Source organism: Ruegeria sp. BG7 (assembly GCF_056535685.1).
On sequence record NZ_JBQFIU010000001.1, the window covers coordinates 3,568,380 to 3,625,424 of the forward strand.

General features: G+C 57.2%; 49 protein-coding genes, 3 tRNA genes and 2 pseudogenes (2 of these 54 running past the window's edge). 27 read left to right on the forward strand and 27 right to left on the reverse strand.

The genetic code is table 11. The features are described 5' to 3' along the window. Positions 1-285: the 3' portion of a component of SufBCD complex gene (locus ACR3EH_RS17680; RefSeq protein ID WP_171183423.1), read on the forward strand. It extends 240 nt beyond the left edge of the window; 285 of the gene's 525 nt are visible here — the last part of the coding sequence; its start codon lies off the left edge, out of view; its stop codon occupies positions 283-285. A gap of 21 nt (positions 286-306) precedes the next feature. Continuing rightward, positions 307-3,765: a transcription-repair coupling factor gene (gene mfd / locus ACR3EH_RS17685; protein ID WP_171183421.1), complete on the forward strand. Its 3,459-nt coding sequence runs from the start codon at positions 307-309 to the stop codon at positions 3,763-3,765. 144 nt (positions 3,766-3,909) lie between these two features. Here the strand turns inward: mfd and ACR3EH_RS17690 are convergent, their stop codons facing one another. From ACR3EH_RS17690 to ACR3EH_RS17705, 4 genes are all read right to left on the reverse strand, one after another. Then, positions 3,910-5,568, reverse strand: coding sequence for a tetratricopeptide repeat protein (locus tag ACR3EH_RS17690; protein WP_171676319.1), 1,659 nt, complete (start codon positions 5,566-5,568; stop codon positions 3,910-3,912). A gap of 58 nt (positions 5,569-5,626) precedes the next feature. Continuing rightward, positions 5,627-6,835 (reverse strand): multidrug effflux MFS transporter, encoded by a 1,209-nt coding sequence (locus tag ACR3EH_RS17695; protein ID WP_171090329.1) that lies wholly within the window; start codon positions 6,833-6,835, stop codon positions 5,627-5,629. A 76-nt stretch (positions 6,836-6,911) separates the two neighbouring features. Then, complete coding sequence (locus ACR3EH_RS17700) at positions 6,912-7,571, reverse strand: DsbA family oxidoreductase (protein WP_171183417.1); 660 nt, start codon at positions 7,569-7,571, stop codon at positions 6,912-6,914. Next, positions 7,568-9,085 (reverse strand): class I adenylate-forming enzyme family protein, encoded by a 1,518-nt coding sequence (locus ACR3EH_RS17705; protein WP_171648424.1) that lies wholly within the window; start codon positions 9,083-9,085, stop codon positions 7,568-7,570. The genes ACR3EH_RS17700 and ACR3EH_RS17705 overlap by 4 nt, the downstream gene beginning before the upstream one ends. 65 nt (positions 9,086-9,150) lie before the next feature. On the opposite strand from ACR3EH_RS17705, the gene ACR3EH_RS17710 reads away from it, so the two are divergent. Next, positions 9,151-9,774 (forward strand): helix-turn-helix domain-containing protein, encoded by a 624-nt coding sequence (locus ACR3EH_RS17710; protein WP_171183414.1) that lies wholly within the window; start codon positions 9,151-9,153, stop codon positions 9,772-9,774. Here ACR3EH_RS17710 and ACR3EH_RS17715 read toward each other — a convergent pair. Beyond that, positions 9,763-10,002 (reverse strand): hypothetical protein, encoded by a 240-nt coding sequence (locus ACR3EH_RS17715; protein WP_171090321.1) that lies wholly within the window; start codon positions 10,000-10,002, stop codon positions 9,763-9,765. The genes ACR3EH_RS17710 and ACR3EH_RS17715 overlap by 12 nt on opposite strands. Positions 10,003-10,552: 550 nt before the next feature. After that, the gene (locus ACR3EH_RS17720) at positions 10,553-12,382 is read right to left on the reverse strand and encodes an extracellular solute-binding protein (RefSeq protein WP_171183412.1); all 1,830 of its coding nucleotides are present in this window, start codon (positions 12,380-12,382) and stop codon (positions 10,553-10,555) included. On the opposite strand from ACR3EH_RS17720, the gene ACR3EH_RS17725 reads away from it, so the two are divergent. The 3 genes from ACR3EH_RS17725 to ACR3EH_RS17735 all read left to right on the forward strand — a co-directional run bounded on the left by ACR3EH_RS17725 (position 12,318) and on the right by ACR3EH_RS17735 (position 14,547). Next, a complete protein-coding gene (locus tag ACR3EH_RS17725; protein ID WP_171089108.1) occupies positions 12,318-12,545 on the forward strand; it encodes a hypothetical protein in 228 nt (75 codons plus the stop codon). The two genes, ACR3EH_RS17720 and ACR3EH_RS17725, sit on opposite strands and share 65 nt — an antisense overlap. 138 nt (positions 12,546-12,683) lie before the next feature. Beyond that, on the forward strand, positions 12,684-13,457 hold the full coding sequence (locus tag ACR3EH_RS17730) for a 3-hydroxybutyrate dehydrogenase (RefSeq protein ID WP_171183410.1): 774 nt from the start codon (positions 12,684-12,686) through the stop codon (positions 13,455-13,457). Between the two features lie 64 nt (positions 13,458-13,521). After that, positions 13,522-14,547, forward strand: a complete 1,026-nt coding sequence (locus ACR3EH_RS17735) for a patatin-like phospholipase family protein (protein WP_171183408.1) — start codon at positions 13,522-13,524, stop codon at positions 14,545-14,547. Here the strand turns inward: ACR3EH_RS17735 and ACR3EH_RS17740 are convergent, their stop codons facing one another. The 3 genes from ACR3EH_RS17740 to ACR3EH_RS17750 form a co-directional block, all read right to left on the reverse strand. Further along, entirely contained in the window at positions 14,548-15,225 is a 678-nt protein-coding gene (locus ACR3EH_RS17740; RefSeq protein WP_171090313.1) for a DUF502 domain-containing protein, read from the reverse strand. 79 nt (positions 15,226-15,304) lie between these two features. Further along, a complete protein-coding gene (locus ACR3EH_RS17745) occupies positions 15,305-16,216 on the reverse strand; it encodes a pseudouridine-5'-phosphate glycosidase (protein ID WP_171183406.1) in 912 nt (303 codons plus the stop codon). Then, positions 16,213-17,106, reverse strand: a complete 894-nt coding sequence (locus tag ACR3EH_RS17750) for a PfkB family carbohydrate kinase (RefSeq protein ID WP_171183404.1) — start codon at positions 17,104-17,106, stop codon at positions 16,213-16,215. The genes ACR3EH_RS17745 and ACR3EH_RS17750 overlap by 4 nt, the downstream gene beginning before the upstream one ends. 169 nt (positions 17,107-17,275) lie before the next feature. On the opposite strand from ACR3EH_RS17750, the gene ACR3EH_RS17755 reads away from it, so the two are divergent. Next, positions 17,276-18,418, forward strand: coding sequence for a HupE/UreJ family protein (locus ACR3EH_RS17755; protein ID WP_171676317.1), 1,143 nt, complete (start codon positions 17,276-17,278; stop codon positions 18,416-18,418). Between the two features lie 7 nt (positions 18,419-18,425). Here ACR3EH_RS17755 and ACR3EH_RS17760 read toward each other — a convergent pair whose 3' ends face one another. After that, complete coding sequence (locus ACR3EH_RS17760; protein WP_171183400.1) at positions 18,426-19,046, reverse strand: thiamine phosphate synthase; 621 nt, start codon at positions 19,044-19,046, stop codon at positions 18,426-18,428. 163 nt (positions 19,047-19,209) lie between these two features. Here ACR3EH_RS17760 and ACR3EH_RS17765 point away from each other — a divergent pair, with 163 nt between their 5' ends. From ACR3EH_RS17765 to ACR3EH_RS17780, 4 genes are all read left to right on the forward strand, one after another. Beyond that, positions 19,210-19,953 (forward strand): RNA methyltransferase, encoded by a 744-nt coding sequence (locus ACR3EH_RS17765; protein WP_171183398.1) that lies wholly within the window; start codon positions 19,210-19,212, stop codon positions 19,951-19,953. 59 nt (positions 19,954-20,012) lie between these two features. Beyond that, on the forward strand, positions 20,013-21,158 hold the full coding sequence (gene ctaA, locus ACR3EH_RS17770) for a heme A synthase (protein WP_171183396.1): 1,146 nt from the start codon (positions 20,013-20,015) through the stop codon (positions 21,156-21,158). 4 nt (positions 21,159-21,162) lie between these two features. Further along, complete coding sequence (locus ACR3EH_RS17775; protein ID WP_171183394.1) at positions 21,163-22,632, forward strand: carboxypeptidase M32; 1,470 nt, start codon at positions 21,163-21,165, stop codon at positions 22,630-22,632. A 465-nt stretch (positions 22,633-23,097) separates the two neighbouring features. Continuing rightward, on the forward strand, positions 23,098-23,775 hold the full coding sequence (locus tag ACR3EH_RS17780; protein WP_371732060.1) for a THxN family PEP-CTERM protein: 678 nt from the start codon (positions 23,098-23,100) through the stop codon (positions 23,773-23,775). A 109-nt stretch (positions 23,776-23,884) separates the two neighbouring features. Here ACR3EH_RS17780 and gyrA read toward each other — a convergent pair whose 3' ends face one another. Continuing rightward, a complete protein-coding gene (gene gyrA / locus ACR3EH_RS17785; RefSeq protein ID WP_171183390.1) occupies positions 23,885-26,608 on the reverse strand; it encodes a DNA gyrase subunit A in 2,724 nt (907 codons plus the stop codon). 192 nt (positions 26,609-26,800) lie between these two features. On the opposite strand from gyrA, the gene ACR3EH_RS17790 reads away from it, so the two are divergent. Continuing rightward, the gene (locus ACR3EH_RS17790) at positions 26,801-27,070 is read left to right on the forward strand and encodes an usg protein (RefSeq protein ID WP_171648414.1); all 270 of its coding nucleotides are present in this window, start codon (positions 26,801-26,803) and stop codon (positions 27,068-27,070) included. Positions 27,071-27,171: 101 nt separating this feature from the next. After that, complete coding sequence (locus ACR3EH_RS17795) at positions 27,172-27,867, forward strand: lipid-binding SYLF domain-containing protein (protein ID WP_171648412.1); 696 nt, start codon at positions 27,172-27,174, stop codon at positions 27,865-27,867. Here the strand turns inward: ACR3EH_RS17795 and ACR3EH_RS17800 are convergent, their stop codons facing one another. After that, on the reverse strand, positions 27,868-28,821 hold the full coding sequence (locus ACR3EH_RS17800; protein WP_171648410.1) for a radical SAM protein: 954 nt from the start codon (positions 28,819-28,821) through the stop codon (positions 27,868-27,870). A gap of 164 nt (positions 28,822-28,985) precedes the next feature. Between ACR3EH_RS17800 and zwf the strand changes: the two genes are divergently transcribed. The 4 genes from zwf (at position 28,986) to ACR3EH_RS17820 (ending at position 34,522) form a co-directional block, all read left to right on the forward strand. Next, the gene (gene zwf, locus ACR3EH_RS17805; protein ID WP_171648408.1) at positions 28,986-30,440 is read left to right on the forward strand and encodes a glucose-6-phosphate dehydrogenase; all 1,455 of its coding nucleotides are present in this window, start codon (positions 28,986-28,988) and stop codon (positions 30,438-30,440) included. Next, on the forward strand, positions 30,437-31,108 hold the full coding sequence (pgl, locus tag ACR3EH_RS17810; protein ID WP_171183380.1) for a 6-phosphogluconolactonase: 672 nt from the start codon (positions 30,437-30,439) through the stop codon (positions 31,106-31,108). The genes zwf and pgl overlap by 4 nt, the downstream gene beginning before the upstream one ends. A 4-nt stretch (positions 31,109-31,112) precedes the next feature. Then, positions 31,113-32,717, forward strand: coding sequence for a glucose-6-phosphate isomerase (gene pgi, locus ACR3EH_RS17815; protein ID WP_171183379.1), 1,605 nt, complete (start codon positions 31,113-31,115; stop codon positions 32,715-32,717). A gap of 185 nt (positions 32,718-32,902) precedes the next feature. Then, the gene (locus ACR3EH_RS17820; protein WP_171183377.1) at positions 32,903-34,522 is read left to right on the forward strand and encodes a long-chain-fatty-acid--CoA ligase; all 1,620 of its coding nucleotides are present in this window, start codon (positions 32,903-32,905) and stop codon (positions 34,520-34,522) included. 19 nt (positions 34,523-34,541) lie between these two features. Here ACR3EH_RS17820 and ACR3EH_RS17825 read toward each other — a convergent pair. Next, positions 34,542-34,616, reverse strand: a tRNA-Asn gene (locus tag ACR3EH_RS17825). A gap of 297 nt (positions 34,617-34,913) precedes the next feature. Here ACR3EH_RS17825 and ACR3EH_RS17830 point away from each other — a divergent pair. Next, positions 34,914-35,570, forward strand: a complete 657-nt coding sequence (locus ACR3EH_RS17830; RefSeq protein WP_171675591.1) for a hypothetical protein — start codon at positions 34,914-34,916, stop codon at positions 35,568-35,570. A gap of 231 nt (positions 35,571-35,801) precedes the next feature. On the opposite strand, the gene ACR3EH_RS17835 is transcribed toward ACR3EH_RS17830, so the two are convergent. Together ACR3EH_RS17835 and ACR3EH_RS17840 are read right to left on the reverse strand one after the other, a co-directional pair. Then, positions 35,802-35,876, reverse strand: a tRNA-Asn gene (locus ACR3EH_RS17835). A 76-nt stretch (positions 35,877-35,952) separates the two neighbouring features. Further along, positions 35,953-36,867, reverse strand: coding sequence for an MBL fold metallo-hydrolase (locus ACR3EH_RS17840; RefSeq protein WP_171183375.1), 915 nt, complete (start codon positions 36,865-36,867; stop codon positions 35,953-35,955). Between the two features lie 44 nt (positions 36,868-36,911). On the opposite strand from ACR3EH_RS17840, the gene ACR3EH_RS17845 reads away from it, so the two are divergent. Continuing rightward, the gene (locus ACR3EH_RS17845) at positions 36,912-38,231 is read left to right on the forward strand and encodes an ATP-binding protein (protein WP_171090275.1); all 1,320 of its coding nucleotides are present in this window, start codon (positions 36,912-36,914) and stop codon (positions 38,229-38,231) included. Between the two features lie 98 nt (positions 38,232-38,329). Continuing rightward, on the forward strand, positions 38,330-38,866 hold the full coding sequence (locus ACR3EH_RS17850; protein ID WP_171090273.1) for a hypothetical protein: 537 nt from the start codon (positions 38,330-38,332) through the stop codon (positions 38,864-38,866). Positions 38,867-39,013: 147 nt separating this feature from the next. Here ACR3EH_RS17850 and ACR3EH_RS17855 read toward each other — a convergent pair. Further along, positions 39,014-39,090 (reverse strand) — tRNA-Ile (locus ACR3EH_RS17855). A 107-nt stretch (positions 39,091-39,197) separates the two neighbouring features. On the opposite strand from ACR3EH_RS17855, the gene purM reads away from it, so the two are divergent. The 3 genes from purM (at position 39,198) to rnd (ending at position 42,108) form a co-directional block, all read left to right on the forward strand. Beyond that, positions 39,198-40,244, forward strand: coding sequence for a phosphoribosylformylglycinamidine cyclo-ligase (purM, locus tag ACR3EH_RS17860; protein ID WP_171668303.1), 1,047 nt, complete (start codon positions 39,198-39,200; stop codon positions 40,242-40,244). Then, positions 40,241-40,837 (forward strand): phosphoribosylglycinamide formyltransferase, encoded by a 597-nt coding sequence (purN, locus tag ACR3EH_RS17865; RefSeq protein WP_171675589.1) that lies wholly within the window; start codon positions 40,241-40,243, stop codon positions 40,835-40,837. Before purM ends, purN begins: the two co-directional genes overlap by 4 nt. Positions 40,838-40,950: 113 nt before the next feature. Continuing rightward, positions 40,951-42,108, forward strand: coding sequence for a ribonuclease D (rnd, locus tag ACR3EH_RS17870; protein ID WP_171675587.1), 1,158 nt, complete (start codon positions 40,951-40,953; stop codon positions 42,106-42,108). A 6-nt stretch (positions 42,109-42,114) separates the two neighbouring features. Here rnd and ACR3EH_RS17875 read toward each other — a convergent pair whose 3' ends face one another. Beyond that, positions 42,115-42,645 (reverse strand): hypothetical protein, encoded by a 531-nt coding sequence (locus ACR3EH_RS17875; RefSeq protein ID WP_171183367.1) that lies wholly within the window; start codon positions 42,643-42,645, stop codon positions 42,115-42,117. Between the two features lie 139 nt (positions 42,646-42,784). On the opposite strand from ACR3EH_RS17875, the gene ACR3EH_RS17880 reads away from it, so the two are divergent. After that, positions 42,785-43,195 carry a SufE family protein gene (locus ACR3EH_RS17880; protein WP_171183366.1) on the forward strand — a complete coding sequence of 137 codons (411 nt, stop codon included), beginning with the start codon at positions 42,785-42,787 and terminating at the stop codon, positions 43,193-43,195. Positions 43,196-43,197: 2 nt separating this feature from the next. Here ACR3EH_RS17880 and ACR3EH_RS17885 read toward each other — a convergent pair whose 3' ends face one another. Together ACR3EH_RS17885 and ACR3EH_RS17890 are read right to left on the reverse strand one after the other, a co-directional pair. Continuing rightward, entirely contained in the window at positions 43,198-43,857 is a 660-nt protein-coding gene (locus ACR3EH_RS17885; RefSeq protein WP_171183364.1) for a DUF1638 domain-containing protein, read from the reverse strand. Positions 43,858-44,097: 240 nt separating this feature from the next. Continuing rightward, positions 44,098-44,796: a corrinoid protein gene (locus ACR3EH_RS17890; protein WP_171090262.1), complete on the reverse strand. Its 699-nt coding sequence runs from the start codon at positions 44,794-44,796 to the stop codon at positions 44,098-44,100. 281 nt (positions 44,797-45,077) lie between these two features. Between ACR3EH_RS17890 and ACR3EH_RS17895 the strand changes: the two genes are divergently transcribed. After that, the gene (locus ACR3EH_RS17895; protein ID WP_371808436.1) at positions 45,078-46,136 is read left to right on the forward strand and encodes a PA0069 family radical SAM protein; all 1,059 of its coding nucleotides are present in this window, start codon (positions 45,078-45,080) and stop codon (positions 46,134-46,136) included. 131 nt (positions 46,137-46,267) lie between these two features. On the opposite strand, the gene gltA is transcribed toward ACR3EH_RS17895, so the two are convergent. Both gltA and gltX read right to left on the reverse strand, forming a co-directional pair. Continuing rightward, a complete protein-coding gene (gltA, locus tag ACR3EH_RS17900; protein ID WP_171090260.1) occupies positions 46,268-47,563 on the reverse strand; it encodes a citrate synthase in 1,296 nt (431 codons plus the stop codon). Positions 47,564-47,685: 122 nt separating this feature from the next. Beyond that, positions 47,686-49,086 (reverse strand): glutamate--tRNA ligase, encoded by a 1,401-nt coding sequence (gene gltX / locus ACR3EH_RS17905; protein WP_171647030.1) that lies wholly within the window; start codon positions 49,084-49,086, stop codon positions 47,686-47,688. A 78-nt stretch (positions 49,087-49,164) separates the two neighbouring features. On the opposite strand from gltX, the gene ACR3EH_RS17910 reads away from it, so the two are divergent. Continuing rightward, positions 49,165-51,213 carry a ComEC/Rec2 family competence protein gene (locus tag ACR3EH_RS17910; RefSeq protein ID WP_171675585.1) on the forward strand — a complete coding sequence of 683 codons (2,049 nt, stop codon included), beginning with the start codon at positions 49,165-49,167 and terminating at the stop codon, positions 51,211-51,213. On the opposite strand, the pseudogene lexA reads toward ACR3EH_RS17910, so the two are convergent. The 6 genes and pseudogenes from lexA to ACR3EH_RS17940 form a co-directional block, all read right to left on the reverse strand. Further along, positions 51,207-51,904, reverse strand: a pseudogene (gene lexA / locus ACR3EH_RS17915) (transcriptional repressor LexA). The gene ACR3EH_RS17910 and the pseudogene lexA sit on opposite strands and share 7 nt — an antisense overlap. A gap of 78 nt (positions 51,905-51,982) precedes the next feature. Next, positions 51,983-53,155, reverse strand: coding sequence for a molybdopterin molybdotransferase MoeA (locus ACR3EH_RS17920; protein ID WP_171183360.1), 1,173 nt, complete (start codon positions 53,153-53,155; stop codon positions 51,983-51,985). Then, positions 53,152-53,625 carry a cyclic pyranopterin monophosphate synthase MoaC gene (moaC, locus tag ACR3EH_RS17925; protein WP_171090250.1) on the reverse strand — a complete coding sequence of 158 codons (474 nt, stop codon included), beginning with the start codon at positions 53,623-53,625 and terminating at the stop codon, positions 53,152-53,154. The genes ACR3EH_RS17920 and moaC overlap by 4 nt, the downstream gene beginning before the upstream one ends. Next, a pseudogene (gene trpC, locus ACR3EH_RS17930) lies at positions 53,625-54,436 on the reverse strand (indole-3-glycerol phosphate synthase TrpC). The gene moaC and the pseudogene trpC overlap by 1 nt, the downstream one beginning before the upstream one ends. After that, the gene (gene trpD, locus ACR3EH_RS17935; protein ID WP_171090246.1) at positions 54,433-55,452 is read right to left on the reverse strand and encodes an anthranilate phosphoribosyltransferase; all 1,020 of its coding nucleotides are present in this window, start codon (positions 55,450-55,452) and stop codon (positions 54,433-54,435) included. Before trpD ends, trpC begins: the two are co-directional and overlap by 4 nt. Beyond that, positions 55,449-56,030, reverse strand: a complete 582-nt coding sequence (locus ACR3EH_RS17940; protein WP_171090244.1) for an anthranilate synthase component II — start codon at positions 56,028-56,030, stop codon at positions 55,449-55,451. The genes trpD and ACR3EH_RS17940 overlap by 4 nt, the downstream gene beginning before the upstream one ends. A gap of 199 nt (positions 56,031-56,229) precedes the next feature. On the opposite strand from ACR3EH_RS17940, the gene ACR3EH_RS17945 reads away from it, so the two are divergent. Beyond that, a protein-coding gene (locus tag ACR3EH_RS17945) for a divergent polysaccharide deacetylase family protein (protein ID WP_171183359.1) crosses the window boundary here: on the forward strand, positions 56,230-57,045 show its 5' portion. It continues 597 nt past the right edge of the window; only the first 816 of its 1,413 coding nucleotides appear in the window; its start codon is at positions 56,230-56,232; its stop codon lies off the right edge, out of view.

The window sequence follows — 57,045 nt, forward strand, 5'->3', positions numbered from 1 at the left end:
TTGGCTTTTGCAAGTTTCATGCTGACCGGTCTGGCGACACTGGGGTTTTATTACGACGTTGAATTTGCGCAGGCGGTTTTTTTGCTCATGTTTCCGATGATGCTGGTTCTTTTGGTGAATATCTCACAGGCCAGGCGTCTGCGTCGGCAGGAACTGACGCTTGAAACCGTCACCAAGACCATTTCCCGCTGCCGTCTTTATACCCAGATCATCGGCATGATCTCGATACTGGTCACTTCGTTCTGGGGCATGTATCAGAACATTTCGATTGGCGTTCTGGGTTAGACTTATCTGAAAGGCGAGGCGATGAAGGCTCCGAACCACGTAACAGTTGGCGGCGCCCCTGAAGGGTTTGACGCACAACTTGTGCTGAACGAAATCGCCCGCAGCAACGGGCCGGTGGCCCATGTCGCGCGTGACGACAAGCGGATGGAAGCGATGCGCGCTGCGCTGGCCTTCTTTGCCCCCGACATGCCGGTCTTTGTATTCCCCGGCTGGGATTGTCTGCCTTATGACCGTGTGTCGCCGAACGCGGATATTTCGGCGGCCCGGGTGGCCACATTGGCCGCTCTGGTCCACCAGATGCCGCAAAAATTCGTGCTGCTGACCACGCTGAATGCCGCCACCCAACGCGTGCCAGCGCGTGAGGTGCTGCGCGAGGCGGCGTTTACCGCAGGTGTTGATCAGCGCATCGACGAGACCGCTTTGCGAAACTTTCTGGTGCGCATGGGGTTCACCCAAAGCCCAACAGTGATGGAGCCCGGCGATTATGCCATTCGCGGGGGCATTATCGACATCTTCCCGCCGGGCGAATCCGGCCCCGTTCGTTTGGATCTATTCGGAGACGTTCTGGACGGCGCGCGCCGCTTTGATCCGGTGTCTCAGCGCACCACTGAAAAGCTGGATGTGGTTGAACTTGCACCTGTATCCGAGGTCATTCTGGACGAGGCCGCTATTACCCGGTTCCGCCAGAACTATCGCATCGAATTTGGCGCGGCAGGTACAGATGATCCGCTCTACGAGGCGGTCAGTGCGGGGCGCAAACATCAGGGCATCGAACATTGGCTGCCGTTTTTTCACGACAAGCTTGAGACGCTGTTCGACTATCTGCCGGATGCCACGATCACCGTAGACGATCAGGTCACACCAGCACGTCTGGCGCGGTGGGATACGATTGCCGATCAATATGAAACCCGTCGTCTGGCTTTGGAAAACCGGTCCCGCATGGACACGGTTTACAAACCCACCCCCCCGGGTCTGTTATACCTCGACGATGCCGCGTGGGAGGCTGCGGTCGCAGATCGCAGGGTTATGCAGTTCAGCCCCTTGCCGCAGGCTTCTGGTCCCGGTGTCATCGACGCAGGCGGGCGGATCGGGCGCAACTTTGCTCCAGAACGCCAGCAGGAGAACATTAGCCTGTTTGGCGCTTTGGCCAGCCACATCACATCCAAGCTCGACAAAGGCCCTGTGTTGATCGCCTCTTATTCAGAAGGTGCGCGCGAACGTCTGACCGGTTTGATCGAAGATGAAGGTCTGGCCGAGGCCATCCCGGTGACGAACGGCACCCGCATCGGCAAACGCGGCTTGCACCTTGCTGTTTGGGCACTGGAGCACGGGTTTGAAACCCCTGTCCTGACAGTCATCGCAGAACAGGACGTGCTGGGCGACCGCCTGATCCGCCAGCCCAAGAAGCGCCGCAAGGCCGAGAACTTCCTGACCGAGACCCAATCGCTGTCCCCCGGCGATCTGGTGGTGCATGTGGACCACGGGATCGGTCGTTACATGGGGATGGAGGTCGTTACAGCTGCAGGCGCCGCGCACGAATGCCTGCTGCTGGAATACGCCGAGCAAGCCAAGCTGTACCTGCCGGTCGAAAATATCGAACTTCTGTCGAAATACGGCCATGACGAAGGTTTGCTGGACCGTCTTGGTGGTGGTGCATGGCAGGCCAAGAAAGCCAAGCTGAAGGAACGCATCCGCGAGATGGCGGATAAGCTGATCCGCATCGCCGCTGAACGTGCCCTGCGTAAGGCTCCGGTGATGGACCCGCCGCCCCATGCGTGGGAAGAGTTCAGCGCGCGCTTCCCCTATCAGGAAACCGATGACCAGCTGCGGGCCATCTCGGACGTGATGGAAGACATGCATTCCGGCGCACCGATGGATCGCCTGATCTGCGGCGACGTGGGCTTTGGCAAAACCGAGGTCGCCATGCGCGCGGCCTTTGTGGCAGCCATGTCGGGCGTGCAGGTGGCCGTCGTGGCACCCACAACACTTTTGGCCCGCCAACACGCGGCAAGCTTCAAGGAACGGTTCCGCGGCTTTCCGCTGGAAGTGCGGCAACTCTCGCGGTTTGTATCTGCGAAAGAGGCGCAGCAAACCCGTGATGGTCTGGCACGCGGAACGGTGGACATCGTGATCGGCACGCACGCGCTGCTAGCCAAGAACATCCGTTTCAACAATCTGGGCTTGCTGATCATCGACGAGGAACAGCATTTCGGCGTGGGTCACAAAGAACGCCTGAAGCAACTGCGCAGTGACATTCACGTGCTGACCTTAACCGCGACTCCGATACCTCGGACGCTGCAATTATCGCTGACCGGCGTGCGCGATCTGTCGATCATTGGAACCCCTCCTATCGACCGCTTAGCCATCCGAACATATGTCAGCGAGTTCGATGCCGTCACGATCCGAGAGGCGCTGCTGCGTGAACACTATCGCGGTGGGCAGAGTTTCTATGTGGTGCCCCGTATTTCGGACCTGCCGGAGATTGAAGAGTTCCTGAAAAACCAACTGCCTGAACTGACCTATGTGGTGGCGCATGGTCAGATGGCCGCGGGCGAGCTCGACGACCGAATGAACGCGTTTTACGACGGCAAATATGACGTGCTGCTGGCCACTACGATTGTGGAAAGCGGGCTCGATATTCCCACCGCAAACACAATGGTTGTTCACCGCGCGGATATGTTCGGTCTTGCGCAGCTCTATCAGATACGGGGCCGGGTGGGGCGGTCCAAGACGCGTGCCTATGCCTATCTGACCACCAAGCCGCGTCAGAAACTGACCGCTACGGCCGAAAAACGCCTGCGCGTTCTGGGCTCGCTGGATACGCTGGGGGCCGGGTTCACTCTGGCGTCGCAAGACCTGGACCTTCGCGGAGCAGGCAACCTTTTGGGTGAGGAACAGTCCGGCCAGATGCGCGACGTGGGGTACGAGCTCTACCAATCCATGCTGGAAGAGGCGATTGCCAAGATCAAGGCAGGTGAGATGGAGGGGCTGTCGGATGCCGACGATCAATGGGCCCCGCAGATCAATCTGGGCGTGCCGGTTCTGATCCCTGAAGACTACGTACCCGATCTGGATGTGCGCTTGGGCCTGTATCGCCGCCTGTCCTCGCTGTCGACTAAGGTGGAGCTGGAAGGGTTTGCTGCCGAACTGATCGACCGGTTCGGAAAACTGCCAAAAGAGGTCAACACTCTGATGCTGGTCGTTCGCATCAAGGCGATGTGCAAGCGCGCCGGGATTGCCAAGCTGGATGGCGGCCCGAAGGGCGCAACCATTCAGTTTCACAACGACAAGTTTGCCTCGCCACAGGGGCTGGTCGAATTCATCCAGAACCAGCGCGGTATGGCCAAGGTCAAAGACAACAAGATCGTGGTGAGGCGCGACTGGAAGAAAGACAGCGACAAGATCAAAGGGGCTTTCGCCATTGCCCGTGATCTGGCCGAAAAAGTGGTCGCGGTAAAGAAAAAGGCCAAGGCAGGTTGAATTGTGGGCGGGGGGCGCTGCCCCCGCTGCGCGTTCCGCGCATCTCCCCCGAGGTATTGACGGCCAGATGAAGGGCGGATCCCAGCTTCATCTGGCTAAAAATACCTCAGCCGGAGGCATCGCGCGGCAGCGCGATCTATCCCATTAGTCACGCATCGCAGCCTGCGCACAGAAGCAAGAGGCCGCCACCATTTGGTCGGCTCGGGCCAAGGCCAGGTCGAGCCGCTGTTTGATTTGGCGGATTTCTGTCGCTTCCTTCCTCGCTGCGAGGCAATCGTGTAACCCCTTCAGGCTCCACACATTGTCGGGGTGGATCGAGGCGCGGCTGAGGCTTCCGCCCAAGCCCAGATCTTCGCGATAAACCTCTTCGGCCTCGGCGACGTGGCCTTGTTCGAAAAGCAAAGCGCCAAGCGCGTGGCGGGTGGGCTGCATCCAGCCCCAGGGTTCGTCATAGGGCAGGGTGTCGTCCAACTCGACTGATTGACGCAAATGAGCAAAAGCAATCTCGAAGTGGCCTTTGCGATATTCGATCTCGCCGCGCAGCATTTCCCGGGCAATCTCCAGCAGGTCGATCACGCGGTTGTTGTGCAGCCTGCGGGTTTCGGGAACGCATTCCTTGGCTGCGAGAAACAGGTTCTCTTCAGCTTCGGCGTGGATGATATCTCCCGTAGCGGCATGCGCGATGGCACGGGCGTAGTGGGTCGTGGCCGTCAGGGTGCGGTACAGGTCCGGATCTGAGGGCAGGTCCAGCGCTTTCGCCTCTTCCCAGCGGCCAAACCGGATCAGGATGTGTGGCCCCATGGACATGTAGCTTTCGAAGAAATCCGCCATGGGCGGGCTTTCGATACGCAGCATTTCTTCGGGCGTTGTATCCCAAAGGCCCTGATTGGCGCGCAGGGCGGGTTCGATCTGTCCCAGAAACAGGGCGCCGTAGATTGCAAAATGGTAGTTGTGCTGACGATAGCCAGTGTAGATGTTGAACGCACCTTCGCGTTCGTAATACTTCAAGTCAGCTTCCGAGGCTTTTTCGTTCCAGTGCACCACATTTTGGTAATGGCCGCACAGCACATCAATATGGGTTGGCATATGCACCAGATGCCCCGCATCCGGTACTAAAGTGCGCAGTATATCCCCGGCTTTCAAAGCTTTTTCAGGCGTGGGCGACATCTCCATCAGGTGGACATAGAGGTGCAGCAGGCCAGGGTGTGTCATGGCGGCTGGATCGTTGGCCATGGCCCGTTCCAGCACGTCTTGGGCTTCACGTGTGGCTGCGCCTTCGGCGGGTTGGCCGGTTTTCAGATCCCACATCTGCCAAGGGGTCAGGTTCAGCAACGCTTCGACATAGACCGTGCGCAGGTCGAGGTGCTCTTGATGCGCCGCAAACGCCGCCCGCATTGCGTCGGCAAAGTCATGGTCCCACTGGTGCATGTCTTCGATTGGGTCGGGTTGCGGGTAGCGCGCGGGAAGGGCATGGATCAGAGCTTGCTCAACAGGCGTGCAGGTATCGGCATAGTCCAATGCCTTCTGCATTGCATCATGGGCCAGCGTAAGTGCCTTTTTTCGCCCTCGCTCATCCTGCAAGTCCCATGGCAAGTTATAATTGGGACCTGCCGCGTAGGCGACGCCCCAATGGGCCATGGCGCATTTGGGGTCATGCTCGACCGCGCGTTGAAAACACGCAACGGCTTCTTCGTGGTTGTACCCGTAGGTCCAGTTCAAGCCACGGTCGAACCAACGCTGCGCCTCTGGGTTCGTCGTTGAAACCGGGCAGGTGTATGTGCCCAGATCGTAATAATCACTCATCGAAAAACCTCCCCGCAGCCTGGGCTTAGGGTAGCGTGTTTCGGGGAGGTTGCACAGATCAGGCTGGCAGTCGCTGTTCCACCCGGCCCATATGCAGCATCAGGCCGAAAGCCAGAACACACATGGTCAGGATACCAAATGTCAAAGGAGCAATTGACCCATCGAACAGCAATCCGATCGGCGCGGCAATTGCTGCGGCCAACACTGTTGAAATCGATCCAATGACCGATGCCGCCATTCCGGCAATGTGCCCCATCGGTTCCATCGCGATGGCGTTCAGGTTGCCGATCGTGATGCCTGCCATGAAGAAAACCATGGTTTGCCAAAAGACGAACAGCGCAAATGACGTTGTTGGAGACAGGTTGGTCATGTTCAGGAGAATGACCATTGATGTAATTGCGATCTGAGCGCCAAAGGCAAATGTCACCATCCGCCGCATTCCGACGCGCACCACCAACGCGGCGTTCAGCAGGCTGGCCGAGCCAGACATCAGAGCGACAAAGCCGAACCAAAAGGGAAAGCTATCGGCCCGGCCGTGGATCACATCATAGACCGGCTGTACCATGGTCAGCATGGTGAACAGCATTCCCATGCACAGGGTTTGTACAAGGATCGACAGGCGCACTGTTGGATGGGCAAACATCTCTTGCACAGCGGCGATCATCAGGGGCAGGCGGAAGGGGCGGCGATTTTCGACAGCGAGAGACTCGGGCAGACGAACGCTCATCCAGCCGACGACAATAAGCGCAAACAAGATGAACGAAACAAAGATACCGCGCCAGCCAAACAAAGCGATGACACCTGCGCCTAGCATCGGTGCGATGGCAGGGACCAGTGTGAAGATCATCATCGCAATCGAGATGATGCGGGCCATCTCACGCCCGGAATAGAGATCCCTGATGATGGCCATGGCGACCACACGCGGACCAGCGGCTCCCAGACCCTGCACAACGCGCGCAATCAGTACCAGTTCCAGCGATGAACTCGCCCATGCAACCGCAGATGCCGCGATATACAAAAGTGCGCCACCAAAGATCACCGGCTTGCGTCCCAGCGCGTCCGAGATCGGGCCGGTAAAGAATGTGCCGATCCCCATGCCCAACACAAAGGACGTCAGGATCAACTGCGCCCGGTTAATATCATCGGGGCTAAGCTGCGCGCCGATTTCTGGCAGGGCGGGCAGCATTGAATCGATCGAAAAGGCGATGGTAGCGAACATCATTGCGACCAAAGCAATGAACTCCGCCTTCGACATGCGGTTGGCCATGAAGCACTCCTAACCCGTTCGCGCTATCACGGAGGATCAGGTTAGGCCAGACTGGAAATTCGCACAGACCTCTGTGCTATTCTGCAGGGGAAGCCTCAAGCTGAGACATGATCTCGGCGATCACTTTCTCCCACATCTCAGGGGGTTGAGCGCCCGGAACTGCATGCTGATTGGCAACAATGTAGGTTGGGACCGAGCTGACGCCCATTTCACGCGAATGGCTATCCCGATTGCGGATGTCGTCTCGGTCAGCGTCAGATTTCAGCAATTTCATGACAACGGCGGCGTCCATTCCGGCGCTGTCGGCGATGTCAGACAGTACTTCGGGGTCACCGATGTCACGGGCTTGTACGAAATATGCATCGAACAAGGCATCGACGACAGCGTTCTGTTTGCCTTCGATTCCTGCCCAATGGATGAGGCGGTGAGCGTCCAACGTGTTGGGCGTGCGCTTCATACCTTCGAAATCGATCTTGAGGCCCGCGTTTTCTGCGTGTTCCACCACAGGCGCATAGGCACGCACGGCACCGTCTTTGCCGCCGAACTTACGCTCAAGATATTCGCGCCGGTCCATGCCTTCATCCGGCATGTCGGGGTTCAGCTGAAAGGGATGCCATTCGATGACAAAGGGGTGATCGGGGATATTGGCCAGTGCCTTGTCCAGATGCGTTTTGCCGATATAGCACCAGGGGCAGATCGGATCGGACAGGATGTCGAGCTTGACGGTCTGGGTCATGTGGTTGGTGCCTCGAAATAGGCCGGCAACGCGCGGCGCAGGAGTTTGCCGTTACCGCCAGTTGGCAGGGCAGGCAGGTGGATGAAGGCGCGCGGCTGTTTGTAGCGGGCCAGATTTGTTTCGACATAGGCGCGCAGGGCCGCATCGTCCAGCTTTTCCGGACCAGTATAGAAAGCTGCTATCACAAATGTGTCCGGTTTGACCTCGACCGCCGCTGCACCGACCTGCGTAATGCCCGGAAAACGGGACAGCGCGGCTTCGACCTCGACCGGGGACACGCGATAGCCGCCCGCGTTCATCATGTCATCATCTCGGCCCAGATAGCTGATCTGGCCGTCTACCGCCATCGCGCCCTGATCTCCGGTCAGAAACCAGTCGCCTTGCATCCGCGCCTCGGCTTCGTCGGGTGCGTTGAGATAAGTCAGCATCAAACCGGGGTCTGATCGGTGTATGGCGATGGTGCCTTCCTGTCCTTGTGGTACTGGGCCGTCCGTCCCCAGGATCGCCACGCGACGCCCCGTTTGCGGCTGCCCTAGCGCGTCGCTACGCGCGGGGTGGGCCGGGCTGGAAGAGATAAAGGTCGAGCATTCGGACATGCCGTAGGCTTCGAACAGGTCGGTGCCGGTGCTGGTGACCCATTTCTCATGCAAAGCGCGCGACAGTTTCTCACCCGCGCATAAGCCATGGCGCAGGTCGGGTAACTCCATATGTTCGGACGTTTGCAGCATCTTTCGAAAGACACCGGGGGCGGCGGCAAAGATCGTTGCACGGTGCTGGCGCAATAAGGTCGGCAGCGCGTCAATACTGGTGCCGGGTTCCGGGATCAGGGCCGTTGCACCAATAGTCCACGGGTCCATCAATCCAGTGCCCAGCGTATAAGTCCAGTTGAACGCGCCCGCGTGGCACAAGCGGTCGCTTTCCCGCAGACCGTACCAGCCATCGACCATCATCTGCCGCGCCCAGATCGCCCGATGGGCGTGGGCCACGGCGCGTGGCTTGCCTGACGTTCCAGAGGTGTAGACGACATAGGCCATGCGCTCGGGGTCGCCCATGTCAAAACGGGCTGCAGTCAGATTTCGCATGGTTTTCAACGCATCCAATCCAATCTGCTTGGGGTGCGCAGCGCAGGCAACGTCGGGGTCGCGCAGAATGGCCGCTGGGGCAAGATCCGCGATCATTTTGGCCGTTTCAGGTTCCGTCAGTTGCGACGATGTCGGCACAGGAACGATGCCTACTGCAATTGCGCCAAGATAGGCGATCGGGAAATCCACTGTATTGCCTAGCCGCATCAATGCGATGTCGCCGGGTTTCAAACCGGCTTGCAACAACCCAGCACCGGTGCCCAAAACGGCTGCTTTCAGATCGCGAAAGCTCCAATCCTGCGCGTCCCTCTCACGCAGCACGGACAGGGCAACCTTGCTGGGGATGCGATCCGCTTGGCCCAGAACATGAGCAGCCAGGTTAAAAGGTGTGGGGCAGGGCGCGGGCGCCCCCTGATCAAAGATGGACAACATGGCCCTTGGCTATCGCGGAGCCTGCCGCGTTGCAAGCGCGGCAGACCGGGCCTATAGAGAAGGGCATGAGCACTCAAGATCCAAAATCCCTGATCCGAATTGCCCGCGATTCCGGTGACCATACCGAAGTAGAACCTCTGGACCTAGGTGCGCGGGTGCGCGAGCTGCGCAAGGCGCGCAAATGGACTTTAGAACAGGCTGCCACACAGGCGGGATTGGCGCGCTCGACGCTGAGCAAGATCGAAAACGGGCAGATGTCACCCACATACGACGCGCTCAAGAAGCTGGCGATTGGTCTTGAGATTTCAGTGCCGCAACTGTTCACCCCGCCGCAGCGTGATCAGGTGATCGGTCGTATGGCTGTGACCCGCACCGGCGAAGGGACGGCCCACGCCACGGCCACCTATGAGCATGAGTTGCTGGCCGAGACGCTGACCAAGAAACATATGCTGCCGTATCGCGCGCGAGTGCGGGCGAGGTCGATGGATGAGTTTGAGGGCTGGGTGCGCCACGATGGTGAGGAGTTCATGTATGTCCTCACGGGCGTTGTGCGGCTGTTTACTGAGTTTTATGAGCCTGTCGAAATGCGCCGTGGTGACAGCGCATATTATGATGGCAGCATGGGGCACAATGTCATCTCCGTCAGCGACGAAGATGCAACGATCCTTTGGGTCACATCACTTGCTTAGTGATGCGTGCGTGAATTCGCGGTTCAGACCTTCGGTAAACAGGAAATCTTCAACTTCTTCGTGCGCTTCGTTCATGGTTAGCTGGTGACGCTCTGCCAGATAAGCTTCGAACCCTTTCCGGTCCTTTGACACGCGCATCATGTCCTGATCCCGCAAGTTCGGAAAGCGCCGTTTTGCACGTGCGTAGGCCGCGCTCCAGTCTTGTTTAAGATCCGTCCAGTTCATCATCTTTGAGCTTTCCTTTTGTAGCCATTAGGACTGCTCTCCCCCACAACAGCGTACGGAAAGGCTGCCGTAGGGTAAGACATGACAAAATGTCGCACCTTTCTTTCACAAATTATTTAGGGGTGGTGCCCGCTGCGAAAGCTCCGCAACGGGCGGGCGGGCCTGCAGTCGGTGTGAGTGGTGGCGGGCCCGATTATGCGTTCTCCGGCTCTGCCGAAGGGATCAGACGCGGTGCATGAAGGCGCATCTTCAAGTCCGCACCTGATCTAATTCATGCGCCGTGTATATATCTTTTGCCCGAAAAATAAAGACTTCTAATGGGTTTCACGCACAACTCACCGAGTGTTGATGAACCTCTTCGGCCGATCCAGACATCGTGAACGTCCTATGGAGATGGAACGCCGTTGGTACCGTTTGCTGATACTCTGCGACGGATATTCGTTCATGCGCTCGTGTCGAAAATGATCAGCAGGAACTTGCTCAATTCTCGATGCTGCTGAGAGTTGAGGCAAAAGAACCCGGGCTTGGTTGTCCCGGGTCCGCTATCATTGGCTTAGTTCTCATCATACCACCAGACATCGGGCATGTATTGGGGGCCATCCCCGTAGATCGGCAAAGTGTCGGGGAACTTTAGCTCGCGGATATGCGCAATGCGCCCGACATCAAAGCTCCAGATCGGGATCACATAGCGACCTGCGGTCAAGACACGGTCCAAAGCGCGGGTGGCCGTGGTGAAATCTTCGCGCGTCTCCGAGGCCAACATGGCATCGATCATCGCGTCAACGGCGGGCGAGGAAACACCCATTAGGTTGCGCGTTCCCGGCGTGTCTACAAATTCGCTGCCCCAGTAGAACCTTTGTTCGTTGCCCGGCGACAAGGACAGGGCACGTCGGAAAGGCGTCATGTCGAAATCGAGCTCGTTCATGCGCGAGGTGTATTGCGCATCATCGACCTTCTCGACCACCAACTCGATGCCAAGACGTTCCAGAGCGCGGGCGTAAATCTCGGCTATGGTACCAACATCTTGCACGACATTCAGACTGCCCTGGCTGATCACCATTTCAATCTTCAGCGGACGGCCTTCCGCGTTTTTGAGCACGCCATCCTGAACGGTCCATCCCGCGTCTTCCAGCAGCTTGACTGCCTGGCGAATGTTGCGTCGGTTGCGTTCCGAGCCATCGCCTTGCGGCAACTCATACCCTTCCAATGTGCCGGGCGTCAGCTCAGCCTCAAAAGGCTCCAGCAAAGCGCGCACCGGTTCAGTTGCCGGCCCAGGTTGCATCGCCAGATCAGAGCCAGAGAAGTAAGAAGAAATACGAGGCTGTGCGCCGCCCGTGACCGTGTCGTTGATAAATTCAAAATTGAAGGCAAGCGTCAGCGCTTCGCGCACGCGCCAGTCATCCAGCGGTGGTTTGCGGGTGTTCATCACAAAGCCCGTCATCCCCGATGGTTTTCCATGGGGAATTTCAGTCTTGATCACGTCCCCGCGCTGAACGGCAGGAAAACTGTATTGTTTGTTCCATTTGTCTGCGTTGAACTCGCGCACGGCCGACAGTTCTCCGGCTTTGAAAGCCTCGAACGCGACAGATCCGTCGCCGTAGAATTCAATCCGCAGTTCATCGAGGTTCATGGTGCCGCGACGAAACGGAATGTCAGCGCCCCAATAGTCCGGGTTACGTCGCAGGTTCACATAGCGACCGGCCTCATAGCTGTCGATTATGTACGGACCGGTTCCGATTGGAACATCCTGTAACTTGGCATTCGCGAAATCCTTTCCGTCCCACTGCGCCTTTTGCAGGATCGGACGCATCCCGGCCAGCAAGGCCAATTCCCGGTCAGGGTCGTTGAACGTGATCCGAACCGAGCTCGGTCCGGTCTGTTCAATGCTGTCGATCTTGTCCCACAGCCCTCGGTACCGCAGATGCCCTTCGGTTCCGAGGGTCTCATATGACCAGATCACATCCTCGACCGTGACGGGGCTGCCGTCGGAAAATCGAGCCTCTTCGCGCAGAGTGAATTCGACCCAAGACCTGTCCGGTGCCGCTTCAACTGATTCGGCTAACAGCCCGTAAAGTGTGAAAGGTTCGTCCCAAGACCGACCCATTAGGCTTTCGTGGGTCCAAAACGGCAACTGCCAAGGAGAGGTGCCTTTTTGCAAAAACGGGTTCAGACTGTTATAACCGCCGGTATTTCCGAACACCGCTTTGCCGCCTTTGGGCGCATCCGGGTTGGCGTAGGGGAGGGACACAAAATCCGGTGGTAGGGCCGGGTCCCCATACATAGCTATGCCATGAGACGATTCTGCATGGGCGACAGACATGAGAAAAATGCTGGCGATTCCCGCCGCAAATGGTCGAAACGGTCGGAGAAAATCCGGGCTCATTTTGGAAACAATCCTGCTCTGGCCTTATTTTGTTGGGATTCATCGTAGTGATGATTTTTCTTATTATCAAACTTTTAGCTTGGACGAAGGCGCAGAATTGCTTATAAAGGTTCCACTGCTCGATAGGTTTCTTGCCTGTATGAAACCTGCCTCAATAACTTAACGCCCGCTTCGTGCGGGCGTTTTTTTTTGGCAGTTCCGAATGTCCAGGTCCGGGATTTCAATTCCATATGTTTCCCCGTTTTCTTTGCAGGTGCAGCATGGCATGGTGCGCGAGGATATCGCATCAGGGAGATCGGTCATGAGCCTTTCGGGCAAAACGGCAATCATCACAGGGTCAAATTCAGGCATAGGTCTGGGGGTCGCGCGCGAGTTGGCCAAGGCAGGGGCCAATGTGGTTTTGAATTCCTTTTCCGATCGGGATGAAGATCATGCGCTGGCTGCAGAGATTGCAAAAGAAACCGGAACCAACGCGCGCTACATCAAAGCGGATATGTCCAAAGGCGATGAGTGCCGCGCACTGATCGAGCAGGCAGGGGCCTGTGATATTCTGGTGAACAACGCGGGCATTCAGCATGTCTCTCCGATTGATCAGTTCCCGACCGAGAAATGGGATGCGATTATCGCAATCAATATGAACTCGGCATTTCATACGACAGCTGCGGCGCTGCCGATGATGCGCAAGTCGGGATGGGGCCGGATCGTCAATATCGCCTCGGCGCACGGTCTCACGGCCTCGCCTTACAAGGCGGCCTATGTCGCTGCAAAGCATGGTGTGGTTGGGATGACCAAGACCGTCGCGCTTGAGACCGCGCAGGAGCCGATTACCTGCAACGCGATTTGTCCGGGTTATGTTCTGACGCCTCTGGTAGAGGCACAGATCCCGGACACGATGAAGGAATACAACATGAGCCGCGAAGACGTGATCAAGAACGTCATGCTGGAACGGCAGCCTTCCAAGGAGTTTGCCACCGTTGAGCAGCTGGGCGGCACGACCGTCTTTCTATGCTCGGACGCTGCGGCACAGATTACCGGGACAACGATTTCGGTCGATGGAGGCTGGACCGCGCTTTGAGAATCCATGGGGGCGCTGCCCCCATACCCCCGGAGTATTTTTGAAAAGATGAAGGGGCTGAGGCATGAAACGTATCAATCTGGCATTGCAGGGTGGTGGAGCGCATGGGGCGTTCACCTGGGGGGTCCTTGACAGGTTTCTGGATGAAGAAGACGTCGAGGTTGCGGCCATTACAGGGACGTCAGCGGGGGCGTTGAACGGGGCCGCGTTCAAGTCAGGTATGGTGCATGCCGGGCGCGACGGCGCACGCGCAAGTCTGGATGCGGTGTGGGCGCGTATGGGTGCGATTGGCGATATGCGCATGGCCCATTGGTTCCGAGGGGTGGAGCCTGCAGCAATTTCCAGAGCTATGGAGTATTCGGTCCCTTATTCCATTGGCGAGGCGTGGTCCCGAATGGTGTCGCCTTATGCATATGGCCCATTTTACAGCAATCCGTTGGAGTCGGTGGTTGATCGGTTCAACTTTGCCGAAGTGTGCGCAGATGACGGCCCGCGTCTGTTTGTCTGTGCGACCTGTGTGCGAAGTGGTAAGATCCGTGTGTTTACCGGAGATGAAATTTCTACAGACGCCATTCTGGCTTCGGCGTGTTTGCCGACCCTGTTCAAGGCGGTCGAAATCTATGATCCTGAAACCGAGCGGACCGAGGCGTATTGGGACGGTGGCTATACAGGGAACCCGGCGCTTTATCCGTTGTTTGCTGACGATCTGCCTGACGACGTGGTGATCGTGAACATCAACCCGCTGGAGCGCGATGAAGTGCCTGTCACGCCGCAGCAGATCCAGAACCGGATTAATGAAATTAGTTTCAACTCATCTCTGTTTCGCGAACTCAGGGCGATCAGTTTTGTGCAGCGGTTGCTGAAAGAGGGCAAACTTAAAGCCGGTGAAATGAGCCGTGTTTTGGTGCACATGATTGCGGATAACGAACTGATGAACAGCTTGTCTGTTGCAACCAAGACTGTCCCCAATCCGGTTATCCTGCACAAGCTCAAGCAGGCCGGGCGCGACGCGGCAGATGGATTTCTTGCGAAACACAAAGACGATCTGGGCCAGAACAGCACAGTAGATCTGCCTGCGATGTTTGGCTGATCATTCAGGCGGTTGGGTCGGGTCTTTTTCGTTGGGGTAAACCAGACCAGCCGAAATCACCAGTTTCGCTGCGTCTTCGATGCTCATATCCAGCAAGATTACGTCTTCGGCCGGAAAGAACAGGAGGAAGCCAGAGGTCGGGTTGGGCGTGGTCGGCACAAAGACGCTGAGCAATTCGCCCCCGGTTTCGGCCCGTTGGCTGACCTCGCCGCGCGCGCTTGTCGAAACAAAACCGATAGCCCAGATGCCCCGGCGTGGATACTGAATCAGGCAGGCTTTTTCAAAGGACCGCTCGGTCTGCGCAAAGACCGTTTCCGAGATCTGCTTGATCCCGGAATAAACCGACCGCACGACGGGCATCCGGTCGACCAGGCTTTCGGCGAAATGGATCAGCGAGCGGCCCAGAATGCCTTTGGCGATCCACCCGACGATGATTGTGAAGATCAGGAAGATCACCACACCCACACCGCGCAGGTTGATGCCCACATATTGTTCTGGTTGGAATTGTTGTGGAACCAGCGGCAGAACGGCGCTGTCGATCCAGCCGACCACCGACCAGATCAGCCAGACGGTTAACCAGACAGGTGCAATAACGACGATGCCGGTCAGAAAGGAGCCGCGCAGCCGTGAAAGCAGGCCGGGGCGGCGATGGGGCTCTTCGTCGAAAGGTGTGTTCATTGCAGGTCCGAGTGGGCAGTTCCGAATGGTTTCCGGGGTTTAGGTAGTCAATCCGTCGCTTTGGTACAATAGGGCTGCGTCAACCCTGCTGCACCAGCGACTGCGCGATTTTGGCGGCCAGGCGTGCGTTGTTGCGGACCAGCGCGATATTGGCCGTTAACGAACGGCCTTCGGTTTTCTCAAAAATGCGTTGCAGCAGATAGGGCGTCACGGCTTTGCCGGTGATGCGGTGGGCATCCGCGTCGGCTTGAGCCTCGGCGATGATCGGGGCCAGTTCCCCGGCCGCTATCTGATCGGCGGCAGGGATCGGGTTGGCAACCAGCTGTCCGCCGGGCAGACCCAGCACACGCCGGGTGGCATGGGCTTTGGCGATGGCTTCGGCACTGTCCATACGCAGAGGCGCGGAAAAAGGTGATTTGGCCGACCAAAATGCAGGGAACTCATCTTGCCTATACGCGATGACCGGCACGCCCAAAGTCTCTAGCACTTCAAGCGTTTTGGCGAGGTCCAGGATAGCTTTGGCCCCGGCAGCAACCACTGTGACCGGCGTATGGCCCAGCTCGTGCAGGTCAGCAGAAATGTCGAACGTTGTCTCTGCGCCCTGATGCACACCACCGATGCCGCCAGTGGCAAAGACCTCTATCCCGGCGTATTGCGCGGCGATCATTGTGGCGGCGACGGTTGTGGCCCCGGTGCCTCCGGTCGAAATGCAGGCCGCCATGTCTGCGCGCGAGATTTTGGCGACACCCTGTGCCTGTCCCAGCCATTGCAGTTGCTCGGGTTCCAGCCCCACGTGCAGTTTACCTGCAATCACCGCCATGGTTGCCGGAACTGCGCCCGCATCACGAATGTCCTGTTCGACCTGAGCCGCAACTTCGACGTTTTGCGGGTAGGGCATTCCATGGGTGATGATGGTGCTTTCCAGCGCAACGATGGGTTGGCCTGCGTCTTTGGCGGCGCGGACCTCAGCTGAGTATTGGATTTCGATCACAGTGGGGTTTCTCCGGAAACATAGGTTGCAGCGGCGTGCAGAGCGCGGGTCAGGGCCTCGTCACTCGATGCGCCGCCGGATTCTGAGGCGATATGGGCCGCCATGAAGGTATCCCCGGCACCGGTCACTCGGGTGACCAGAACGGACGGGGGTGTTTGAGTTAGAATCTCGTCGGAACTGCCTACGGTGGCTGAGTTTCCGCCGTCAGTCACCAGCACGCGTAGCGCACCGCGATCCAGCAGACCCTTGGCAGCGGATTCGGAGTCAGTGAATTCACGTTGGCACAAGATGCCGGCCTCTTCGAGGTTCACGTAAAGTGTGGCGCGGGCGTGCTTGAGGAAGGGTAGCAGCCTTTCCGCTTTGCCGGGCGAGGCCGGGGCCACGCGCAGGTCGGCGCGGGCAAAGGCGGGGCTTTGAGCAATTTCTTCCAACAGGTCCAGCGTCAGGTTGCCATCCAGCGCGATGGGTCCTTCAAAGGGCGTGTTCTCATAGCCCAGTGGTCCATGCATCAAAGGGCGCAGGATCTTTGCACCCGCAGCCTCCAGCGAGTGCGCGTCAGCAATTGCGGCGATCAACCCGTTTGCGCCTTCTACGGCCATATAGCGATCGGTCGGCAAATCCTGAGAGCGATAGATGTGATCCGTGACCATGCCCAGCCGCGAACAGGCGTGGACAAGCTCATCACCCTCGGGATCGCGACCAATTGCGGTGAGCAAAGTAGGGGTCATACCAAAGCGCACGAGTGTCATGGCGATGTTCATCGCAACGCCGCCGGGCAACCGGGTGATGCGCCCCGGCACGTCCGAACCTTGTCGCATAGCGCTTGCTGATCGTCCGATCACGTCCCACAGGACCGAACCGATACATAGTATATTGGCGTTCTGAGTCATGAGGATGTCATGCCGCAGCGGTGATGCCCGTGCAAGTCAGAACGTAACCGCTGTCAGATATTCCCTAACCCCCCGGCATTTACGCCTTTTACGCTTGCGAACAGAGACCTGCACGGGAACAATTGACCACAATGATTGGTGATTTGTTTCTTTTACCGGAGAGTTTCTTATGAACGGCCGTGTATTTCGGGCCATCCTTCGTGTCTTTGCCCTCATTATTTTTAGCTGTTTGGTCTTTGCGTTCCTTTCTTCAAGCGCGGGGCGGGCGCAATCTGAACAACCTACGGTGATTGATTTCTGGATCGCCGATGAAAAGCTGTTCCTTGAGGTTGGATTGAATGCTGAAGCACTGTTGCTTGGGTTTGATCCAACACGGCATGAAGTTCTTTCCGGGGATCCGCAGTATCTGGCTCTGCGGCAGACGACGTCATCGGAACTGGAACCAAAGATCAGAGCGTTTGTTGAAACGTGGGTGCAGGACGTCGAAGTTCAGGTTCCCGAGCGTTTGAAACTGACTTTGGAACGCGTGCTTGTCCTTGAAGGCGGTGGTAAAGAAGAAGCGCGTGTTACCAAACTGCTGCTAACAGCACCTTTTCCGGATCAAGCTTCGAACCTGAAAATGCGCTGGCCGGTTGATGGCGGGCCGATTGTGCTGCGGCAGCAGGGCGTTGCGGCGCCCTATACCAGTTACTTGGCGGCCGGTGAAACCAGCCCTCTCATACCATTGCGCGGAGGGGCATCCTTGACGCCGCAACAGACACTAAAGACGTTTTTTGCGTTGGGGATCGAGTACGTCATAAACGCTCCGTTCACACCGTGCTTGCTTGCCCTGGTCCTTGTGTTTCTGTCTTTGTCCTTGCGAGCAGTCGTGGCGCAGGTGGTGTTTCTGTCAGTTGGCGTGTTCGTTGGGCTTGGCTTGGCTGTCTACGACGTGTTGAACGTGCCGACCTATGTCGGTTTACATGCGCCGACGGCGTTTGTCATCGGGCTGGCGTTGTGGAACCTCGTGGCACGACGGTTGCAGGTCGCGCGGCTGTTGACCGTGTTTGCTGGCGGAACAGTGTTTGGATTGGCGTCGGCAAGGGCTCTTCGGGCTATCGGCGTGCCGCCGGACCATCAGCTTCCAGCGATGTTGGGGTTTGGGGCTGGGGTTGTGGTGCCGCTGGTTTTGGCTGCCTCGGCTGCGTTTGGACTGGCGCTATTGTTTGCTGGCCGTTCGCACAGGACCCGCGGCCGGATTGCAGTTCTGGCCTCAATCCTGATTGCAGGGCTCGGGGTGTATTGGCTAGCCGAGCCTTGGATGTTGGGGTGATGCCCGGTTAGGACATCGCTGCTGTTAGAGTGTTCAGCGTGCCAAGCGGATCGTCGCTGTTCCAGATTTCGTCCCCAATGCCGAAGAAATCGGTGCAGGGGGCCAGGTCGCGGATCAGGTCGGGCGTTAGTCCACCTTCGGCCACAACCGGAACTTCGATCATCTCGGACCACCACTGGAACAAATCCCTTTCGGCACGCGTGCCATCGCCCAAAGCGGTGGTGCCAACAGGACCGAAGGCTACATAATCGGCACCGTTTTCACCAGCAGTCATACCGTCATGGCTGGAGGCACCGCAGAAACTACCGACAATTGCATCTGTGCCCAATTCCTTGCGCACAGCCCTGACGGACCGAGCCGCGTCGTCCAAATGCACCCCGTCCAGACCAAGACGCTGGGCCAGCAGCACGTGGTTCGAAATAACGATGGCCACATCACGCGCATGGGCAACCTCGCGACAGGCATCTGCCGCACGGGAAAGGGTGTCTTCGTCGTTTCCGGCCAGCGCCAGACGAATGCAGGCGATATCGGCACCGTCCAATACCGTTGCCAGCTTGTTTGTGAAGGTGCTCAACTCGATGGTCGGAGGCGTGATCAGGTAAATCTGCGGCTGCTCGGGGGTGTCCATGGGCGCGTCCTTCGGCTTTTGGTCTTTGGCGCGGTTTAGCGGATTGCGGCGGGGAAGCAAACTTTTTAGCCCGCCAAGCAGGTATTTGGAAACAGAAGAAGAGGATCGGGTTGCCCTGTAAACGCCATCGGATTAGAGCGGGCGGAACTTTTCGGAGACAGCCATGCCCAGCGATACATCTCAGCCCTCTTTCGTGCTCGTGCGCCCGCAAATGGGCGAAAACATCGGTGCCGCCGCGCGCGCGATGTGGAATTTTGGTCTGGATCGTATGCGCATCGTGGCCCCGCGCGACGGCTGGCCCAATCCCAAGGCGGTCGCCATGTCCAGCGGGGCGGGGCGGTTGCTGGATGAGGCGCAGCTTTTTGACGATCTGACGGGATCTCTGGCCGACAGCACGTTTGTCTTCGCGACCACCGCCCGGCAACGTGGATTGACCAAGCCGGTCTACAGCCCAGAACGTGCGATGCAGATCGCGGCTGAGAAAGTCGCAGCAGGAGAAAAAGTCGCCGTGCTGTTTGGTCCTGAACGCGCAGGGCTTGAGAATGAGGACATTGCAAAGGCCAACGCGATCATATCGGTTCCGGTGAACCCGGAATACGCCTCGCTGAACCTGGGGCAATGCGTGTTACTGACCGCCTATGAGTGGATGCGCCAGACCGGCGACGTGGTGCACAAGACCACCGATTTGGGCAAAGGCGACTGGGCCACAGGGATCGAAGTGGAAAAACTGGTCGAGCATTACGAGGATCGTCTGGAAGAGGCCGGGTTCTTCTATCCCCCTGAAAAAGCAGAGGGTATGAAAGTCAATCTGCGAAATCTGTGGTCGCGGATGCGGATGACGCGGGCTGATGTGCAGATGCTGCATGGAATCATGCGGCAGATGGTCCGTTGGAAAGACAAAAGCTGAGGCTGGACCTATCTTCCACCAAGCCCTAGCTTGCGACAAAATCAGGACATGAGGACAGCATGAGCGGTAAGCGCAGCATCTTCGAAGAGGTCTCGGACACCGAAAAACAACAAGCCGTGCAACCGGGAATGATCGACCGGGGACGCGGCGGCGCGCGCCAAGCGATCCGTGTTTGGCTGATGATCCTGTTTGCTTTGGTTGTTGTGATGATCGCAGTTGGTGGCTTGACGCGCCTGACTGACAGCGGTCTTTCGATCACGGAATGGCGCCCGATCACCGGAGCCATCCCGCCGATGAATGAGGCCGACTGGCAGGCGGAATTCGACAAATACAAGCAGATCGACCAATGGCGCATTCAAAACCAATGGATGGAGTTGAATGATTTCAAGTTCATCTACTGGTGGGAATGGGGTCATCGTCAACTGGGCCGCGTGATCGGACTTGTCTGGGCCCTCGGGTTCTTTGGTTTCTTAGCTGCACGTAAAATTCCAACCGGCTGGACCGGTAAGCTGTTGATTCCGGGCGTTTTAGGCGGTGTTCAAGGTGCGGTCGGCTGGTGGATGGTCGCCTCGGGCGTGACGCAGGGTGAGGGCATGACCGCCGTTGCCAGTTATCGTCTGGCCACGCATTTGGGTCTGGCTTTTGTGATCCTGGGCTTCTTGGCGTGGTACATCTTTGAACTGGGCCGCGAAGAACGCGACCTGATGCAGGCGCGCCGCGCGAAAGAGGCGAAACTGTTCTCACTGTCCACCGGTCTGATGCATTTCGCCTTTCTACAAATACTCATCGGCGCGCTGGTTGCTGGGATTGACGCCGGGCGGTCTTACACTGACTGGCCCTTGATCGGCGGGCAAGTATTCCCACCCGATGCCACAGCGCTGGAACCAATGTGGCGGAACTTCTTTGAAAGTCCCGGATTGGTTCAGTTCATTCACCGCTGCGCGGGGTATCTGCTGTTCATCTTCGCTTTCATCGTCTGGCGACGTGGCGGGACCAGCGCGCATCCGCAGACACGATTTGCATTTAATGCCGCCTTTGCCGCGCTGGCGCTGCAGGTTGTCGTCGGCATCGTGACCGTGGTCTACGGTGCGCCCTGGCAGATCGCTATCTTCCACCAGTTCATGGCCGTTGTCGTCTGGACCCTGATCCTGCGCGCCCGGTTCCTGACCGCTTATCCCATCGCAACATCCCTGCGCGGAGTATGATCCTATGACCGCTTTCAATGATCTCATGGCCTTTCAGCGTGAAACCTCGGCTTTGGGCCAGATTGCCGGGCGGCTGGGTTGGGACCAGGAAACCGTCATGCCACGCGGGGCCGCGCCGCAGCGTGCCGAAGAAATGGCCGCGATCGAGGCCGTGCTTCACGCGCGAAAATCTGACCCACGCGTGGCTGAGTGGCTGGAACAGGCGGCACCTCAGGATGAGGTTGGTAAAGCGCAAATTCGTGAAATCCTCCGTGCATATGAACGCGCCGTGAAAGTGCCAGCCGATCTGGCAACGACCATTGCCCGTGTCACGTCCGCCGCACAAGGAACTTGGGCACAGGCCCGGGCGGATGAAGACGTTTCTGCCTTCCTTCCGGTTTTGGAAGAAGTGGTCTCACTCAAGCGTCAGGAGGGTGAGGCATTGGCGCAGGGTGGTGACGTCTATGACGCGATGGTCGAGGATTATGAGCCCTATACAACCGGCGCACAAATCGCGGCCATTTTTGATGAAATGCGCCCACGTCTGGTGGCTTTGCGCGCCGCCGTTTTGGATCGGCCGGAACCGGCAGCTCTGAATGGTAGCTTTGATGAGCAAACCCAGATGGGCCTGACGCAAAAACTGGCGACAACATTTGGATATGATCTGAATAACGGCCGGGTGGACAAGGCGGTGCATCCGTTTAGCTCGGGCAGCGGTTTGGACGTGCGCATCACCACGCGCACCAGCGAAACGGATCCCTTTAATTGCTTCTATTCCACCATACACGAGGTCGGCCACGCCGCGTATGAGCAAGGTATCGACAAAGCCTATTTGCTGACCCCGCTTGGAAATGGTGTGTCAATGGGCGTACACGAAAGCCAAAGCCGGATCTATGAAAACCAACTTGGTCGCTCGCGCGCCTTTACCGGTTGGCTGTTCACCCAAATGACTGAGGTTTTTGGTGATTTCGGCATTGCCAATGCAGATGCGTTCTATGCGACTGTCAACCGAGTTCATAATGGCTATATCCGGACCGAGGCGGATGAGGTTCAGTACAACCTACACATCATGCTGCGTTTTGATCTGGAACGCGCCCTGATGGCCGGAGACTTGCAGGTTAGCGACCTCGAATCCGCGTGGAACGATCGGTTCAAGGCAGATTTCGGCTACGCGGTCGACAAACCTTCGAATGGCTGTTTGCAGGATGTGCACTGGTCCGTTGGGCTGTTCGGCTACTTCCCGACCTACTCCTTGGGAAACGTTTACGCTGGCTGTCTTTATCAGGCTTTGCGCGCAGCCGTACCGGGGCTGGATGCCCAACTGGCCGACGGTGATACTTCGGGTGCGACGGGCTGGTTGCGGGATCAGGTTCAGCAGCATGGCGGGCTTTATGCACCGCGAGACGTCATCGCACGTGCCAGCGGCGTAGAACCGGGGCCGGAGCCATTGCTTTCCTATCTGGAAGAAAAGTTCGGAGCACTATACGGGCTGTGAGCTGAATATACCGTTTCCGACCTGTGCATACAAAGGCTGGATCTCTCTAGTGACGCTTCGGGGAAAGGGCGGTTTTTGACCGTGTTTCACTGTAGATCCACTGATCCACAGATGATTGCAGTTGGTAATGTCGATACAGCGCAAGTGTCATCAGATTGCGGCCTAATACGTGCGGCATCCACTAAGGTGGTCTTTACGCATGTTTGGCCTTTACAAGATAGCCTAGAGTTTATGTTTGGGATTGAAATAATTGTATCCCAAAAGGCTTAAATACCCTCATTCTACCCCACCGTTGCAGTATTGGTAACGATGCCGAGGGTCTTCCCTTCAAATGAGGTGAAAAGGTGGTCAAATTGTGGTTGCGTTGCTAGTTGTACTCAGGTCTGTGCAGCACTTCCTTAGGAGTGCGAATTCGTAAAAAGTGATTGAAGGGTAGGGGTTAAACACATGGCGTTGAAATGTAACGTGGCTGCGATTGCCTTAGTCGGGGTATTGGCTGGTAGTGCTGCCTCGGCATTGAGTGTGACAGCTATTTCACCCTCTTGGCAGAACGTGAATCCGACGACGGGTATTACTGAAAGCAGCTCTGGTTCAACGATCTCGCTGCGTTGGGGCGGTGGCAGTAACCCGAGTGGTTATGATTTCACGCCGACGGGTACACCAATTTTGAACCTTTCGCCGGACACAGCTTTTGACCTGGGACAGTTCACCCATCTCAACTTCCCGATTCCAGGAGAGGTTCTGAGTTCGGTAGATCTTGTCGTTGATCTGCAGATCGGCGGCGGACCTTTGGTATCATCAACCTTTTCACTGACCCATAATGAGACCTTAAACCGACCGGCAAATTGTCCTCAGGATGCAACGCCCTGCAACGATATTGTGACCATTGCCAACTCACTCGGTTCCCAGAACTTCACCTATGGTGGACAGAACTTTGTGTTTTCGGTGCTTGGCTTTTCACAGGACGGTGGGAACACAATTTCCACTGGTTTCAGTACGGTTGAAGGGGCGCAGAACCACGCAACGCTTTATGGTCAGTATACAGTCGCTCCTGTTCCGCTGCCTGCTGCCGGGTGGCTTCTGCTTGGTGGTATCGGTGGGCTGTTTGCATACGGGCGCCGCCAAAAGCGCAACGCCGCCTAGTTAAGGTATTCCTGCCGCAAGTTCGTCAGTGCGGCAGAGGTTTATTAAAAACGCAAAAAACCCGAGGTCAGCGGACCTCGGGTTTTTCTATTTTAACGGTTTGGAATGATTACTCTTCTGTCTCGTCCTCGCCCTGATCGGCGATCCAGGCAACGCTGACAACTTCTTCGCCCTTGCCAGTGTTGAAGACCCGTACACCACCCGCACTGCGGGACCGGAAGGAAATCCCCTCGACCGGGACACGGATCGACTGACCTTTGGACGTGGCCAGCATGATCTGGTCGTCGATCTCGACCGGGAAGGATGCCACAAGCTCACCGCCGCGCATCGCCTTGTCCATGGCTGCCACGCCCATACCACCGCGTCCGCGGACGGGGTAGTCGTGGCTGGAGCTTAGTTTGCCTGCGCCGCCGGTGGTGATGGTCAGGATCAAGTTTTCCGAGGCAGACATTTCGGCATAGCGTTCCTGTGTGATCGAACCTGGCGCCGCTTCATCCTCGTCCGTCTCGCCATCGTCGGCAATGCCTGCCACTGCGCGGCGCATCTTGAGGTAAGCCGCACGTTCATCCGGGTCGGCTTCGAAGTGACGGATCACCGACATCGACACCACGCGGTCGCCATTGGTCAGCTTAATGCCACGCACCCCGGTGGATTCGCGCGAGTTGAACACGCGCACGTCCGTGGTGCGGAAGCGGATCGCCCGTCCCGAATTGGTGACCAGCATCACGTCTTCGTCTTCCGAACAGATGCGGGCATTCACCAGCTCCACGCCTTCGGGCAGTTTCATCGCGATCTTGCCGTTGCGGCGCACATTGGTGAAGTCCGACAGACGGTTGCGGCGCACGTCGCCCGCGCTTGTGGCGAAGACGATTTGCAGGTTCTCCCACTCTTCATCCGGCACGTCCACGGGCATGATAGCGGCGATGGACACACCGGTCGGGATCGGCAGGATGTTGACGATCGCCTTGCCCTTGCCGGTCCGGCTGGACTGCGGCAAGCGCCAGGTCTTGAGCTTGTAGACCATCCCTTCGGTGGTGAAGAACAATAGTTGGGTATGCGTGTTCGCCACAAAGAGGTTGGTAACGACGTCCTCTTCCTTGGTCTGCATCCCCGACAGGCCCTTGCCGCCACGTTTCTGCGCGCGGAAGTCGGCCAGCGGCGTGCGTTTGATGTAACCGCCCGAAGTGACGGTCACGACCATGTCTTCGCGCTCGATCAGGTCTTCGTCTTCCATATCGCCGGACCAGTCGACGATCTCGGTACGGCGGTCTACAGCGAATTGTTCACGAACACTTCGCAGCTCATCTGCGATGATGCCCATGATGCGCTCGCGCGAGGACAGAATATCCAGATATTCCTTGATCTTGGCAGCCAGGTCTTCCAACTCGTCCGTGACCTCTTTGACACCCAATTGGGTCAGGCGTTGTAGGCGCAGTTCCAGGATGGCACGGGCCTGAACTTCGGTCAGGTTATAGGTGCCATCGTCATTCATCTTGGACAAAGGATCGTCGATCAGGCGCAGATAGCCTTCGATCTCGGATGCCGGCCAACGGCGGGTCATCAGTTTTTCGCGCGCTTCGGCGGCGTCTGCCGAGGATCGGATCGTGGCAACCACCTCGTCCACGTTCGACACGGCCACGGCCAGACCACACAGGATGTGGCTGCGCTCTCGCGCTTTGCGCAGGTCGTACGCGGTGCGACGTGCCACAACATCTTCGCGGAAGTCGATGAAGGACGTCAGGAATCGGCGCAGGGTCAGCTGCTCGGGTCGGCCTCCATTCAAGGCCAGCATGTTGCAGCCGAACGAGGTCTGCATCGGCGAGAAGCGGAACAGTTGGTTCAGGACCACCTCGGGCGTCGCATCGCGCTTCAGTTCGACCACGACCCGTACGCCATTGCGGTCGGATTCGTCCTGCACGTGACTGACGCCTTCTATCCGTTTCTCGCGCACCGCTTCGGCGATCTTTTCGATCATCGAGGCCTTGTTTACCTGATACGGGATCTCATCCACGACAATCGCATAGCGATCCTTGCGGATTTCTTCGACACGGGTCTTGGCGCGGATGATGACGCTGCCGCGACCTTCCAGATAGGCTTTGCGCGCACCAGATCGGCCCAGCATGACGCCACCCGTTGGGAAATCGGGGCCGGGGACATATTCAATCAACTGCTCTGAGGTCAGGTCAGGATCGTCGATCAGGGCCAGAGTCGCATCGACGACTTCGCCAAGGTTGTGCGGCGGAATATTGGTCGCCATACCCACAGCGATACCACCGGCGCCATTGACCAGCATATTCGGGAAACGCGCGGGCAGAACGGTTGGTTCTTTGTCCTTTCCGTCGTAGTTGTCCTGAAAATCGACCGTCTCTTTTTCGATATCAGCCAGCAGGGACGCGGCAGGTTTGTCCATGCGTACTTCGGTATAGCGCATCGCCGCTGGGTTATCGCCGTCCATCGAGCCAAAGTTGCCCTGACCATCCAGCAAAGGCAGCGACATCGAGAAATCCTGCGCCATTCGTACCAGCGCGTCATAGATAGCTGAGTCACCGTGCGGGTGGTATTTACCCATTACGTCGCCAACCGGACGCGCCGATTTGCGATAGGCTTTGTCGTGGGTATTCCCCGTCTCGTGCATGGCGTACAGAATACGCCGATGCACCGGCTTCAGCCCGTCGCGCAAATCCGGGATCGCGCGGGATACGATGACCGACATGGCATAGTCCAGATAGGACGTGCGCATTTCGGATTCGATGGAGACCGTCGGGCCGTCATAAACTGGGCGCTCTGGCGGGGTTTCGTCCATGTTTTCAGGAATTTCTGGCGTATCGCTCACGTAAACTGCCCGATCTTTGGCTTGGGTCTATATCTTGTGGATGCACCTTATCAGACCCGGCACATAAGGTGCAAGCAAGCAGCGCATTGAGCGCGAAAAACCACGGTAACGTCCCGGTAACATATTGTTATCCAAGAATTAGAAGGTTTCTGTGCTAGCCTGAAGAGACCTTGCAACAAACCGGAGGTCCGCATGAAGCCAAGCGAAACCGAATTGATGCTTAAAGGGTACGGTCTGACAACGGCAGAATTCTTCTATCATATGCCCGACTATATCCACGTCTTGAACACGTTCATCTGGCAGGACTACGACCTTGCGCCGGATCATCCGAAACTGTTCGAATTCATCGATTTCTGGCAGCGAGAGATCGAAGGGCCGCTGCATTCCGTCAAGTTTACCCATCGCAAAATGATCGCACCGGGCGAGTGGCGCAACATGGTGGGTGAGTTCCGAGTGAACTAAGCAGATGTGAAAGTCTGACCGAGCATCGAAATACCCGTTCTCATTTAGAGCAAGTCGGGTATGGTGGCAGCCAATTCGTTGGAGCCACAGGATAAAAAACGATGAAACGAGCGGTACTTTTTACTGCAATGCTGAGCCTGAGTGGCCCTGTATTTGCCGAAGGCGTTCTGGGCAAGATTAAGAAAGGTGCTGAAAACACCGCAGATGCGATCGGTCGTGGCGCGGAAAGCGTCGGTGACACAATCAGCAAAGGCGCTGAGGCCGTCGATGAAACCATCAATTCCACGTCGGATCTGCTGTCCAACGAAGCAACGCCGGAAGAAACGCGTGCCAAGCTGGACGTAATGGCAGGAGAGATCCTTGATCAGTTGCTTGCCGAAAACCCCGAAGCGCAGTCACTCTATGACGTCAGTGCAGGTTATGCAGCCTTCGACTCGCGCAAGATTTCGGTCTTTCCGGTGTCGGCAGGGTATGGGCGCGGTGTGGCCGTTTCAAAAGACACCGGGCAGCACACCTATATGAACATGGGCACGGGTGGTGTAGGTGCGGCCATCGGCATCGGCGGCTTTGAGGCCAAGTTTGTGATCCTGTTCGAAACCCCGGCTGACCTGGAACACTTCATAACCCATGGCTATGACGCAACGGCTGAAACTGGTGCCATGTATGGTGAAGAGAAAACAGGTGAAACCGTGCGTTTTACCGACGGGCGCTCTTTCTTTGTGCTCAGCAAAAAAGGTTGGCGCGTGTCAGCAGGTGCATCCGGCACAAAGTTCTGGAAATCGCCCGAACTGAACTGATCACCCCGAGCAGCTGGCACCGCCCAGAACGCAAAACTTGGCGCAATGAGGGTGGTTGAGGTGAACATCCGCCTCGGCTTCGGCCAGGCTGTGCCCCATCTCGAATTCTGGTTCGTAAGGCAGCAACGTGCAGGCCAGAACGGCAGGGCGATCCGCACCTTTGCGTTTGACCACCATGCGCGAACTTGCGCACATCACCGCATTTGGGGATTTGTCTAGAATTCCCCAGCAGGCGGTTGTGATTTCAGGCACTTCCACGGTCTCGTCCATCTCGGGGAACAAAACGGTCTGCGCCGGATCGTTGGGGTCGATGTTAAAGCGATGCTGGGCGAAGAACGCAGCATAGCCCGCGCGGCTTTCTGCATCCGTGTCCCCCCAAACCGTTCTGCCTGCGATCGCCATGTTGAAGCCGTGATCGCGCAACCATTCCATTCCGGCAACGGTTTTGTCGAAACTGCCTTTGCCACGCTCTTCATCGTGCAGGTCGGGGCGGTGGTGATCGACCGAGATGCGCAGGGTCAGTTTGTCGTTGTATTTGTTCTGCAACTCCAACAAGCCTTCGCGCATCTTGCGGCGCATCATCGGGGCCATCGCATTGGTCAGAATCAAGACCTCATATCCACGGTCCAGCGCGGCACGTGTCATCTCGATCATCTCGGGGTTCATAAAGGGTTCGCCACCGGTAAAGCCGATCTCGCGCACGGGCCAGTTGCGCTCTTTAATTTGATCCAGATAGTCACGAACCTCATCAGCGGTCAGATAAACCAAAGCGTCATTGGTCGGGCTGCTGGCGATGTAACAGTTCACGCATTCGATGTTGCACAGCGTACCTGTGTTAAACCAAAGCGTATCTGGCTGGGTCAGTGAAACTGTTGCGCGGGTCTGCCCGTCTGCCGTCTCCAATTTGTTTTGAAACTTGCCGATATTGGCGAGCTGTGGGGCGTTGTCTTTCATTCCCGCATCCGGTTTTTTTGAAGTCGTCGGTTTGAACTAGCGTGTTGTTTGGGATTTGGTAAGGGTGACGCGACGGTTCTGACAGAGTTTTGATGAGCTTTGTGTTTTCAGATTTGATTGCGCTAACATTGGACATGCCGAAAGGGGCGGGGTAAGGACAGCTTATGGTTTCACGCGTCATCCCAGTTGATCCTTTTGATCTGATCATTTTCGGCGGTACCGGCGATCTTGCGCAGCGAAAAATCCTGCCTGCACTTTTCCGTCGGTTCTGTGCGGGGCAATGGCATGAGGATGCTAATATTCTTGCCGCAGCCCGGGCGAACCATACTGCGGAAGAATTTCGTGAGATGGTTGCCGATGCATTGCGCCAACACGCGCCGAAGCGGGTGCAGGACAGCCGGGCGCTGACGCGGTTTTTGCAGCGCGTCGATTACGTGTCGCTGGATGCCATGACTGCAGAAGGCTGGGATGTTCTGGGCGAAAAGCTGTCGCCGGACCGCATAAGGGCGTTTTATTTCTCTGTCGGTCCAGGTTTGTTCGGCCCGTTGGCCGAGCGGGTCAGGGCGCATAATCTGGCGACGGACGACACCCGCATCGTGGTGGAAAAACCGTTTGGCCATGATCTGGACAGTGCGCGGGCCCTGAATGCCACGCTGGCTGCGCATTTCGACGAGAGCCAGATTTACCGGATCGATCATTATCTGGGTAAGGAAACCGTGCAGAACCTTATGGCTGTGCGCTTTGGCAACATGCTGTTCGAACCCTTGTGGAACAGCCAATATGTCGACCACATCCAAATCACGGTTGCGGAAACCGTTGGGATTTCCGGGCGCGAGGAGTATTACGAGCGCGCAGGTGCAATGCGAGACATGGTGCAGAACCACCTGATGCAATTACTCTGCCTGATCGCGATGGAACCTCCGGCCAAATTTGATCCTGACGCAGTGCGCGACGAGAAACTCAAGGTAATCCGAGCGCTTGACCAGGTAGAGCCCCATCACATTGTGCGCGGCCAGTTCGCTGCAGGGCCAGATGGGCCGGGATACAGGGACTGCGTTGGCAATCCGCGCTCAACCACCGAAAGCTACGTGGCGTTGAAGGCCCACATCAGCAACTGGCGGTGGGCTGGTACGCCATTCTATCTGCGCACGGGTAAGCGGTTGGTGGCGCGGTCTTCGGTGATCAATGTCATGTTCAAGGACGCGCCGCATTCGATCTTCGGGGAAGAAGCCGGACGGCACGCCAATGCATTGTCGATCCGTTTGCAACCCAATGAAGGGATCACCTTGAAGGTGACGATCAAGGAACCGGGGCCGGGTGGGATGCGTCTGGTCGATGTCCCACTGGACATGAGCTTTGCCGAAGCGTTGGGACCAGAAAATCAGGATCCGCCGGATGCTTATGAACGGTTGGTGATGGATGTGATCCGGGGCAACCAGACGCTGTTCATGCGCGGGGACGAGGTCGAGGCCGCCTGGGCCTGGACCGATCCGATCATCGCTGGCTGGCTGGCGCGCGGCGACGTGCCGAAACCTTATGACAGCGGCAGCACAGGGCCGGGCGACGCCGAGCTGCTGATGAAAAGAGACGGTCGCCGTTGGCAAGGAATCAAGCCATGAATATTCTGGAATATGCAGACCGAGAAATGCTGGCCATCGACGTAGCCAATACCTTGGCGGGTGATCTGGAAGCTGCACTGCTACATCATGAGACAGTCGCATTGGCCGTTCCCGGTGGGACAACGCCGGGGCCAGTGTTTGACAGTCTTTGTGCGGCTGATCTGGCGTGGGACCGTGTGCGTGTTCTGCCCACTGATGAACGCTGTGTACCTGCCGACCACGAGCGTTCGAACGAGCGCTTGATCCGTGAAAGACTGCTGACCAACCGAGCTTCTGCCGCGCATTACATCCCGCTTTATGTGCCTGGTGCGGAACCAGAGGCGGCATTGCCTGAAATTGAATCCCTGATCGCGCCAGTGTTGCCGTTGTCGGTTCTGGTGCTTGGGATGGGTGACGACATGCATACGGCTTCGTTGTTTCCGGGGATGGAAGGGTTGGCGGAAGCGCTGGACAGCAATGCGCCAACGCTGGCTGTTGCGCGTACAGAGGTGCAACCCGAAGCGCGCATTTCGCTGACAGCGCCGATTTTGGACGGCGCGCTGTCAAAGCACCTGATCATCTACGGTCAGGCAAAGCGCGATGCTTTGGAAAAGGCCATGTCGCTGCCACCTGAAGAAGCACCAATCGCCGCAGTGCTGAGCGGTATGACTGTCCATTGGTCGGAGTAAACACATGCAACTGGACGCTTTGAAGGCATTGGCAGACGCGGACCGCCGTATCTTGGACCTGTTTGAGGCAGACGCGAACAGGGCCGAGGCTTTTTCGGCTTCGGCCGGGGATATGCTTTTTGATTACTCCAAGACGCAGATCGACGAAAACGTGCGCGCGGGGCTGATCCAACTGTGCGAGGACGCCGGTCTTGCGGCGCGGCGCGATGCGATGTTTGCGGGCGAAAAGATCAACGAAACTGAAGGGCGCGCGGTGCTGCACACGGCCTTGCGCAATCTGGAGGGTGGGCCGGTCGAAGTCGATGGTCAGGACGTCATGCCCGAGGTTCTGGACACGTTGCAACGGATGCGGGTCTTTGCCGAGGAAGTGCGCGGCGGTGCGATTGCGGGGGCAGGGGGAAGCTTTACCGATGTGGTCAATATTGGCATCGGTGGGTCTGATCTTGGTCCTGTCATGGCCACTCACGCGCTGGCTCCGTATCATGACGGGCCGCGCCTGCATTACGTCTCGAACGTGGATGGTGCGCATATCGCTGACACGTTGCGTCAGTTGGATCCGACGCGGACTTTGGTGATTGTCGCCTCGAAAACCTTCACCACCATTGAGACAATGACCAATGCGCGCACGGCCCGCGCCTGGATGTCCGAAGGCGGAGGCGATCCATCCCGGCAGTTTGCCGCCGTATCCAGCGCATTGGACAAGACGCAGGCGTTTGGCATCCCCGAAGCGCATGTGTTCGGTTTCGCTGATTGGGTCGGAGGGCGCTATTCGGTTTGGGGGCCAGTGGGCCTGCCGGTCATGATCGCTGTCGGCTCAAACGCGTTTGATGCGTTTTTGCGCGGTGGGCAGGCGATGGATCTGCATTTTCGCTCGGCGGATTGGGCCGAGAACATGCCCGTCATGCTGGCGCTGGTAGGTATCTGGCATCGTCAGGTTCTGGGCCACAGCAGCCGCGCCGTGCTGCCCTATGATCAGCGGCTGTTGCGGCTGCCCGCCTATTTCCAACAGTTGGAAATGGAATCGAACGGCAAATCAGTAGCCATGGATGGGTCTTCGCTGACTGTTCCTTCGGGTCCTGTGGTCTGGGGTGAGCCAGGTACAAATGGTCAGCACGCGTTCTACCAATTGATTCATCAAGGCACGGATGTCATCCCTTGCGAGTTCATGGTTGCCGCCGAAGGGCACGAACCCGAGCTGACCCATCATCACCGCCTGCTTTTGGCCAATTGTCTGGCGCAGTCCGAAGCCCTGATGCGCGGCCGGTCACTGGACGAAGCGCGGGACCGTATGGCGGCAAAAGGGCTGACAGATGCGGAACTGGAGCGACAGGCGCGGCATCGGGTTTTCCCCGGCAATCGTCCGTCCACCACTCTGATTTATCCGAAACTCACACCATTCGTACTGGGTCAGATCGTTGCCCTGTATGAGCACCGGGTGTTTGTCGAAGGTGTGCTGTTGGGTATCAACTCTTTCGACCAATGGGGGGTAGAGCTGGGTAAGGAGCTGGCCACGTCGCTTGGCCCCATTGTGGACGGTGAAGAGAGCGCCCAAGGCAAGGACGCATCCACCGCTGCGCTGGTCGCCTATGCGTTGAAACATCGGGATTGACGTCTGAAAACGCAACGCGCTTCACTGGAGCGTTGCATTCTTTTATTGTCAGACAATTAAATGCTTGGCAGGGTTCCATCCTAGGAAACGACTGGATTGACGCAATGGGGCCTGCTCCTAGCTGTTAATGTCAGATGGATAAGGCAGGGGTCATTTAAGACGCCGCCAATGACGGGAGGATGTCCATGCTGGGACAGATGATGACGCAGCCTTTGCTGATTTCGTCACTGATTGATCACGCAGAGCGCTACCATGGCCAGACCAGTATTGTCTCGGTCGAGACAGATGGAACGGTCACCAAAACCAACTGGGCCGAGATTGCGGTGAACGCCCGACGCCTGGCATCGGCGTTGACTGGACTGGGATTGGAACCGCAAGACAGGATCGGGACTCTGGCTTGGAACAACCGGCGGCATCTGGAGATATACTACGCGACGTCAGGCTCTGGCTTTGTTTGCCATACGGTCAATCCGCGCCTGTTCCCCGAGCAAATGACCTACATCATCAATCACGCTCAGGATCGTGTGCTGTTCTTTGATGCAACTTTCATTCCGCTTGTGGCTGCACTGCATAGTGCGCTTACAGAGGTCAGGCACTTTGTCTTGATGGGGCCGCGCAATGAAGAGGCAGCGTCACAGATCCCTGATCTCAAATTCTACGACGAACTGATCGAAACAGGAGACGCCGGGTTCGTATGGCCTGATTTGGATGAAAACACCGCATCAAGCTTGTGTTACACCTCTGGCACGACGGGCAATCCGAAGGGCGTGTTGTATTCCCATAGGTCTACGTTGCTGCACAGCTTCGCGTCGAACACAAAAGATGTGATCGGGTATTCGGCGATGGACGTCGTCATGCCTGTTGTGCCGATGTTCCACGTCAACGCTTGGGGGTCGCCCTATGCCTGTGCCATGTCAGGATCACGACTTGTGTTGCCCGGGCCGGATTTGCACGGAGAAGCATTGGTCAACCTGATCGACACTTATGGAGTGACGCTGGCCATGGGGGTGCCCACCATTTGGCAAGGTCTGCTGGCCCATGCCGCCAAATGCGGGACCGAGTTGAAAAGCCTGGATCGAACAGTGATTGGCGGGGCAGCCTGCCCGCCCTCGATGATCGAAACCTTCCGCGAAAACTATGGCGTCGACACGGTTCACGCCTGGGGCATGAGCGAGATGAGCCCTCTGGGTACAGCAAACTACCCTCTGGCCAAACACATGCAGTTGCCGTCGGAAGAACAGCACGCAGTCCGTCTGAGCCAGGGTAGACCGCCCTTTGGGGTCGAGCTGAAAATCGTCGATGATGATGGCAATGACCTGCCACATGACGGCGAAACGCAAGGCGATCTGATGGTGCGGGGGCATTGGGTTCTGGACAGCTACTTTTTGTTGCAGGATCAGCAGCTTCTGCAAGACGGCTGGTTTGCCACTGGGGATGTCGCCACGCTGGACCCGGATGGCTACATGACCATCCGTGACAGATCCAAAGATATCATCAAATCCGGTGGCGAATGGATCAGTTCGGTCGAGCTTGAAAATATCGCGGTCGCGAATCCCAAGCTTGCAACTGCCGCTGTTGTGGGCGTGCCGCACCCGAAATGGGATGAAAGGCCCTTGCTGGTCGCTGTGAAGGCTGAAGGTGAAGACCCAAGCGAAGACGAATTGCTGCGTTTCTTTGAAGGCAAGATTGCCAAGTGGCAGATCCCGGACAAAGTGGTCTTTGTCGATGCACTTCCGCTGAACGCAACGGGGAAGGTCCTTAAACGCAACCTGCGCACGGATTTCGAAGACGCCCTGAAGGGCTGAAAAAAGTTTTAAGTAAGAATGGCTCCGGCGGTAGGGATCGAACCTACGACCAATTGATTAACAGTCAACTGCTCTACCGCTGAGCTACGCCGGAACGGTTCGCGCCGTATAGCAATCGAATTACCGGTCGTCCAGAGGGTGTATGAGTTTTTTCAGTGATTTCTAGTGATGCGTTTGCCTGCCGTTACAACCGGCTTTTTCAGAGTTGAATTGGATGGATTTGGTTCCGGTGGCGGGGTTGGTTGAGCGACGTTGTTTTGCCCGCCATTGGGATTTCCAACGCGAAGATCTTGACCAGAGGTGCCCGGCGCTGTGGCCGTATTTCAATAGAGCATCCGGGCTGTTTTACGCAGACACCTGAGGCGGTCTTGTTGTTTTCAACAAGGTGTGCTTGGTTGAAATGATTAAGGAAAATCAGAAATTAAGTGTTGCACATATCATAAATCAGCCAATCAAGGGATCAAACAAATCCAAGGATAGCGAAACTGGAATGACGCCTGAGAGCGCCGAATTGCAAAAGGGTCAAGAACCCGAAAATTCTACCTTTGATCTGGAGTTCAGCTTCGAGTTGGATCGCGCAAAACTTGAAACGGCCAAGCAGCAATTGCACGATTCTATGAAGCGATCTTCCGACTTTGTTGGCGCTTTGGTGCGGCTGGGAATATTGGCGACCCTCGCGGCATTTATCCATGCCCGAAGTCAAGAGTATCCCAGCGATGCTTTCTATGGGCAAAGCTTGTTCGTTTTTTCTGTTTTTCTGTTTTTCACTTGGCTTGTTTTGGCTCTGAAAACCACTGGCTATGTGGTTTTCGAGATAATGGCGTTAAAAGTTACAGTATTTCAGTGGTTTGACTCGAAAATAAACAGCGTAGAAGAAAGTAATCCGAACAAGCCTAGCCACAATTTTAAGGTTCAGTTGTTGAAAGGAACACTTATCGGAAGCGCTGTACTGTTTTGGTTGGTTGCTTTCAGCGCCCTGATCACTTTGATCTATGGAGTGGCTATCAGTGCATTTTATGAAATTCCGGAGTTTGTAAAAAATCGGTGAAGCTTTCCAAATGGACTTGGAAGAATATCCAGTTCCTTTCCAAGCAAAATCTGATGTGGCGTTAGTTGGCGGGGCGGTCAGTCAGATCTTTGAAAGCAGTTATTCCAAGTTCAAAATCAATCCGAGCCGATCAACAATCAACCGATAGTTGCCGAGGCACGCGCCATCAACGGAAGCCAATGATATGACTGACTTGATATAACTTGGGTGTTTGAGTTGGTGATCACTTGTTGGCTCCGGCGGTAGGGATCGAACCTACGACCAATTGATTAACAGTCAACTGCTCTACCGCTGAGCTACGCCGGAACTGAGGCGCGTATAGCAACCCGGATTTCCGGCGTCCAGAGGGGAAGCGCGCGAAGCGCAAAAATTTTTCTAGGTTTCAGCCGATGCGATGAAACTTGGCTGTGACAGACATTTCTCCGCGTGGGAGAACTTTGTTTTTTCCAAACAGATCAACAAGGTGCGCAAAGACGTTCCGCTCGGCAGCAGGTAATAGGGCAGTGGGTGTGTCGGTATAGATACGCTCGGCCAGTTGTCGGGCTGTGCCGTCTGCCTGTTCCAATGCAGACAGAATCTGAGCCTCGCGGGTTAGCCGATGCTGGATCAACCAGTCCAGACGCTCGGCGGGGTTTGTAATTGGTGCCCCGTGCCCTGCGTGGAATACCGACCAGCTCCGGGCACGCAGGCGGCGGCAGGCCGCCATGAAATCCGTCAAATCTCCGTCCGGGGGTGAGACTAACGAACTGGCCCAACCCATCACGTGGTCTGCCGTGAAACAGGTGTTCTGCCAGCCCAGAGCGATGTGATTTCCCAGATGGCCGGGGGTGTGAATGACCTCCAACTGCCAACCGTCACCAGCAATGACCTCACCGTCTTCGACTTCCACATCCGGGCGAAACGCCGAGTCGATACCTTCGCCACCTCCGGTCATACCTTGCGCGACCAAATCGGTCATGACGTCGCTTCGTCCCGCCTCTGGCCCGCCAAAGGCATAGATCGGAGCGCCTGACCTTTGTGATAGGGGCGCAGCAAGGGGGGAATGATCCAGATGCGTGTGCGTCACGACAATATGGCTTATCTTTTGCCCCGGCTTCAAAGCATCGAGAATCGCGTTCAGATGCGCCTCGTTTTCAGGGCCGGGGTCGATCACAGCGATGTCTCGATCCCCAAGCAAATAAGTGTTGGTACCACGGTAAGTCATGGGCGACGGATTCGGGGCCAGAATGCGCCACAGCCCCGGTTGCAGATCGACCGCAATACCTGCGGTTGGATTGAAATCGTCAGGTGCCTGCATTCTGCGCTCTTCCTCTTATCCGGGCGGCCCGCTAGGTTTAGCCCATGTCTTCGCAATGGCTCAAACCCTATCTGCCTCGCAGCCTTTACGCCCGCGCCGCCTTGATTCTGGTTTTGCCGGTGATCGTGTTGCTGCTTGTGGTGGGCATTGCGTTTATTCAGAAACACCTGGAAGACGTCACCGGGCAGATGACAAGCGCCGCCTCGCGCGAAGTGACCCTGATCACCACGATGATCGCAGATGCTGAAACCCAGCAAGAGGCTGTGGCCGCGATGCGCCCCGATTTGCAAGCCCTTGAAATGCAGGCGCGTTTTCTGGGCGTGAACGAAGAACCGATGATAGGGGCGCGGCGTTGGTATGATTTCATTGCACCGCAAGTTCAGGCTGACCTTCAGGCGAATTTGCCCGATCTGGTTGCCGTTGCTCTGCCAACCAGCCGCGAGGCGCGGGTCTATATGCAAACGCACCTTGGCGTGTTGCAACTGACCTTTGATCGGCGCAGGTTGTCACCGGTTGCGCCGCACCAGTTGATCGTGACGATGGTGTTTTTCGCGGTGATCATGACCACGATTTCCTTTCTTTACATGCGCAACCAATTGCGGCCGATCACGCGATTGGCCGATGCTGCGCAGGCGTTTGGTCGGGGGCGGGTCGTGCCGTACACCCCCGGTGGTGCAATCGAAGTACGCGCGGCCGGGAATGCGTTCCTGGACATGCGCGCCCGGATCGAACGTCAGATCGAACAACGAACCTTGATGCTTTCTGGTGTCAGCCATGACCTGCGCACGCCGCTGACCCGTCTGAAGCTCGGACTGTCCATGCTGCCCGAGGATGAGGCCGCACCTTTGCAGCAGGACGTGACAGAAATGCAGTCTTTGCTGGACGCTTTTCTGGATTTCACACGTGGCGCTGCGGAAGGGTCCCCCGAGGAGGTGCAGCCCGACGTGTTTATTCGCCAGATCGTCGAGGATGCTAAGCGCGCCGGGCATCAGGCCGATTTAATTGGGGTTGAGGGGCAGGGGACAGTTATGTTGCGCCCCATGGCCATTCGCAGGGCCGTTGAGAACCTGATCGGAAATGCGGTGCGTTATGGATCACGCGCTGACGTGAGCTTGACGCTGAATCCCAAGTCTATGCGTATCCGTGTCGAAGATGATGGTCCTGGTATTCCAGTCGAGGAACGCACCGAAGCGGTCAAGCCTTTCACCCGACTTGACCCTGCGCGCAATCAGAACAAAGGCAGCGGCGTAGGGCTGGGATTGGCGATCGTGGCGGATATTGCCCGTGCTCATGGTGGAACCTTGCGGCTGGCAAAAAGCGAGCGTTTGGGCGGGCTTTGCGCCGACATTATTATCGGTCGGTAGCCAAAATTCCCTTGCTAAATAAATGCATGCAGTTTTGTGATTTTGTATAAGCATGTCATTCTAACCCCAGTTTTCAAACGACGTGGGGTTCAGAGAAAATGATTAAAGCAGCTCTTAGCAATATCGAGAAAGTCGTTGTTACTGTCACTTCATTGTTTGCGCTTGTTCCGATCACGCAATTCGCACGGGAAGCCGAAGATCGAAAATTCGAACGCATGGCAAGCTTCATTGCGCTTGGCGATACCTGCAGCAATTGGATGCAGGAAGAAGTGATTCAGGGGATGGCGTTTGAGCTGAAGCACTTTGTCCAGGAAGACGCAGACGAGTTCGCACCTATTCCGGTTCAGGTCCGAGCAAACCAGGTGATCTATTGTTCTTACGTTCTGGATTACTTCCAAGCCGAGTTCGCAAAAGTCTATGGCCCGCCAGATCCGGATCAGGAGTACTACGAACCAACTGCGGATGAATACTTGGCCATGCTGTATGACGCATCACATTGGTCCGTTCCGATCGATTTTAAAGACTACCTTGTGACCGTCAGAAACCTGCCAAATTCTGCTGGGACACATACGTTCTACGAAACACAAAGCCCCTGGTGGCTGGCTGATAGCGTAGAAGAGTTTCTGGAGTATTAATTCCGCCGGTCTGCGGTGTTTTGGCAGGATCTACGTTTTGTATCGCTGTGCAAACAGGCCAGACATTTCGACTTCGCGGGGTTCGGCACGCCAATTGGCCCAAGGGCGAAACGTTTATCTTTTCTGTCAAAGCGTTAGGCGGTGATTTGGTAGGCCCGGCAGGACTTGAACCCGCAACCAAAGCGTTATGAGCGCTCTGCTCTAACCAATTGAGCTACAGGCCCGCCACGGCGTCTTGCCTATCACGGTGAACGCCCGCGTCAAGCCTGACCGTTGCAACATGTTGCACAATCGACTAACCCGCCCGCAAAGCATTCATGAGGGACCGACCATGACAGCGGGTAAGAACGGAATCACCTATGCCGATGCAGGCGTGGATATTGACGCGGGCAACGCTCTGGTCGATCGGATCAAGCCCGCCGCCAAGCGGACCAACCGCCCCGGCGTGATGAGCGGGCTGGGTGGCTTTGGTGCGTTGTTCGATCTGAAGGCCGCCGGGTATCAGGACCCGATCCTGGTGGGCGCAACAGATGGCGTGGGCACCAAACTTCGGATTGCGATTGATACCGGTGTTGTGGATGGGGTCGGCATCGATCTGGTGGCCATGTGCGTCAATGACCTGATCTGTCAGGGGGCCGAGCCTCTGTTCTTCCTGGATTATTTTGCGACTGGCAAGCTGGACACTGACACGGCAGCGCGGATCATCGAAGGCATTGCCGAGGGGTGCGCGCAATCCGGTTGTGCGCTGATCGGGGGCGAGACGGCTGAGATGCCGGGCATGTATCCCGATGGTGACTTTGATCTGGCCGGGTTCTCGGTTGGTGCGATGGAACGTGGTGCGGATTTGCCCGCGGGTGTTCAGTCGGGTGACGTGCTGCTGGGTCTGGCCTCGAACGGTGTGCATTCCAATGGCTATTCTCTTGTGCGCAAACTGGTCGAACTGTCAGGGCTGGGCTGGGACGCGCCGTCGCCTTTCGGTGAAGGATCGTTGGGTGAGGCCCTGCTGACGCCCACGCGCCTGTATGTCAAACCAGCTTTGGCTGCGGTCCGCGCCGGTGGCGTTCACGCGCTGGCCCATATCACAGGCGGTGGTCTGACCGAAAACTTGCCGCGGGTGTTGCCCGAGGGGTTGGGGGCCGAGATCCATCTGGACAGCTGGCAATTGCCACCCGTCTTCAGCTGGATGGCGGAAACCGGTGGCATCGTCGAAGCCGAAATGCTCAAGACCTTCAACTGCGGCATCGGCCTGATTGTGGTGTGCCAGGCAGACAAGGCGGATGAGTTGTCGACCTTGCTGTCCGACGCCGGTGAAGCAGTTGCGCGGATCGGCACCGTGACCAAGACGCCCGGCGTTGCCTATTCGGGCAAATTGCTGTGAGCCACAAGCGCGTCGCGATTCTGATTTCCGGCGGTGGGTCGAACATGGTGTCGCTGGTCGACAGTATGACCGGTGATCATCCGGCGCGGCCTTGTTTGGTGCTGTCCAACGATGCACAGGCAGGCGGGCTGAAAAAAGCTGCGGACCGTGGCATTCCGACCGCAGTGGTTGATCACCGCCCGTTCAAGGGGGACCGCGCCGCGTTTGAGGCCGAGCTTTTGAAGCCCTTGCAAGAGGCACAGCCGGACATTGTATGCTTGGCAGGTTTCATGCGCGTGCTGACGGGGGATTTTGTGTCCAGGTTTCAGGGGCGGATGCTGAACATCCACCCCTCTTTGCTGCCGAAATACAAAGGTTTACACACCCATGCCCGCGCCATTGAGGCGGGTGACTCCGAACATGGCTGCTCGGTTCATGAAGTAACAGCAGCGCTGGATGATGGCCCGATTTTGGGGCAGGCACGGGTGCCTGTCGAGCGGGGCGATACCCCGGATTTACTTGCTGCGCGAGTGCTGGTTCAGGAGCATGTGCTCTACCCCGAAGTGTTGCGCCGTTACGCTGAAGGCAACAGGTCGCCCGTCCTGTTGCCCTGAACCCGCTCTGGGTGATTTACACCTGCCCGATAATCGGCCTATGGTCGACGGTAACGCTCGGGACGTAGAAAAACGGGCAGTCACAAAAACCAAGAGCGATACTAGTACGGCGCATGAAAACCCTGACGACGACGCAAGAGCTGGCCGACTTCTGTAAGGCCGCTGCAGGCTATCCTTATATCACTGTCGACACCGAATTCCTGCGCGAGCGGACGTATTACTCCAAACTCTGCCTCGTGCAATTGGCGGTCCCTTCCGAAGACGAAGACAGCGCGGTTCTGGTGGATCCGCTTGCTGATGATTTGTCGCTGGAACCGCTTTATGAGCTGTTCCGCAATGAAGACGTGGTCAAGGTTTTCCATGCTGCCCGTCAGGATCTGGAGATCTTCTGGGTCGAGGCCGGGGTGTTTCCTGACCCTCTGTTTGACACACAAGTCGCTGCAATGGTCTGCGGCTTTGGTGAACAGGTGGGTTACGAGACTTTAGTGCGCAAGATCTGCAAGCAGGGAGTCGACAAGACTTCTCGGTTCACGGACTGGTCTCGGCGTCCGTTGACAGACGCGCAGAAAACCTATGCGTTGGCTGATGTCACCCATCTTCGCAAGATTTACGAACACCTGGCGGCTGAACTTGAGAAGACAAAGCGCAGCCATTGGGTAGGGGAAGAACTGCGCACGCTGACGCAGCCTGCCACCTATGACATTCGCCCGGAAGAGGCATGGAAACGGGTCAAGACGCGGACAAATTCGGCCAAGTTTCTGGCTGTGGTGCGGGAACTGGCCCAGTTTCGCGAAGCTTACGCGCAGGAAAACAACGTTCCTCGGAACCGGGTTTTCAAGGACGATGCGCTGATTGAACTGGCGTCAACCAAACCCAAAACGCCCTCGGATCTGGGCGGATCGCGTCTATTGCTGCGCGAGGCACGAAAGGGTGCGATTGCCGAAGGTATTTTGGCCGCGGTAAAACGTGGGGTGAATTGCCCTGCGGATAAGCTGCCTAAGGTCGACACGTCGCGGGACAAGCTGAAGGTCAACCCGGCATTGGCCGACTTGCTGCGCGTTCTTCTAAAATCCAAAACAGAAAGTTCCGGCGTAGCTGCCAAACTGATCGCCACAAGCTCTGAACTGGATCAGATCGCCGCCGGCGAGCGCGACTTGCCCGCCATGGCAGGCTGGCGGTTTGAAGTCTTTGGTGAAGACGCGCTGAAACTTTGTGAAGGCAAGATCGCGCTGGCCGCCAAGGGGCAGGCCGTCAAAGTGGTCTCGCTTTAGCGGCGCTTAGCGTCGCCGCGATTCCAACGCGTTCTGCTGCCCGACCACGCGAACCAGTCGAATACCTTCAAGATCCTGACGGCTGACGTTGACTGCGTCCGACACCATGCGGGTACGTTCGGACCCTTGCAGTGTTTGTGCGCTGGGATAGTTCACCAGGAACTCAAATTCCATTGTGCCGTTCTTCTCGTTTTCTTCCGAGTTCACACGAACCAGGCGCGCATTGTAGGCACCCTGACGGACGGCCGTTCCCGTAGCATAAATGATCGCTCCGGTGGGAGTGGCATCGATGCGCAGTTCGTCTATCTGACCGATCCGAATGCTGGAGTCCGCGATATTCGGGCGCGAAAACAGGCCCGTGCCTTGTCTTTGCTGAGGCACCAAAGCATCAGCTGCGTTAGGGTCCGGCGGTGTTTCAGTTTTAACCGATCTGCTGGAGCCAAACCAATTCGACGGGTTCACCCGAGAATCACGCCAGCCGCTGCATGCAGTCAGGGTCAGCGTGGCGATGATAAGAACGGACAGAGATTTTTGCATAGACCCACAGCTTTTCACACGAATTCAAGCAATGGGTTAGCGCAATTTCCTCGCCTTGAAAAGCCACTGCAGGGCTGGACAGAAGGTGGTCGTCGGCATAGGTCACTGGTGGTATTGCAATCAAAAGGATCGCCGCGCCATGGCCACGCCCGCCTTTGAGGACATTGTCGAAGATTTCGAGTTTCTGGAGGACTGGGAAGACCGGTATCGCCATGTCATCGAACAGGGCAAGGCGATGGATCCGCTGGATGACGCGTTCAAAGTTCCTGCCACCAAAGTAAATGGGTGTGCCAGTCAGGTTTGGCTGCATCCCATGATCGAAGGGGGCGTGTTCAAATTTGACGGCGACAGCGACGCACTGATCGTGCGGGGGCTGATTGCCGTCCTGCGGTCTTTGTACAATGGATTGCCCGTGGCAGAAGTGCCCAAGGTCGATGCCGGGGCTGAACTGGCGCGTTTGGGATTAAATGATCATCTGTCGGCACAGCGATCAAACGGCCTGCGCGCCATGATCGAACGCATACGGCAGGTGGCCCAGGAAAACGCGTAAGGTCAGGTCGGACGGTTTGCCCAATCTGTCAAAGTGGTTTCCAGATCGCCATAGCCGGTGAAACGGCGTTCGAACTCTAACCCCATACGGTCCGCACATTCACGGGCGCGCGCGGTCAGGTCCGGGTTATCGATCTGGGCCTGATAGATCAGCTTTGTGTAGTTGCCAAAATACATGTCACGCAGCTCTGGGTGACGATCCAGCCCCAAGGGCTTCCAGACGAAAGCGTCGAATTGCCGGGCTAAAAAGTCTGTCAGATAGAAGGCCGTGGTCTCATCTTCGCCGCGCGCCTCAAAGGCTTGGTTGCCTTCGAAGAACGAGTAACAATGGGGACCTTTCACCATTTCGACCCCAAGTTTTTCGCAGGCTTGTTGTAAAAGGCCGCCGGTTCCACAGTCAGCGTAGACCACATAGATTTTGTCGAATTTGTCCCGGTGTTTGGCCACAGCATCTTCTACGGCCTGCGTGATCCTTTCCGGGTGAACATGCAGAATCGCGGGCAGACACGTTAATTCCATATGGTCCCAGTGATTACGTGTTTTGATGTCCAGAATCTCTCGGGCCAAAGCCCCGCAAGCGATCAGAAGGATACGACCCGACTCGGCGCTGGAATAACCTTTGGTTGTCAGACTGTTATCATCGGGCAGGGCGTCTTTTTGCATGGTGTGGCGTCCTTTGAATCTGTTCTTAGAAGAAGATGAATATCAATGATGAGCAAGCCTTGTTCCGACCTCTGAAGGCAGGCTGCCGACGTCATCGGCTTGGTTTTGCAGCCCGACGTTTTGTGTCGACGGCTTCTTGAGAAAAGTCGCTTCTTAGTGTTCCGGTTTTTCATGCCATTGGTTTGAAACGAAAAAGGGCTGCCCAGTTCGGGCAGCCCTTTGGGTGAAATTTCAGATAGTTTAGCCAGCCAATTGGTTGTGCTTGCGGCCTACAAAGTCCTTTGCAGTTTCCACTGCAACAGCCGCGTCACGGCAGTAAGCGTCTGCGCCGATGGCTTTGCCAAACTCTTCGTTCAGCGGGGCACCGCCAACCAGAACGATATAGTCGTCACGCACACCTTGTTCGACCAGTGTGTCGATGACCACTTTCATGTAAGGCATTGTGGTGGTCAGCAGGGCGGACATGCCCAGAATGTCGGGCTGCTCGGTTTCCAGTGCTTCCAGGTAGTTTTCGACCGGGTTGTTGATACCGATATCGACAACTTCAAACCCAGCGCCTTCCATCATCATCGACACAAGGTTCTTGCCGATGTCGTGGATGTCGCCCTTGACGGTGCCGATCACCATCTTGCCAACGCGCGGTGCGCCGGTTTCGGCCAGCAGTGGCTTCAGGATCGCCATACCGCCCTTCATGGCGTTGGCGGCCAGCAGAACTTCGGGCACGAACAGAATGCCGTCGCGGAAGTCATGGCCCACAATGGTCATGCCACCGACCAGAGCTTTGGTCAGAATGTCATAAGGGGTCCATCCACGCTCCAGCAGGATGTTGGTTCCTTCTTCGATCTCTTCTTTCAGACCATCGTAGAGATCGTCGAACATCTGCTCGACAAGTTCGTCGTCGTTCAGTTCGGACAGGATGATGTCTTCTTCGTCGGACATGGGGTATTCCCTGTGCTGGGCGGGCCATCGGCCCGTGGTGGCATTTTTTCCGTTTTGGCCAAAACGTCGCATTCTGACTGTGACGATTGCGACGTCGGTCGTTTCGGGACCGACCTATATGTCAAAAAAACGCGCGGCTCGAATGAAAAATCTGCATGATTATCGTGCACTCCGCTTGATCGCTCCTATTTGGACTGACGCAGGGATGACTTGCGCAGGGCTTGTGTCGGCCGTATGTTCCGATGAGAACATAACGCGAACAAATTGCTGAAGTGAATGCTGTGCCCACCGTAAAAGCCAGAGGAACACGTACAAACACCGCCGGACGGTTCGAGCGCTTCGCCACCGTCGTTGTCGATGACGGATGGGACAGTGACGAAACCCTACCGCTGCTGCGCACCGAAACACGGGATGAGGTAGCGCGTAGTGCGATTACGTATAATCGGTCTCCGGATTTGCCGTTTGACCGTTCCATCAATCCGTATCGGGGGTGCGAACATGGCTGTGTCTATTGTTTTGCCCGGCCCAGTCATGCCTATCTGGGTCTGTCTGCCGGGCTGGATTTCGAAACCCGCCTGACGGCGCGTCCCAACATGAGCTGTGTTCTGCGCAAAGAATTGTCGTCCAAGTCTTATAAGGTCGCGCCGCTGGCTATAGGAACAAACACGGACCCGTATCAGCCGATCGAGAAAGATCGCCTGATTACAAGGTCCTGCCTTAAGGTGTTGCACGAGTTCAACCATCCGGTTGCAATTGTCACCAAGGGCGCTCTGATTGAGCGGGATCTGGACATTCTGACTGAAATGGCCAGCCGTGGATTGGTGCGCGTCGGGATCTCGCTGACCACTTTGGATCCCGCTTTGTCGCGTCGGATGGAACCTCGTGCACCGTCACCGCAGCGGCGTCTGCGCATGATCCGCACACTGACCGAGGCCGGGGTTCCGGTGCGTGTGATGACATCTCCGATTGTGCCCGGGCTGACGGATCATGAACTTGAGAACCTGCTTGAGGCGGGGCAGGCGGCCGGAGCAGATGCCGCCAGTTGGATCATGCTGCGATTGCCACGCGAGGTGTCGCAGTTGTGGCAGGATTGGTTGGCCGAACACCAACCGGCACGGGCAGAAAAAGTGATGTCCAAGCTGCGCGACATGCACGGTGGGCGGGACTATGACCCGCGTTGGGGGCACAGAATGCGGGGCGAGGGCGAATACGCCGGGATTATTGCCCAAAGGTTTTCGACAGCCTGCAAACGGTTGGGGCTTTCTGTTAAATCTGCGCCCCTTCGCTGCGATCTGTTTGCTATTCCACCGCAACCGGGTGACCAAATGAGCTTGTTCTGAAGCCCAAATAGCACATCTGGTTTGGCCGAAGGTTTTTGTTGCGAAAGCAACGGGTTGTGCAGGTGCGTAGTGCTCGATGAAAAAGGCCCCGTTAAAACGGGGCCTTAAAAACGTCTGGGAAGTTTGATGTATCAGCGGTTTTCGATATCCACGTAATCCCGAAGCGTTTCGCCCAGATACAACTGGCGCGGACGCCCGATCTTGTTCTGAGGATCGGCAATCATCTCTTTCCACTGGCTGACCCAGCCCACGGTGCGCGACAGGGCAAAGATCGGCGTGAACATGGACGTCGGGAAGCCCATCGCTTCGAGGATGATGCCCGAATAGAAGTCCACGTTCGGGAACAGTTTCTTCTCGGCGAAATACGGATCTTCCAGCGCTTCGCGCTCCAGTTCCTTTGCAACCTGCAGTTTCGGGTTGTTTTCAACGCCCAACAGATCCAGCACTTCGTCGGCCGATTGCTTCATCACTTTGGCGCGCGGGTCAAAGTTCTTGTAGACACGGTGACCAAAGCCCATCAGGCGGAACGGATCGTTCTTGTCTTTGGCGCGCGCGATGTATTCGGGGATACGATCCACAGTGCCGATCTCTTCCAGCATCTCTAGGCATGCCTGGTTCGCACCGCCGTGCGCCGGACCCCAAAGGCAAGCGATACCTGCGGCAATACAGGCGAACGGGTTCGCGCCAGAAGACGAAGCCAGACGCACGGTCGAGGTCGAAGCGTTCTGCTCGTGATCGGCGTGCAGGGTAAAGATACGGTCCATCGCGCGGCTGAGGATCGGGTTCACCTCATATTCTTCGGCGGGAACGCTGAAACACATGCGCAGGAAGTTGGACGCATAGTCCAGATCGTTGCGCGGATACACGAAGGGCTGACCGGTGTGATACTTATAGGCCCAGGCCGCAATCGTCGGCATCTTGGCGATCAGGCGATGCGATGCGATTTCACGTTGCTGCGGGTCCGAAATGTCGGTCGAGTCGTGATAGAAGGCCGACATTGCACCGACAACACCGACCATGATGGCCATCGGGTGCGCGTCGCGGCGGAAACCGCGATAGAAATACTGCATCTGCTCGTGCAGCATGGTGTGACGGGTGATCGTTGTTTCGAACTTCTCCAGATCTTTTGCCGCTGGCAATTCTCCGTAGAGCAGCAAATAGCAAACCTCGAGGAAGTGCGATTTCTCGGCCAGTTGGTCGATCGGATAGCCCCGGTGCAGCAGCTCGCCTTTTTCGCCGTCGATATAGGTGATGGTGCTGTCGCAGCTGGCGGTCGATGTAAAGCCCGGGTCATAGGTGAAGACCCCAGCCTGTCCGTAAAGCTTACGAATATCGACAACATCAGGCCCGGCGGTAGGGGAATGAACTGGCAACTCGTATTCTTTGCCGTGAACAGTCAGAGTGGCTGTTTTGTTGCTGTCAGTCATAGTTGTCCCTTCTTCATTCATGCGCACGCCGGACAGACCGCCAGCGATACGGGCAACGACTGCGCGCGGACGCGCAATCCGGGTGTTAGCGGAGCAGCGTTACCCGTTTATGAAGATTGGGTTTATTTCGCTGCCTCAGAAAGCCGCGCCAGGGTTTCATCCCGCCCCAGCACCAGCATCATGTCAAAAACCGAAGGTGTGACGGCCCGACCTGCCAGCGCAGCCCGTAGCGGACCTGCCAGCTTGCCGAACTTGAGCTCCTTTGACTCGGCAAAGGAATTCAGGGCCTCCTCCAGTTCGTTCCGGGACCAGCTAACATTTTGCAGCTGCGGCGTCAATTCCGACAGTATACCATCGGATACAGATGCCAGCGCCTTTGCGGCCTTTTCATCCGGAACAATTGGGCGCTGGGTCAGTGCAAAATGCGCTTTTTCAAGGAGTTCCGGGAAAGTACGCGCCCGATCCTTGAGGCAATACATCGCACGTTCCAGATCACCAGATTGTGTCGGAGTGAGAGCAGGAAGGTCTGCTGCCGCGAGGTAATCCTCAATTTCTTGCCGCAATGCAGCATTGTCTGAGATTGCAATATGCTGCCCGCAGAGATTTTCCAGCTTTTTCAGATCGAAACGGGCCGGGCTTTTGCCGATTCCGTCCAGATCGAACCAGTCTTTTGCCTGCGCATCCGTGAAGAATTCGTCATCACCGTGACTCCAGCCCAAACGCGCCAGGTAATTGCGCATTCCAGCCGCGGGATAGCCCATGGCCTGATATTCCTGCGCGCCCAGTGCGCCATGACGTTTCGACAATTTCTTGCCGTCGGGTCCGTGAATCAGCGGGATATGTGCCCAGACCGGAACGTCCCAGCCCATTGCCTCATAGATCATCATCTGACGCGCGGCGTTATTCAGGTGATCGTCGCCGCGAATAACGTGGGTGACGCCCATGTCGTGATCGTCGACCACCACCGCCAGCATGTAGACTGGTGTGCCGTCCGAACGCAGCAGGATCATATCGTCCAGCTGGTCATTGCGGATGGTGACATCGCCTTGAACCTGATCGCGGATCACTGTCGCACCGTCTTGTGGCGCTTTGATGCGAATGACAAATGGCGCATCGGGATGTGTTGCCGGATCAGCGTCGCGCCACGGGCTGCGGAACAGGGTCGATTTACCCTCGGCTCGTGCCTGTTCGCGGAAGGCAGCAATTTCTTCCTGTGTCGAGAAGCACTTGTAAGCCTTGCCTTCGGCCAGCAATTGATGCGCAACCTCGGCGTGGCGGGCCGCCCCTTCGAACTGGCTGATTACGTCGCCGTCATGGTCCAGACCCAGCCATGCCATACCCTGCAGGATTGCGGCGGTTGCTTCGGGGGTCGAGCGTTCACGGTCGGTGTCTTCAATCCGCAACAGGAATTTGCCGCCACGACCCCGAGCATAGAGCCAATTGAACAGCGCGGTGCGTGCGCCACCGATGTGCAGAAAACCGGTGGGTGAAGGGGCAAAGCGGGTGACGACCTGGTCGGACATGATGGGGATTAACCTTTTGGTAACCGTATCTGGCATAGTTTGTCGCCTGTCTAACGAGCCCGAAGGACGGGGGCAACCATGCGTGTTCTTGCACGGGTCGAGGCCGCGCTGCTGTGCCAAACGGGGTATCTGTTCCCGTGGACGCCGGTCTTGCTTGCGACCGGGATCGGTCTGTATTTTAGCATTCGGGCTGAGCCTGAATTGCTGGACTATGCTGGTCTGGCCGGCCTTTGCGCGGTTCTCATCACTGTGCGCCGCTGGCTTGCGCCGGGGGTGGGTTCGTTGGCCATCGGGGGGGCGCTGATCGCTGTTGGTTTCTGCCTGGCAGGTGCTCGCGCCCATATGGTGGCAGAGCCGGTTCTGTCATGGCGATATTATGGCCCCATCGAGGGGAGGGTCGTCGCCATGGACCGGTCTGCCTCGGATGCGTTGCGGTTGACGCTTGATCAGGTACGCATAGGGGACGTACCGCAGGAGCGAAGGCCGCAGCGCGTCCGTCTTTCCGTTCATGCCTCAACCGGACCTATTGCACCGGGGCAGAGGATTATGACGACGGCGCATCTGTCTCCGCCACAGGGGCCGGTGGAACCCGGTGGGTTCGATTTTCGCCGCCATGCCTGGTTCCAGAGTTTAGGCGCGGTGGGGTACACACGCGTCCGTGTTCTGACCATCGCACCAGCCTCGGCCGGGATCGAGGGCGTTCGGGTAACCGCCATCCGCATGGCCATATCGAGGCGCGTGAAAGAGATACTTCCGGGCGAAGTCGGCGGTTTTGCTGCCGCTGTGACCACAGGTGATCGCAGTGGTATGGGGCAAGATACGTTATCGTCGCTGCGCGCTTCGAACCTAGCGCATCTGCTGGCGATCTCGGGATTGCATATGGGGCTGCTGACGGGCTTTGTGTTTGTGGCCTGTCGAGTTGGTTTGTCGCTGTTTCCGCCGCTTGCACTGCGGTTGCCTGTTCGAAAGGTGGCTGCGGTATGTGCATTGGTTGCGGCGACTATCTATCTGATGCTCTCTGGCGGTAACTTTGCAACCGAGCGCGCGTTTGTCATGGTCACGGTCATGTTGGGCGCGGTGCTAATTGACCGCCGGGCGATCTCGCTGCGCGCTGTGGCGGTTGCGGCGGTGATCGTTCTGCTCCTCAGACCGGAATCGCTCCTGAGCCCAGGGTTCCAGATGTCATTTGCGGCCACAACTGCTCTGGTCGCCGTGTTCGGAGCGCTGCGCGAAGTCGGCCCTATGCCCGGACCAAAATGGCTTAAACCAGTGGTTGGCGTGCTCATGTCTTCGGCCATTGCCGGGCTTGCGACGGCTCCGATTGGTGCAGCGCATTTCAACACCATGTCGCACTATGGCCTTTTGGCGAACCTGCTTTCAGTTCCGGTCATGGGTTTGTTAGTCGTCCCGGCGGCCGTGGTTGCAGCGCTATTGGCGCCTCTGGGGCTTGAGGCGATACCCCTGACGGTGATGGGGTGGGCGTTGGAGTGGATCTTGACGGTATCACATTGGGTTTCGCAGATGGATGGCGCACAAGGCTTTGTGGTCAGCCCGCCGTGGTACGTCCTGCCTCTCATTGCCTTGGGTGCCTTGTGGATTGCCTTGTGGCAGGGACACGCGCGGTGGGTCGGGATGGGCCCGCTTGCGGCTGCTTTTTTGCTTTGGACTGCGGGACAGCGTCCCGACGCCCTGATTGCTGAAACCGGAGGGTTGGTGGGCGTGATGACCGAACAAGGCCGCGCGCTTAGCAAAAGCAAAGGCAGCGGGTTTGTTGCAACCGTTTGGCTTGAGAATGACGGGGATGGTGTCGATCAGTCACAGGCTGCGCTCAGGTGGCCCGAGGCGAACACGATCCAGCGCTACCTGTTGAAAGATCGGGAGATTATCCACCTGACCGGCAAAAGGGCTGCAAACGGGTTTGACGAATGCAAGGCAAACCAGATCATCGTCTCTGCCGTGGCTCTGAATTTGAAAGGGCCGTGCGGGATTTTTGACCCCGATCGCTTGTACGAAACCGGCAGCCTGTCTGTTCTGGACGGAAAGCTGATATCAAGTGCCGCGCTGACAGGGCAAAGGCTTTGGTCCCCGAACGCGCCCGGGGACCTTCGGTCCAAGCGGGATCAGTAGGTCCGGATCAGGCCCACAAGGCGACCTTGCACCTTTACCTTTTCTTCGGGCAGGACACGCGTCTCGTAGACCGGATTGGCAGCTTCAAGCGCGATGGCGTTGCCCCGGCGGAAATAACGCTTCAATGTCGCTTCCTGATCCTCGACCAAGGCAACCACAATGTCGCCATTATCTGCTGTCGACGTTTCCCGGATCACCACCACATCACCGTCGTTGATTCCGCGTCGATCATCGAATCTCCACGAACTTCCAACGCATAATGTTCGCCCTTGCCGGAGACCATGGGGCCGGGGACAGCAACATGGTGCGAGACATGGCTGATGGCCTCAATGGGAACACCAGCCGCAATCCGACCCATGACCGGCAGTTCCAGCGCGTCGACTGACACTGGTTCCACATTCGCAGGGCGGCGGCCTTCCGGTTTGTCACCTTCGATAACCCGCGGCGTAAACCCGGCTGTGGGTTCGCCACCTAGGCTTTCGGGAAGTTTCACGATCTCAATCGCGCGGGCGCGATGGGCAAGGCGGCGGATAAACCCGCGTTCTTCCAGCGCGGTAATCAACCTGTGGATGCCGGATTTCGACCGCAGATCGAGTGCGGCCTTCATTTCGTCGAAACTGGGCGGAACACCGTCCGCCTGCACGCGTTTGTGGATGAATTCCAGCAAATCCAATTGCTTCTTGGTCAGCATCGCTCACACCTCGTCGCTCATGCGTTTTCTTTTGTTCTACGCATGTTCACGTTTTGTGTCAACGGATTTGAGAACATCTCAGATCGGCAGGTACTGAACCGTTTCCCCGATTTCACGGGCTGGATCGTGCGGTTGTCGGACCAAAAGCGCATTGGCCTGCGCCAGAACGCTGAGAAGCGAGCTGTCCTGATCGGCGCAGGCCGCAATGCCTGTGTCGCTTAGAACCGCGCGCATGTAATGCTCTCGCGGCCCGTTTTCCAGCAAGGGTTCCGTAAGTTGCGCTGTAAGGAAAGGCGGCACCACGTGGTCCAGGCCCAGCATCCGGCGTACCATCGGTGCCAGAAACAGATAGCCGCAGACCATGGCGCTGACCGGGTTACCGGGTAAGCCAACCATAGCCGTTTTGCCGATACGTCCGGCCATCAGTGGTTTTCCGGGGCGCATTCGGATCTTGTAGAATGACCGTTCCATGCCCAATCCCTGCGAGACATCCGAGACAAGGTCATAATCGCCAACCGACGCGCCGCCGATTGTGACGACAAGATCGGCCCCTTGTGCCAGGCCAAATGCAGTTTCAAGCGAGGAAACGGTGTCGTGCGCAATGGGCAGAACGCGCACCTTTGCTCCCAATCCCTCAAGCAGAGCCTGCAACCCGAATGTGTTCGAGGCGATGATCTGATCTGGGCCCGGCTCTTCTCCGGGCATCACCAACTCGTCGCCGGTGGAGATCAGGGCAATCACCGGTTTGCGCGCAACCGTGACGCGTGGGGTGTTCATTGCAGCCATCAGGGCCACATCCTCGGGCCGGATCAAACGGGGTGCTGAAATGGAGGTACCGATTTCAAAATCCACGCCAGCAGGGCGGATATTGGTTTTGGAACCGGGTTCGTCGGTAATCGTGATCAGGTCGCCACGTCGGTCGGTATCTTCCTGAATGACCACAAAATCCGCGCCCTCGGGCACTGGCGCACCGGTGAAAATGCGCACCGCCTGACCGGGACCGACCTGGCCCTCAAACCGATGGCCGGCCGCGGATTCGCCGACCACCTTGAACATGGCGTGCAGCTCAACTTCGGCGGCCTTCACCGCATACCCATCCATCGACGATGCCGCGAAGGGAGGTTGGTTCCGCCCCGCTACAACATCCTGCGCCAATACACGCCCGGCGGACTGAGCCAGAGGAACCTCTTCCGAAGGTAAAACCCCCACCAGATCGAACAGCAGGGCGCGCGCCTCTTCGACCGTGATCATTTCGCCTCGTAACGTCCTGATTTACCACCATCTTTCAGAAGAACGCGGATGCCACCAATCTCCATCGCCTTATCGACGGCCTTTGTCATGTCATAGACTGTCAAAGCCGCGGTTGAGACTGCGGTCAGGGCTTCCATCTCAACGCCGGTCTGTCCCGAGGTCTTGACCGTGGCCTCGATCTGAACACCCGGTAGATCGGGATCAAGCGTCAGTTCAACTGCGACTTTGGTGACTGGAAGAGGGTGACACAACGGGATCAAGTCGGGCGTCTTCTTTGCACCCATGATGCCCGCCAGACGGGCGATGCCCAGCACGTCACCTTTTTTTGCGCGACCTTCTGAAATGATTTCAAAGGTTTCCGCTGCCATCTTGATATGACCGGCAGCGACAGCGACACGGTCGGTCACGTCCTTGTCCGACACATCAACCATATGCGCCTGACCTTGAGCATCAAAATGAGTTAGCGGCATCACATCACTCCGGGGATCAGAGGGTTGGATAGGATATGACGCGTGGCGGCCTCAACATCGTCCTGACGCATCAGGCTTTCGCCGATCAGGAAGCAACGGGCACCGTAGCGGGCGATCTCCTCAGGTCGTCTGATGTTCCAAGGCCACTTTCACAAACGATGGTGCGGTCTGCCGGCACCAGCTTGGACAGGTGCCGCGTGGTGTCCAAAGTGGTCTCGAAGGTCTTGAGATTGCGGTTGTTGATGCCGATCAACGGGCTTTTCAGCTGTGCTGCGCGTTCCAGTTCCGTTTCGTCATGCACTTCGATCAGAACATCCATACCCCAATCGAAAGCAGTTTGTTCCAGTTCCGCCGCCTGATCATCGCTGACGGATGCCATGATGATCAGAATGCAATCTGCGCCAAGCGCGCGGGCTTCGACCACCTGATAGGGGTCGTACATGAAATCCTTGCGCAAAGCGGGCAGGGAAGTCGCCTCGCGGGCCTGCGTCAGATATTCCTTTGCACCCTGAAAGCTTGGGGTGTCGGTCAGCACGGACAAACACGCAGCACCACCATCCTCATAGGCTTTGGCCAGTACAGGCGGGTTGAAATCCGGACGGATCAGACCCTTGGACGGGCTGGCTTTCTTGACCTCGGCAATCAGGCCATAGCCTTGCCGCGAGGCGGATTGCAAAGCTTCGGCAAAGCCACGGGTTTCCGATGCAGCCCGTGCCTCACTTTCCAGTGTTTCCAAAGACTTCTGCGCTTTGTCGGCCGCGACCTCTTCTAGTTTGTAGGCTTTGATTTTGTCCAGTACGGTCTCGGTCATTCGGCTTCCTGTGTCTTGCGTGCCAGAGCGGCGATTTTTTCTTTGGCTTTGCCGCTGTCGATGCTCTCGGCGGCCATGGCAACCCCGTCGCGCAGGTCGTTTGCGGCTTCGGCGACAACCAAAGCGGCGGCCGAGTTCAGCAGTACAGCGTCACGATACGCGGATGGGGCTCCGTCCAACAGGGCGCGGAAAGCGACAGCGTTTTCTTCCGGTGTGCCGCCGATGATGTCTTCGAATGGATGCACGGGCAGACCCGCATCTTCGGGGTGTAGCTCGACTTCTTTGATCGTGTCATCTTCCAAAGCGGCGACCCAGCTGATGCCGGTGATCGTGAGTTCGTCCGTCCCGTCCGAGCCATGCACCAGCCACGCGCGGTCTGATCCAAGCAAGCCAAGCGTTTCGGCCATTGGCCGGATCAGGTCACGACTGAACGCGCCGGTCAATTGCCGTTTGACACCAGCAGGGTTCGTCAGAGGGCCAAGAATGTTAAAGATTGTGCGTGTGCCCAACTCCTGGCGTGATGGCATGACATGAGCAATGGCCGGATGATGCATCGGGGCCATCATGAAGCCAATACCAACGTTTTCCAGAGCGGATTCAACGACTTGCGGGCCAACCATAACGTTGATCCCCATCTGACCCAACGCGTCCGCCGCACCCGATTTCGAACTGAGGTTCCGGTTGCCATGTTTGGCAACGGTGACACCGGCGCCCGCAACCACAAAAGCCGTCGCGGTCGAGATGTTCAGTGTGCCTTTGCCGTCGCCGCCTGTGCCCACGATGTCCATCGCGCCTGCCGGGGCGGTCACAGCGTTGCATTTTGCCCGCATCACAGCAGCGGCAGCGGCGTATTCATCGACTGTTTCACCCCGTGTGCGCATGGCCATCAAAAGCCCACCGATCTGGCTGGGCGTGGCTTCGCCATCGAACAGGATGGCAAAGGCTTTTTCAGCTTCGTCACGAGTCAAAGGGCGATCGGCAGCGGCTCCGATCAGCGGTTTCAGCGCGTCGCTCATGCGGGGACTTTCAGTTCTTGCAGGAAGTTCTTGAGCAGAGCGTGGCCGTGCTCGGAGGCAATGGATTCCGGGTGGAACTGGACGCCATGAATGGGCAGTTCCTTGTGTTGCAACCCCATTATGGTGCCGTCTTCCAATTCAGCCGTGATCTCAAGACAGTCTGGCAGGGTTTCGCGTTCCACGATCAATGAATGGTACCGCGTTGCCTCAAACGGAGAAGGCAGCCCCGCAAACAGACCCTTGCCTGTGTGATTCATCGTTCCCATTTTACCATGAACAATCTCGTGGCATCGGATGACCTTACCGCCAAAAACCTGACCGATGGTCTGATGCCCCAAACAAACCCCAAGCAATGGTGTTTTGGTTTCTGCGGCGGCTTCGGTCAACGCAAGGCAAATCCCGGCCTGGTCCGGGTCGCAGGGGCCGGGGCTTAGCAGGATACCGGCGGGGTTCATGGCCATCGCTTCCTGCACATCCAGCGCATCATTTCGGCGAATAACCATTTCGGCACCAAGTTCGCCTAAATAATGTACCAAATTGTAGGTAAACGAGTCGTAGTTGTCGATCAGCAGCAGCATATGGGCACTTATCTTCGCTTGGGCATTTCAGGCTGGCGATGCAGCCCCGGGCCACGGTATAATGTCCGCACATACATGCTCAGGCTTGAGCGGCAGCGTCAAGAGGACATACCGTTTCTGACGCGTCCAATTGGCCGAGCGCCACATCAGATGGCGCAGAGCTGGACGAGGCAGAGAAAAGAGGCGAAAGGCAGGAAATATGGGCGGATTTTTCGGGGGAATGGTCGCCGGGGCGATCGTTGTTTTGATCTTGGGTGTGTTCGTGTCGCTCAAGACACCGATGGTCAATACGCCGGTTGTTGTCACCGAAGCACCGGCTCCGGTAATTTCTGAAACACCTGAAGCACCGACTGAGGTGACCGAGGCCGTATCCGATGCCGATGTGGTGGAATTGGCTCCGCATGGGCTGGAAGCCGCCGATGACTCAACCGAGGATCTGGCTGATTTGTCCGGGCTTGAATCATCCTCGGACACGCAACCGGAGGTGGGCGCAGCAGCTGAGGCGGTGGACCAACCCGAGGCTGCGGTTGCGACCGAAGTTTCAGTTGTGACCGAAGCTCCTGCAGCGCCGCCAGAACCCAGCCTGGCGCCTTCGGCTCCGCAGGACGAGGCGGGGCCAGCCGTGATCGACGATACGCCGACCCCTCCTGTAGAGCCTGAGACGACCGAGGTTGCTCTTCTTCAGCCGGAAGAAGATCCGTTGCCGCAAACTGAGGACACAGACGAGGAAAACCCGTTTGAAAGCAGCCCAATCGCCGTGGAAGGGGATGAGGACGTTCTGCCGCGCAAGCTGCCGCGTATCGCTGCGCTGCCGCAGATTGGCGGTGACCAGGAAGCAAGCGCAAGTTCAACGATCGGTAAACGTATCATTCCACTAACCGAACGTGATGATGAACCTGTGGCCGACGAAGCCTCGGCGGAAGAGCCAAAACCGGCGGGCAAGCCGATCGAACGCTATGCGGCCAAATTCGAAAACCCTGAAGCCAAACCTCTCATGTCCATCATCCTGATCGAT

What these genes read in the sequence shown, in the direction of transcription:
- ACR3EH_RS17730 (WP_171183410.1), top strand. Translation starts at nt 12,684, where the DNA reads ATGAGCCTTTCGGGCAAAACGGCAATCATCACAGGGTCAAATTCAGGC.
- ACR3EH_RS17755 (WP_171676317.1), top strand. Translation starts at nt 17,276, where the DNA reads ATGAACGGCCGTGTATTTCGGGCCATCCTTCGTGTCTTTGCCCTCATT.
- ACR3EH_RS17725 (WP_171089108.1), top strand. Translation starts at nt 12,318, where the DNA reads ATGAGAAAAATGCTGGCGATTCCCGCCGCAAATGGTCGAAACGGTCGG.
- ACR3EH_RS17790 (WP_171648414.1), top strand. Translation starts at nt 26,801, where the DNA reads ATGAAGCCAAGCGAAACCGAATTGATGCTTAAAGGGTACGGTCTGACA.
- ACR3EH_RS17920 (WP_171183360.1), bottom strand. Translation starts at nt 53,155, where the DNA reads ATGATCACGGTCGAAGAGGCGCGCGCCCTGCTGTTCGATCTGGTGGGG.
- ACR3EH_RS17720 (WP_171183412.1), bottom strand. Translation starts at nt 12,382, where the DNA reads ATGAGCCCGGATTTTCTCCGACCGTTTCGACCATTTGCGGCGGGAATC.
- ACR3EH_RS17700 (WP_171183417.1), bottom strand. Translation starts at nt 7,571, where the DNA reads ATGACCCAGACCGTCAAGCTCGACATCCTGTCCGATCCGATCTGCCCC.
- ACR3EH_RS17850 (WP_171090273.1), top strand. Translation starts at nt 38,330, where the DNA reads ATGATTAAAGCAGCTCTTAGCAATATCGAGAAAGTCGTTGTTACTGTC.
- pgi (WP_171183379.1), top strand. Translation starts at nt 31,113, where the DNA reads ATGCAACTGGACGCTTTGAAGGCATTGGCAGACGCGGACCGCCGTATC.
- moaC (WP_171090250.1), bottom strand. Translation starts at nt 53,625, where the DNA reads ATGCCGCTAACTCATTTTGATGCTCAAGGTCAGGCGCATATGGTTGAT.
- ACR3EH_RS17845 (WP_171090275.1), top strand. Translation starts at nt 36,912, where the DNA reads ATGTCTTCGCAATGGCTCAAACCCTATCTGCCTCGCAGCCTTTACGCC.
- ACR3EH_RS17705 (WP_171648424.1), bottom strand. Translation starts at nt 9,085, where the DNA reads ATGTTGTCCATCTTTGATCAGGGGGCGCCCGCGCCCTGCCCCACACCT.
- ACR3EH_RS17750 (WP_171183404.1), bottom strand. Translation starts at nt 17,106, where the DNA reads ATGACTCAGAACGCCAATATACTATGTATCGGTTCGGTCCTGTGGGAC.
- ACR3EH_RS17890 (WP_171090262.1), bottom strand. Translation starts at nt 44,796, where the DNA reads ATGTCCGACGAAGAAGACATCATCCTGTCCGAACTGAACGACGACGAA.
- ACR3EH_RS17710 (WP_171183414.1), top strand. Translation starts at nt 9,151, where the DNA reads ATGAGCACTCAAGATCCAAAATCCCTGATCCGAATTGCCCGCGATTCC.
- ACR3EH_RS17795 (WP_171648412.1), top strand. Translation starts at nt 27,172, where the DNA reads ATGAAACGAGCGGTACTTTTTACTGCAATGCTGAGCCTGAGTGGCCCT.
- ACR3EH_RS17875 (WP_171183367.1), bottom strand. Translation starts at nt 42,645, where the DNA reads ATGCAAAAATCTCTGTCCGTTCTTATCATCGCCACGCTGACCCTGACT.
- ACR3EH_RS17740 (WP_171090313.1), bottom strand. Translation starts at nt 15,225, where the DNA reads ATGAACACACCTTTCGACGAAGAGCCCCATCGCCGCCCCGGCCTGCTT.
- ACR3EH_RS17760 (WP_171183400.1), bottom strand. Translation starts at nt 19,046, where the DNA reads ATGGACACCCCCGAGCAGCCGCAGATTTACCTGATCACGCCTCCGACC.
- ACR3EH_RS17715 (WP_171090321.1), bottom strand. Translation starts at nt 10,002, where the DNA reads ATGATGAACTGGACGGATCTTAAACAAGACTGGAGCGCGGCCTACGCA.
- gltX (WP_171647030.1), bottom strand. Translation starts at nt 49,086, where the DNA reads ATGTCCGACCAGGTCGTCACCCGCTTTGCCCCTTCACCCACCGGTTTT.
- ACR3EH_RS17910 (WP_171675585.1), top strand. Translation starts at nt 49,165, where the DNA reads ATGCGTGTTCTTGCACGGGTCGAGGCCGCGCTGCTGTGCCAAACGGGG.
- ACR3EH_RS17820 (WP_171183377.1), top strand. Translation starts at nt 32,903, where the DNA reads ATGCTGGGACAGATGATGACGCAGCCTTTGCTGATTTCGTCACTGATT.
- trpD (WP_171090246.1), bottom strand. Translation starts at nt 55,452, where the DNA reads ATGAGCGACGCGCTGAAACCGCTGATCGGAGCCGCTGCCGATCGCCCT.
- purM (WP_171668303.1), top strand. Translation starts at nt 39,198, where the DNA reads ATGACAGCGGGTAAGAACGGAATCACCTATGCCGATGCAGGCGTGGAT.
- ACR3EH_RS17695 (WP_171090329.1), bottom strand. Translation starts at nt 6,835, where the DNA reads ATGGCCAACCGCATGTCGAAGGCGGAGTTCATTGCTTTGGTCGCAATG.
- ACR3EH_RS17885 (WP_171183364.1), bottom strand. Translation starts at nt 43,857, where the DNA reads ATGCAAAAAGACGCCCTGCCCGATGATAACAGTCTGACAACCAAAGGT.
- ACR3EH_RS17690 (WP_171676319.1), bottom strand. Translation starts at nt 5,568, where the DNA reads ATGAGTGATTATTACGATCTGGGCACATACACCTGCCCGGTTTCAACG.
- ACR3EH_RS17800 (WP_171648410.1), bottom strand. Translation starts at nt 28,821, where the DNA reads ATGAAAGACAACGCCCCACAGCTCGCCAATATCGGCAAGTTTCAAAAC.
- ACR3EH_RS17775 (WP_171183394.1), top strand. Translation starts at nt 21,163, where the DNA reads ATGACCGCTTTCAATGATCTCATGGCCTTTCAGCGTGAAACCTCGGCT.
- ACR3EH_RS17940 (WP_171090244.1), bottom strand. Translation starts at nt 56,030, where the DNA reads ATGCTGCTGCTGATCGACAACTACGACTCGTTTACCTACAATTTGGTA.
- ACR3EH_RS17880 (WP_171183366.1), top strand. Translation starts at nt 42,785, where the DNA reads ATGGCCACGCCCGCCTTTGAGGACATTGTCGAAGATTTCGAGTTTCTG.
- ACR3EH_RS17735 (WP_171183408.1), top strand. Translation starts at nt 13,522, where the DNA reads ATGAAACGTATCAATCTGGCATTGCAGGGTGGTGGAGCGCATGGGGCG.
- ctaA (WP_171183396.1), top strand. Translation starts at nt 20,013, where the DNA reads ATGAGCGGTAAGCGCAGCATCTTCGAAGAGGTCTCGGACACCGAAAAA.
- pgl (WP_171183380.1), top strand. Translation starts at nt 30,437, where the DNA reads ATGAATATTCTGGAATATGCAGACCGAGAAATGCTGGCCATCGACGTA.
- mfd (WP_171183421.1), top strand. Translation starts at nt 307, where the DNA reads ATGAAGGCTCCGAACCACGTAACAGTTGGCGGCGCCCCTGAAGGGTTT.
- gltA (WP_171090260.1), bottom strand. Translation starts at nt 47,563, where the DNA reads ATGACTGACAGCAACAAAACAGCCACTCTGACTGTTCACGGCAAAGAA.
- zwf (WP_171648408.1), top strand. Translation starts at nt 28,986, where the DNA reads ATGGTTTCACGCGTCATCCCAGTTGATCCTTTTGATCTGATCATTTTC.
- ACR3EH_RS17765 (WP_171183398.1), top strand. Translation starts at nt 19,210, where the DNA reads ATGCCCAGCGATACATCTCAGCCCTCTTTCGTGCTCGTGCGCCCGCAA.
- ACR3EH_RS17840 (WP_171183375.1), bottom strand. Translation starts at nt 36,867, where the DNA reads ATGCAGGCACCTGACGATTTCAATCCAACCGCAGGTATTGCGGTCGAT.
- rnd (WP_171675587.1), top strand. Translation starts at nt 40,951, where the DNA reads ATGAAAACCCTGACGACGACGCAAGAGCTGGCCGACTTCTGTAAGGCC.